The sequence below is a fragment of the Acinetobacter sp. WCHAc060025 genome, from assembly GCF_004209355.1.
Classification (GTDB): domain Bacteria; phylum Pseudomonadota; class Gammaproteobacteria; order Pseudomonadales; family Moraxellaceae; genus Acinetobacter; species Acinetobacter wuhouensis.
Genome location: NZ_SGSX01000024.1, coordinates 1 through 41,511, shown reverse-complemented (window position 1 = coordinate 41,511; position 41,511 = coordinate 1). Strand labels below are relative to the sequence as shown.

At 36.0% G+C, this 41,511-nt stretch carries 40 protein-coding genes and 1 pseudogene; 26 read left to right on the top strand and 15 right to left on the bottom strand.

Annotated features, from left to right (window positions below):
* The coding region (locus tag EXE09_RS18840; protein WP_165382081.1) for a hypothetical protein at window positions 1-363 on the top strand (363 nt) is incomplete at its 5' end.
* Window positions 364-377: 14 nt separating this feature from the next.
* On the opposite strand, the gene EXE09_RS16725 is transcribed toward EXE09_RS18840, so the two are convergent.
* Genes EXE09_RS16725 through tusD form a run of 4 tightly spaced genes read right to left on the bottom strand, consistent with a single transcriptional unit; the run spans window position 378 to window position 1,833 of the window.
* Window positions 378-689, bottom strand: coding sequence for a TusE/DsrC/DsvC family sulfur relay protein (locus EXE09_RS16725; RefSeq protein WP_130118009.1), 312 nt, complete (start codon window positions 687-689; stop codon window positions 378-380).
* A 54-nt stretch (window positions 690-743) separates the two neighbouring features.
* Window positions 744-1,028 carry a DsrH/TusB family sulfur metabolism protein gene (locus EXE09_RS16720; RefSeq protein ID WP_130118008.1) on the bottom strand — a complete coding sequence of 95 codons (285 nt, stop codon included), beginning with the start codon at window positions 1,026-1,028 and terminating at the stop codon, window positions 744-746.
* A gap of 42 nt (window positions 1,029-1,070) precedes the next feature.
* Entirely contained in the window at window positions 1,071-1,421 is a 351-nt protein-coding gene (locus tag EXE09_RS16715; RefSeq protein WP_068975994.1) for a hypothetical protein, read from the bottom strand.
* Between the two features lie 43 nt (window positions 1,422-1,464).
* Window positions 1,465-1,833: a sulfurtransferase complex subunit TusD gene (tusD, locus tag EXE09_RS16710; protein WP_130118007.1), complete on the bottom strand. Its 369-nt coding sequence runs from the start codon at window positions 1,831-1,833 to the stop codon at window positions 1,465-1,467.
* Window positions 1,834-1,955: 122 nt separating this feature from the next.
* On the opposite strand from tusD, the gene EXE09_RS16705 reads away from it, so the two are divergent.
* From EXE09_RS16705 to EXE09_RS18950, 8 genes are all read left to right on the top strand, one after another.
* On the top strand, window positions 1,956-2,960 hold the full coding sequence (locus EXE09_RS16705) for an SDR family NAD(P)-dependent oxidoreductase (protein ID WP_130118006.1): 1,005 nt from the start codon (window positions 1,956-1,958) through the stop codon (window positions 2,958-2,960).
* A gap of 212 nt (window positions 2,961-3,172) precedes the next feature.
* Window positions 3,173-4,567: a class II fumarate hydratase gene (gene fumC / locus EXE09_RS16700; protein ID WP_130118005.1), complete on the top strand. Its 1,395-nt coding sequence runs from the start codon at window positions 3,173-3,175 to the stop codon at window positions 4,565-4,567.
* 1,272 nt (window positions 4,568-5,839) lie between these two features.
* Window positions 5,840-6,331: a hypothetical protein gene (locus EXE09_RS16690; protein ID WP_130113882.1), complete on the top strand. Its 492-nt coding sequence runs from the start codon at window positions 5,840-5,842 to the stop codon at window positions 6,329-6,331.
* A gap of 225 nt (window positions 6,332-6,556) precedes the next feature.
* Complete coding sequence (locus EXE09_RS16685; protein ID WP_130113883.1) at window positions 6,557-7,159, top strand: nitroreductase family protein; 603 nt, start codon at window positions 6,557-6,559, stop codon at window positions 7,157-7,159.
* 570 nt (window positions 7,160-7,729) lie between these two features.
* Entirely contained in the window at window positions 7,730-8,215 is a 486-nt protein-coding gene (locus EXE09_RS16680; RefSeq protein ID WP_130118004.1) for a DUF2946 family protein, read from the top strand.
* 274 nt (window positions 8,216-8,489) lie between these two features.
* The gene (locus tag EXE09_RS16670) at window positions 8,490-9,947 is read left to right on the top strand and encodes a cytochrome ubiquinol oxidase subunit I (protein WP_130118002.1); all 1,458 of its coding nucleotides are present in this window, start codon (window positions 8,490-8,492) and stop codon (window positions 9,945-9,947) included.
* On the top strand, window positions 9,947-10,951 hold the full coding sequence (cydB, locus tag EXE09_RS16665) for a cytochrome d ubiquinol oxidase subunit II (RefSeq protein WP_130118001.1): 1,005 nt from the start codon (window positions 9,947-9,949) through the stop codon (window positions 10,949-10,951). The genes EXE09_RS16670 and cydB overlap by 1 nt, the downstream gene beginning before the upstream one ends.
* Before the next feature lie 95 nt (window positions 10,952-11,046).
* The gene (locus tag EXE09_RS18950) at window positions 11,047-11,154 is read left to right on the top strand and encodes a DUF2474 family protein (protein ID WP_111858522.1); all 108 of its coding nucleotides are present in this window, start codon (window positions 11,047-11,049) and stop codon (window positions 11,152-11,154) included.
* Between the two features lie 103 nt (window positions 11,155-11,257).
* Here EXE09_RS18950 and EXE09_RS16655 read toward each other — a convergent pair whose 3' ends face one another.
* Together EXE09_RS16655 and EXE09_RS16650 are read right to left on the bottom strand one after the other, a co-directional pair.
* Window positions 11,258-12,019, bottom strand: coding sequence for a DUF805 domain-containing protein (locus EXE09_RS16655; protein WP_130118000.1), 762 nt, complete (start codon window positions 12,017-12,019; stop codon window positions 11,258-11,260).
* A 127-nt stretch (window positions 12,020-12,146) separates the two neighbouring features.
* The gene (locus tag EXE09_RS16650; RefSeq protein ID WP_130117999.1) at window positions 12,147-13,064 is read right to left on the bottom strand and encodes a LysR family transcriptional regulator; all 918 of its coding nucleotides are present in this window, start codon (window positions 13,062-13,064) and stop codon (window positions 12,147-12,149) included.
* A 128-nt stretch (window positions 13,065-13,192) separates the two neighbouring features.
* Between EXE09_RS16650 and EXE09_RS16645 the strand changes: the two genes are divergently transcribed.
* The 8 genes from EXE09_RS16645 to EXE09_RS16610 all read left to right on the top strand — a co-directional run bounded on the left by EXE09_RS16645 (window position 13,193) and on the right by EXE09_RS16610 (window position 19,603).
* The gene (locus tag EXE09_RS16645; RefSeq protein WP_130117998.1) at window positions 13,193-14,431 is read left to right on the top strand and encodes an acyl-CoA dehydrogenase family protein; all 1,239 of its coding nucleotides are present in this window, start codon (window positions 13,193-13,195) and stop codon (window positions 14,429-14,431) included.
* Window positions 14,432-14,608: 177 nt separating this feature from the next.
* The gene (locus tag EXE09_RS16640) at window positions 14,609-15,730 is read left to right on the top strand and encodes a phosphotransferase family protein (RefSeq protein WP_130117997.1); all 1,122 of its coding nucleotides are present in this window, start codon (window positions 14,609-14,611) and stop codon (window positions 15,728-15,730) included.
* Window positions 15,727-16,425, top strand: coding sequence for a histidine phosphatase family protein (locus tag EXE09_RS16635; RefSeq protein WP_130117996.1), 699 nt, complete (start codon window positions 15,727-15,729; stop codon window positions 16,423-16,425). Before EXE09_RS16640 ends, EXE09_RS16635 begins: the two co-directional genes overlap by 4 nt.
* Before the next feature lie 50 nt (window positions 16,426-16,475).
* Entirely contained in the window at window positions 16,476-17,219 is a 744-nt protein-coding gene (locus EXE09_RS16630; protein ID WP_130117995.1) for an SDR family oxidoreductase, read from the top strand.
* A gap of 30 nt (window positions 17,220-17,249) precedes the next feature.
* The gene (locus EXE09_RS16625; RefSeq protein ID WP_228256378.1) at window positions 17,250-17,588 is read left to right on the top strand and encodes a hypothetical protein; all 339 of its coding nucleotides are present in this window, start codon (window positions 17,250-17,252) and stop codon (window positions 17,586-17,588) included.
* Window positions 17,589-17,667: 79 nt separating this feature from the next.
* A complete protein-coding gene (locus EXE09_RS16620) occupies window positions 17,668-18,378 on the top strand; it encodes an SGNH/GDSL hydrolase family protein (protein WP_130117994.1) in 711 nt (236 codons plus the stop codon).
* A gap of 32 nt (window positions 18,379-18,410) precedes the next feature.
* Window positions 18,411-18,761, top strand: a complete 351-nt coding sequence (locus EXE09_RS16615; RefSeq protein ID WP_130117993.1) for a hypothetical protein — start codon at window positions 18,411-18,413, stop codon at window positions 18,759-18,761.
* A gap of 251 nt (window positions 18,762-19,012) precedes the next feature.
* Window positions 19,013-19,603 carry a uracil-DNA glycosylase family protein gene (locus EXE09_RS16610; protein WP_130117992.1) on the top strand — a complete coding sequence of 197 codons (591 nt, stop codon included), beginning with the start codon at window positions 19,013-19,015 and terminating at the stop codon, window positions 19,601-19,603.
* Window positions 19,604-19,627: 24 nt separating this feature from the next.
* Here EXE09_RS16610 and EXE09_RS16605 read toward each other — a convergent pair whose 3' ends face one another.
* On the bottom strand, window positions 19,628-20,491 hold the full coding sequence (locus tag EXE09_RS16605) for a DMT family transporter (protein ID WP_130117991.1): 864 nt from the start codon (window positions 20,489-20,491) through the stop codon (window positions 19,628-19,630).
* A 146-nt stretch (window positions 20,492-20,637) separates the two neighbouring features.
* Between EXE09_RS16605 and EXE09_RS16600 the strand changes: the two genes are divergently transcribed.
* Complete coding sequence (locus tag EXE09_RS16600; protein WP_130117990.1) at window positions 20,638-22,026, top strand: PLP-dependent aminotransferase family protein; 1,389 nt, start codon at window positions 20,638-20,640, stop codon at window positions 22,024-22,026.
* Window positions 22,027-22,103: 77 nt separating this feature from the next.
* Here the strand turns inward: EXE09_RS16600 and EXE09_RS16595 are convergent, their stop codons facing one another.
* Window positions 22,104-22,541 carry a hypothetical protein gene (locus tag EXE09_RS16595; RefSeq protein ID WP_130117989.1) on the bottom strand — a complete coding sequence of 146 codons (438 nt, stop codon included), beginning with the start codon at window positions 22,539-22,541 and terminating at the stop codon, window positions 22,104-22,106.
* Between the two features lie 176 nt (window positions 22,542-22,717).
* Between EXE09_RS16595 and EXE09_RS16590 the strand changes: the two genes are divergently transcribed.
* Window positions 22,718-23,359 carry a class I SAM-dependent methyltransferase gene (locus EXE09_RS16590; RefSeq protein ID WP_130117988.1) on the top strand — a complete coding sequence of 214 codons (642 nt, stop codon included), beginning with the start codon at window positions 22,718-22,720 and terminating at the stop codon, window positions 23,357-23,359.
* A gap of 38 nt (window positions 23,360-23,397) precedes the next feature.
* On the opposite strand, the gene EXE09_RS16585 is transcribed toward EXE09_RS16590, so the two are convergent.
* Window positions 23,398-24,876, bottom strand: coding sequence for a phospholipase D family protein (locus tag EXE09_RS16585; RefSeq protein ID WP_130117987.1), 1,479 nt, complete (start codon window positions 24,874-24,876; stop codon window positions 23,398-23,400).
* A gap of 193 nt (window positions 24,877-25,069) precedes the next feature.
* On the opposite strand from EXE09_RS16585, the gene EXE09_RS16580 reads away from it, so the two are divergent.
* Together EXE09_RS16580 and EXE09_RS16575 are read left to right on the top strand one after the other, a co-directional pair.
* Window positions 25,070-26,179, top strand: a complete 1,110-nt coding sequence (locus EXE09_RS16580; protein ID WP_068975967.1) for an S-(hydroxymethyl)glutathione dehydrogenase/class III alcohol dehydrogenase — start codon at window positions 25,070-25,072, stop codon at window positions 26,177-26,179.
* Between the two features lie 247 nt (window positions 26,180-26,426).
* Window positions 26,427-26,621 (top strand): annotated as a pseudogene (locus tag EXE09_RS16575) (I78 family peptidase inhibitor); the annotation flags it as partial.
* 87 nt (window positions 26,622-26,708) lie between these two features.
* Here the strand turns inward: EXE09_RS16575 and EXE09_RS16570 are convergent.
* The 4 genes from EXE09_RS16570 to EXE09_RS16555 all read right to left on the bottom strand — a co-directional run bounded on the left by EXE09_RS16570 (window position 26,709) and on the right by EXE09_RS16555 (window position 33,471).
* On the bottom strand, window positions 26,709-28,295 hold the full coding sequence (locus EXE09_RS16570) for an ATP-binding cassette domain-containing protein (RefSeq protein ID WP_130117985.1): 1,587 nt from the start codon (window positions 28,293-28,295) through the stop codon (window positions 26,709-26,711).
* 504 nt (window positions 28,296-28,799) lie between these two features.
* Window positions 28,800-30,005 (bottom strand): aromatic amino acid transaminase, encoded by a 1,206-nt coding sequence (locus EXE09_RS16565; RefSeq protein ID WP_130117984.1) that lies wholly within the window; start codon window positions 30,003-30,005, stop codon window positions 28,800-28,802.
* A 223-nt stretch (window positions 30,006-30,228) separates the two neighbouring features.
* Window positions 30,229-31,458, bottom strand: coding sequence for an HmuY family protein (locus tag EXE09_RS16560; protein WP_130117983.1), 1,230 nt, complete (start codon window positions 31,456-31,458; stop codon window positions 30,229-30,231).
* An 84-nt stretch (window positions 31,459-31,542) separates the two neighbouring features.
* Window positions 31,543-33,471 (bottom strand): TonB-dependent receptor plug domain-containing protein, encoded by a 1,929-nt coding sequence (locus EXE09_RS16555; RefSeq protein WP_130117982.1) that lies wholly within the window; start codon window positions 33,469-33,471, stop codon window positions 31,543-31,545.
* 267 nt (window positions 33,472-33,738) lie between these two features.
* Between EXE09_RS16555 and EXE09_RS16550 the strand changes: the two genes are divergently transcribed.
* From EXE09_RS16550 to EXE09_RS16535, 4 genes are all read left to right on the top strand, one after another.
* On the top strand, window positions 33,739-34,737 hold the full coding sequence (locus EXE09_RS16550; RefSeq protein ID WP_130117981.1) for a DUF6607 family protein: 999 nt from the start codon (window positions 33,739-33,741) through the stop codon (window positions 34,735-34,737).
* Window positions 34,738-35,039: 302 nt separating this feature from the next.
* Window positions 35,040-35,819, top strand: a complete 780-nt coding sequence (locus EXE09_RS16545; protein WP_130117980.1) for an alpha/beta fold hydrolase — start codon at window positions 35,040-35,042, stop codon at window positions 35,817-35,819.
* A gap of 149 nt (window positions 35,820-35,968) precedes the next feature.
* Window positions 35,969-37,945, top strand: a complete 1,977-nt coding sequence (locus tag EXE09_RS16540) for an ATP-binding protein (protein WP_130117979.1) — start codon at window positions 35,969-35,971, stop codon at window positions 37,943-37,945.
* 101 nt (window positions 37,946-38,046) lie between these two features.
* Window positions 38,047-39,195, top strand: a complete 1,149-nt coding sequence (locus EXE09_RS16535; protein ID WP_130117978.1) for an MFS transporter — start codon at window positions 38,047-38,049, stop codon at window positions 39,193-39,195.
* A gap of 67 nt (window positions 39,196-39,262) precedes the next feature.
* Here EXE09_RS16535 and EXE09_RS16530 read toward each other — a convergent pair whose 3' ends face one another.
* Window positions 39,263-39,958: an LrgB family protein gene (locus EXE09_RS16530; RefSeq protein ID WP_130117977.1), complete on the bottom strand. Its 696-nt coding sequence runs from the start codon at window positions 39,956-39,958 to the stop codon at window positions 39,263-39,265.
* Entirely contained in the window at window positions 39,958-40,398 is a 441-nt protein-coding gene (locus EXE09_RS16525; RefSeq protein WP_130117976.1) for a CidA/LrgA family protein, read from the bottom strand. The genes EXE09_RS16530 and EXE09_RS16525 overlap by 1 nt, the downstream gene beginning before the upstream one ends.
* A gap of 97 nt (window positions 40,399-40,495) precedes the next feature.
* Between EXE09_RS16525 and EXE09_RS16520 the strand changes: the two genes are divergently transcribed.
* The gene (locus EXE09_RS16520; RefSeq protein WP_130117975.1) at window positions 40,496-41,395 is read left to right on the top strand and encodes a LysR substrate-binding domain-containing protein; all 900 of its coding nucleotides are present in this window, start codon (window positions 40,496-40,498) and stop codon (window positions 41,393-41,395) included.
* The last annotated feature ends 116 nt before the right edge of the window (window positions 41,396-41,511 follow it).

Sequence of the window (41,511 nt, the reverse complement as noted above, 5' to 3'; positions counted from 1 at the left end):
AATGACAATTTAACACAGCCATCTTTTTCGACTGATGAAAAAACAGGTTCTTTAGGTTTTGTAGGATCTATTTTACATGAATGCTTTCATTTACCGAGCGAAAAGGAGAATATTTTTGATAAAGGTATACTTCCATATTTAAATACAAATCTTGATGAAATTTATCATTTAAATGATTTAAGTGGTGTATATTTTGAACGCAATAATGAAAAAATATATTTAGTAGGTTATGCACATGAAAAATGTTTAGAAGTTGCAAAACTACTACCACATGTTGCCTTAATTATTGCAGACTCACATGCATTATTTTTTGCTGAATTAGTTGAATTGTATGGAGGACGACCTAAGATAGAATATCTATAGTTTTTGGAATAGAGTCACAAACAATTCGCAGGTTTCGGAACCCCCGCCAAACGACTCAAATGGCGAGCAACTAAACCTGTATTAAATTTTTCTTGTAATAAAGCATTATTAATCTCAGAACTTACAGTTTTCATCAAAAACTTAATCAACGGTCGAGTTGCGGGTGAATGTCCAAACTGCGCGTAAAATTGACGAACAGCTTGTAAAACTTCAAAATGCCAAGGTGTCAGTTGCAGGTCTAAACTGTTAGCCAGTTCTTGGGCAACATTTTCATCCCAAATCGTATAATCAACCAAGTGACCATCTTGGTCTAATTCAAAACTCATAAATAACCCGATACAACCGAAAAATAAAAAGATAAAAAAGTGCCAGTTAGTTAGCTATTTTAAACTCATACAACGCGTAAAGTCTAAAACCAAGTCTGCAAATTGATCATATGAAATCAATTTAATCTGACTTGGAAGCGATTCAGACAAAATTTCTGCGTCATTTTCCAAAACATAAAGATTCTGTTTGCTTTGTAGGCGGACATCATGGGCAAAAAGAACAGCATCACCAGTGAGTACAATATGATCATTGATACTATGAATCTGTTCTAACTGATCCAAAACCTGATCTGTATGAGCATAATCAGATTGAATTAAAAAAAGTGTCTGTGTTGTCATATTAGGCGACCTATTCAATACTAAAAAATCAGAAAATTAAACTTACCAATACAACACATGATCAAAAGATTGGATCAACTCAGCATTCAAATCCACAAATTCAATTTCCTGTTGTGATTGTGTAACGAAGCATGATTTTTTATTCACATTTTCTACTAAAATTGGAGTTAAATCATAGAATTCAAAACTATCAACCATATTTGAAGCCAACTTAAAAGCTTGCTGAAGACCATTAAAGTTCAGTTCAGATTTTAACAAGCTTAAACCAGCATCTTTAAGTAAAACTTTGATTTCACATCCAAAAGTGGCGAGTACCATCGTCGCAGATAGACTTTCATGAACATTTAAGCTATTCAAATTCGCTTGGGTTAAAACAACAAGTACAGTATTCACACAAATTACCTTTTAAATGCAACAGTCTAATGGAATTATCCACTTAGAATTGAATGAGACGCTCTGTAGACTGGACAGCATCCGCAAGTTCACCTAATCCTACAAGTTCAAAGCTTTCAGCTAGATTATGGGTTTGAATTTGATGACGTTTAGCATTCTCTTGATCTGTAATTCCCCGCGCAAGTGCAGCACTCACACAGACAGGAAGTCGGATTGCGAGTTTTTGCCATTCTACAGACAAATTACGTTGATCATCAGGAACCCACTGCAAGCTGTTCGCCACTTGCACTGCATCCTGATAGAAAAAAACACGAAAGGTTTGATTCTTTGCTTTTAAAGCTTGCGCCAAACCCAAAGCATGCCATGCATGAATTGACGTTGGTGCAGCCGTGATTAGTAATAGAGTACTCATTTAGTTTGATTCACGTAGAGGATCAGAGAATGGAGCGTTTCTAACATCCAGACTGGGTAATTTTCAAATTTGAGATTTTCAAACCCGATAACTTTCGAAATTGATCATCATAGGTAGTATAAATGATTTTAGTGACTGGTGGTTTAGGCTTTATAGGCTCGCATGTGGTTTTAAGTTTGCTGGCTCAGGGGCAAGAGGTTGTTATTGTAGATAATCTCGCCAATGCAAATCTACAGTCATTGGAACGACTTGAATTTATTTCACGAATGTACATTCCATTCGTAAAAATTGATATTCGCAATACACCTGCTTTAAATAAAGTATTTGAACAATATTCAATCGATGCGGTTGTTCATTGTGCAGGTTTTAAATCTGTTGAAGAGTCAAACTTAAAACCGCTTGAATATTATAACGATAATCTCAGTTGTATCATGAGTTTATTGCGAGCTATGCAACGAACAGGTGTACGCAAATTTATTCACATTTCCAGTTTAATGGTCTATGGTCAGTCCAGTTTGTATTTAAATGAACAAACGGAAATTAATTATTCATATCCAAATCCTTATATAAAATCACAACAAATGATTGAAGAAATCATTCGAGATACGTTTAAAACCGATCAAGAATGGAAAATGGCAATTCTGCGTGTTGCCAATGTGGGAGGTGCATTCGAACATGGCGTATTAGGCGAGTTTGTGGTGCCATTGCCTAAAAATGTGTTGCCTGTGTTATTACAAGTTGCTGCACAACAGCGTGACTTAATCGAGCTACAACGTTTTGCCAATACCAAAGATCAAACCGTGGAACGTAGTTTTGTACATGTATTAGATGTGTGTGAAGCTGTTAAATCGAGTCTGCATTGGTTAAATGAACAAGACAATATATTGGAAAGTTTTGATATTGCAGGAACTGTTGCATCAATCCAAGAATTGACGCAAAGTGTTGAAGCGGTCACCCAGTCTAAGATTCATCATATTGATGCGACTTACAAAATCAATGAATTAGAACAAATGGCATCAACCAGTGAGAAGGCATTTAAAGTTTTAAATTGGAAAGCGCAACGTTCAATTAACCAAATGATTGAGGATGAATGGCGTTTTTATCAAAATACGTTAAATAATCGATAAATATGCAACAGATGATATTTTATTGAAAATAATTATCATTTACATTTTCTACCGATTTGTTTAGCATGAATTGATCAAGGCAAAAGTACGAATGGCTGTTTGTACTCAAAATAATGTATCAAGCTAATCTGCACATTATTTTTTCAAGACAGTACAACGATTGTAACCAAGCTTTTCTTGAAACTAAAACATGGATAAATAAGAGGTTGAAAATGCAAACACGTATTGAACATGACACTATGGGCGATGTAGAAGTTCCGAGTGAGGCATTGTGGGGCGCGCAGACTCAACGTAGTGTACAGAATTTCAAGATCGGCACAGAACACATGCCACGTCCGATGATTCGTGCAATGGGTTTAGTGAAAAAAGCCGCTGCAATCACCAATGCTGAACTCAATCAGATTCCTCAAGATTTATCTCAATACATTGTAGATGCTGCCGATGAAGTGATTTCAGGAAAATGGGATTCGCAATTTCCTTTAGTGGTTTGGCAAACAGGTTCAGGTACGCAAAGTAATATGAACTGTAATGAGGTGATCGCCAATATTGCCAATCAAAAACTAGGTAATCCTTTAGGTTCACAAAATCCTGTTCATCCAAATGATCATGTCAATCGTGCGCAATCAACCAATGATTCATTTCCTACAGCAATTCATGTTGCTACAGCGATTCAGATCAATGAATTACTCATTCCGGCAGTAGAACGACTGCGTGACACTTTGCAGCGTAAGTCTGAAGAATTTAATGATATTGTCAAAATTGGGCGTACCCATTTACAAGATGCAACGCCATTAACGCTAGGGCAAGAATTTAGTGGTTATGTGGCACAACTTGACCATGGTTTAAAGCGCTTAAAGCAAGCACTGGTCTGGATCTATGAGTTGCCATTAGGTGGGACAGCTGTGGGAACTGGGTTAAATGCGCATCCTGATTATGCTGAAAAAGCGGCTGAACAATTGGCAAATTTGACAGGCTTACCATTCATTACCAATCCAAATAAATTTGAAGCGCTTGCTGGTCGTGACGCTGTGGTCTTTGCTTCAGGTGCCTTAAAAACTTTAGCCGCGAGTCTAAATAAAATCGCCAATGATGTGCGTTGGTTAGCGAGTGGCCCACGTTGCGGTTTGGGTGAATTGCTTATTCCAGAAAATGAACCTGGTTCAAGCATTATGCCAGGTAAAGTGAATCCAACCCAATGTGAAGCGATGACCATGGTGGTTGCACAAGTGATGGGCAATGATACGACCATTAATATTGCTGGGGCCTCTGGGAATTTTGAGCTAAATGTATTCATGCCTGTGATGGCTTATAACATTGTTCAATCGATTCAATTGCTTGGTGATGCATGTAATAGCTTTGATGAGCATTGTGCAGTAGGGATTGAACCAAATCGTGAGAAAATTGATTATTTCTTACATAACTCGTTGATGCTCGTAACGGCTTTAAATCCTGTGATTGGCTATGAAAATGCAGCGAAGGTCGCTAAAACAGCTTATAAACAAGGTAAAACTTTAAAAGAGGTGGCGGTCGAGTTGGGCTTTGTGACAGCTGAGCAATTTGATGAAGTGGTACAACCTGAAAAAATGGTTCATCCAAATGTGAAATAATCATTCAGTTGCATAATTGATTGTATTTTTACTCTTATGCATATCTGTCTTGTATCTAGTGGAAATCATATATGCGTAGATAGTGTTAGAGTAAAGTTGTATAAAAGAAGCTCACATGAGTGGGCTTTAATTTTATAGTAGGCAGAATGCGAAAATAATAATTATATTTTTTGATCGTGTTCTAAATTGTATGCTGATTTAAACTGCCAACAAAATGATTGACAATATTTTCAAATAAAACACTGTCTTTTTAAGGCGTCATGTGGATATATTTAAACGTGGCATATAACCATGCAGCAACATGAGCGGATTGCTTAGTTGATCACCTAAAATAGAGTTTAAGCAGATTTAAAGCAATGAAGTAGGGCGCTTGGACATCTTTTTTATTGGTCGTTAATAAATGTTACTTTATCATTACGTTTTCAAAGTAAACCTTCGTACAAAATTTTAAGCCAAATGATTCATTATATTAAAAGCAATCTCCCCATTATTATTCTATTTTTGATCGTTGTTGGTGGTTTCGCCTATCCATTTTATTCTGGAGAGTGGTTCGTTGCGAATCGGTTGTCTGATATTGACACGAAGTGTTATGGCGTGGATGTTCCAGAAAGGATTCCCTATAACAAGGCAATTTTGTTTTGTTCCTGTGTGCATGCTAATGGGCATGTCAGTAAAGAGGAAAATTATAAATATTGTGAAAGAAAATTTGTTGAATAGAACTTTGCTAAATAGCGCATTATTTAATGTGATTTTCTTAATGGTTTTTAAATTTGACTTACATTAGACCTCTTGCGTAAGTCAAAAAATGTACAAATTTTAGATTAAAAACATATCCAAAAGAATATTGGAAGTTCCTTCTCCCTTTGGGAGAAGGCTAGGATGAGGGGGCTTTTAAATAGAAAACCTCTCCCTAACCCTCTCTTGAAAGGAGAGGGAACATTCAATATTGATTTAGATCTCGCCGAAAATAACTTTCGCAAGAGGTCTATTGCCTCAAAGATAGATCTTAGCCCTAAGAATTATTTAAAAAGCACATACATCTGCGTTTTAAATGTAGAATGTATCGAAGACATTCCATTTGAAATGATCTCCAATCTTAAACGCATCAAATCTAACCATTAACAATCTTGGTGAGAACCTTTGCATTGAATTCACTGTCATAGTTGATAAAATGCATTTTTAATTTTGTTAATGTTTTAAACTCACTTTGTATTTGTTTTGCAAGGTGGTAATTAATCATTAAAATACAGCTAGTTATCAAAGGTTATATTAATGCTCTCTATATATTTAACGGATGTTCAGGAAAATGTTCAATTCAAAGATTATCCAGGTGAGCATCCTGTTAAATTTATTTTAAATTTCAAAAAAATATTTCCAAGTGTGATGGAGCTTCTATTGCCTGTACTTCCAGAAGATGAAGATTTGGATAAAATGACTTGGGAATCGACAACTGAAGATTTTGAAACCTTTAAGAAGTTTTTAACAGGTTGGGGTGTGATTGAACTACGCTTACAAGCCATTAGCCAATATAAAAATAAGAATTTTGCGGATCAATTGCTTAAACAAGCACAGGCAAAACGCAAGGAGTTTGCTAAAAAGCAACAGCAGTTATTGACAGTAGAGCTTGATTATTTATTGATGCATGAAACGCATGCTTTGATTGATGCCGAACTTGTTGAATTAGGTGAAAAATTTTATTTACCGACGTTGCGAGATCTTTGGAAAAATACAGTTTCAGCAAAAGTATTGAATGCAAATTTTTGATTATTACTTAGATTAAAATTAGGGGCTTTTGCCCCTTTTTATTTCTAAATGAAAATAGTCGTGGAGTATTTGTTGTTATATTTATAACTTATGAAAAGTAAAAAAATGTTGTCGATTGGAATCTAAAAATTACACAGTTTTAACGTAAATATCATAAAAGTCGTGACATTCCATGTTTAAATTATAAAAAGTTATATCAGTCACATATTTAAAAGTGGAGTTAAAATGTCAAAAGATTTTAATGATTTAATTAAAAATCGTCGTTCTATTTATGCCATTGGTAAAAATGTAAAGTTTAGCGCAGACGAAGTCGCTGAACTCATTCAAACCACAGTTGCCAATAGTCCTTCAGCTTTTAACTCACAAACTTCACGTGTGGTGATTTTGTTTAATCAAGAGCATCAAAAATATTGGGATATTGTTAAAGAAGTGCTTAAACCATTTGCACCGAATGAAGAAGCTGCTGCAGCGACTAATGCTAAAATTGATAGTTTTGCAGCAGGATTTGGAACAGCGTTGTTCTTTGAAGATCAAGATGTGGTGAAAACCTTGCAGGATCAATTCCCAGGTTATGCAGACAATTTTCCTATTTGGTCAGAGCAGTCTACAGGGATTGCACAATTTGCAGTGTGGACGGCATTAGCAGAGCAAGGCATTGGCGCGTCATTGCAACATTACAATCCGCTCGTTGATGAAAAAGTTGCTGCACAGTGGAATCTACCTGCAAACTGGAAACTTCGTGCACAATTGGTCTTTGGTTCAATCGAAGCATCAGCTGGTGAAAAAGAATATATGGATCGTGCGCAACGTTTCCGTGTGTTTAAATAATTTATTCAAAAGAATTAAATCATAATCTCAAAAAAGTTTATAAAAAAAGTAGATATTCGTATCTACTTTTTTTGTTTTAACACCTTAGGTTCTGATCATTTAATTTAAAAAGTATTGATTAGAATATCTATGTAATATTTTCTAATGTATCGGTTTTTCCCGAGGATATATCAAGGGTTTTTCAAAAAAATCGAATGATCTTTTAGATTTGATAAATAAATCTCATGCAATTTATGCGATTGGACGCTATGTACAACAAATGCTTGAGTATTTAACAGACTTCATTCAACAGATAATTGAGCAAAGTCCATCATCATTTAACTCGTAATCTTCTCGTGTGGTGATTTTATTTAGCTTAAGTAAGAAAATTCCTTAATGAATAAAAAAGAAAAGTATTGCTAAAAAAATGCTAAAGATGCTTTGAATTAAATTTTAAATAGACTATAGTAAAGATTGAAAAGTCGAGTAATACGCTTGGTTTTTATGCTATTGATTATTTAATCTTGTTAAATATTTCTATAGTAACCAAAGCAAAAACTTTTTATCTCTCTCCCAATATGAGCAATGCATGTGCTAAGACGTAGTGGTCTGTTGCTGGCTTTTGCAACAGTATTTTTACAGCTTGCGGTATTCTTACAACCGTTATTACCAGAGCAATATCAAATTGCTCCGGTCTGTGAAGACATTACTCAGTCTTTATTGCGTCCGTCTCATTCGTATAATTTACACTCAGAATCTCAAGACTTCTCTCATCATCATTTACAAGATTTTTCAAAACAGCCTGAAAGCAGTTTTATTCATCACTATTTACATGCGGATCAAGATGAACAACGCTCTACAACAGGGCACAATCATCATGATATGAACCATCAATGCCAATATTGTGTGGTCTATGGCAACTTAGTGATGCCACCTGAAGTTGGTGTACAAGAGATTCTGGTTCGTATTCAAGTCAAGTTAATGGCATTTGTTGAAGCCTTTCAACATGTCTATTTTCTATTACAGCGTTTATTCCTCATTCCTCAAGGGCGAGCCCCGCCTATGGTCTTTGCATAACACATTCCTTGGCCCAGCATATTTAAAGATTTAGTGCTTTAACGTGTTTGGTTAGATTACGAATTCGTTTGTAGAGACAGATTATGTTCAATCAAAATTTCCTTAAATTCGAAGGAAAAGACCTTTGCATGCTTTTTTTAGAATTGTTTAAAAAAACTGCAAAATTAAAGCAACAGACCTTATTAACCCTGCAGAGATATACTGAACAAATACAGAAAAATTTGTTCATGTCTGAAAACAAAATTCAACTTTTCTTGATGAAAAAGGTGATGCCATGAGTTTAGGTTTTACTGCTTTAGAGTTGGCACGCATTCAGTTTGCTTTCACTGTGTCTTTTCATATTATTTTCCCCGCAATTTCCATTGGTTTAGCGAGCTTTCTTGCAGTGTTGGAATGGCGTTGGCTAAAAACCAAAGACCCTGTATATCAAGACTTATTTAAGTTTTGGGTCAAAATTTTCGCCGTGGCTTTTGGTATGGGCGTGGTATCCGGCGTAGTGATGAGTTATCAGTTCGGTACCAATTGGAGTGAGTTTTCCCGTGTAGCCGGTTCTGTGACAGGTCCATTGCTGACTTATGAAGTACTCAGTGCCTTTTTCTTAGAGGCAGGCTTCCTCGGTATCATGCTGTTTGGTTGGGGGCGTGTAGGGCCTCGAGCGCATTTCTTTGCCACAGCGATGGTAGCAGTCGGAACCTGTATTTCGATGTTTTGGATTTTATCCTCCAACAGTTGGATGCAAACACCGCAAGGCTTTAGCATTGAAAATGGCATCATCGTGCCGCAAGATTGGTTTGCAATCGTATTCAACCCATCATTTCCATATCGTTTAGCCCACATGGCGGCAGCGGCATTCCTTGTTTCAGCACTTTTAGTTGCATCAACAGCAGGATGGCATTTGCTCAAGGGTCGCCGTGATGCTTTGGTGAAAAAGTCATTTTCCATGGCAATGTGGATGATTCTCATCCTTGCACCATTACAAGTGGTGATTGGTGATAATCACGGTTTGAATACTTTGAAACATCAACCTGCTAAATTGGCTGCCATTGAAGGGCATTGGGAAACCAATAAAGGCGAAGGTATGCCGTTATATTTATTCGGTATTCCTGATATGGAGGCAGAAGAAACGAAATATGCAATTGGTATTCCAAACTTGGGCAGTTTGATCATGACCCATAGTATGGATGGAGAGGTGAAAGGCTTAAAAGAATTTGCCAAAGAAGACCGTCCAAACTCATTGGTGGTGTTTTGGAGCTTCCGCATCATGGTCGGCTTAGGCGTATTGATGATTCTCTTGGCACTATTTGCATTGGTATTACGCAAAGGTGGCAAGCTGTATGAAAATAAATGGTTACATCGTTTTGCCTTTGTGATGGGACCATCAGGTTTCATTGCCTTACTTGCAGGATGGTTTACCACTGAAGTCGGTCGTCAGCCGTGGGTGGTTTATGGCGTAATGCGCACGAAAGATGCCTTGTCGCCTGTATCTGCTGAACAAGTTGGTTTGACTTTGATTATTTTCGTGGTGGTGTACTGCGTGGTATTCGGGATCGGGATTTATTACATGCTGAAACTGATGCATAAAGGTCCTGAGTTTATCCATGCAAGCCCTGAGGGCATAGTCCATAGCGAAGAAGCGGTGATTCTTGCTTCTAAACGCCCACTCAGTACAGTGGAAGAAAGCCTAGATATTGATGCGAATACTCAAAATAGCAATGAACAGGAGCGTAAATAATGATTGATTTATCTCTGATTTGGATTGTTATTATTGCCATTGGCGTATTTATCTACGTGGTGTTGGATGGTTTTGATTTGGGAATCGGGATTTTATTTCCATTCTTCAAAGATCAACATGAACGCGATGTAATGATGAATACTGTCGCACCTGTGTGGGATGGGAATGAAACGTGGATGGTACTTGGTGGCGCTGCTTTATATGCGGCATTCCCGATGGTCTATGCCACTGTATTATCCGCTTTATATTTACCGATTATTTTCATGGTCATCGCTTTAATCTTCCGTGGCGTGGCTTTTGAATTCCGCTTTAAAGCCAATCGTACTAAGCATTTGTGGGATAAAGCCTTTATTGGTGGTTCTATTCTTGCGAGTTTTTTCCAAGGCATGATCTTGGGTGCATATATCCAAGGCATTAAAGTTGAAAATCACATGTATGCGGGTGGGGGGCTAGATTGGCTGACTCCATTTACTGTATTTACAGGGGTTGGGGTGGTGGTACTTTATGCCGCTTTGGGATGCGGTTGGTTGATCTTTAAAACGGATCATGACTTGCAAGATCGTATGTACCAACTCATGCCGAAAATGATTATTGCTTTATTTGTGATCTTTGGCGCAGTGAGTATCTATACACCGATGGCGCATTCTGAAATTGCGGCACGTTGGTTCAGCCAACCGCAGTTGATGTATTTTAGCCCTGTACCAATTTTGGTGGTGATATTTACATGGCTCGTGCTACGTGCATGTAAGAATCGCGCTGAATTGAGCCCATTTATCTATACTTTGGCTTTGGTTTTCCTTGCTTATACAGGCTTTATGATCAGTCTATGGCCATATATCATTCCGCCATCAATTACGATTTGGGATGCAGCAGCACCACAAAGCAGTCAATTATTTGCTTTAATTGGTGCATTGATTTTGATTCCAATCATTTTGATTTATACAGGGCTGTCATATTGGGTATTCCGTGACAAAGTCCGTGTGGGTGACGAGGGTTATCATTAAGTTTTAAGCCAATCGGTTTGCTTAGGCGGTGTAAATAGCCTAAGCAATTTAGATACTTCATTGGCATATTGAACATAGAAATAGAGGTGACGACATTGAAATTATCTCAAACTCAATGGTTTATCATTTTATGGCTAGGTGGTTTTCTAACACTTGCTGTGATCGCAGGATTTTTTAGGATGCTAATTCAATTGGCATATTGATTAAACATTACAATGTTCAAAAAATGAGGAACTGGGTTCCTCATTTTTTGAATGACTCACGATGAAGTATAAACTTAATGAAAAGGGTAGATGAATATCTTTTTTATCTTTGATTGGCTTCTTGAACAATTTGACTTTCGGTAGCCTCTGCTGCAGCATTTGCCGCTTCACTACTTTCTTCAATTACTTCTGCTTGCTGTTCAATTTCATCAGAGGAATGTTCTATTTCTTGTTCCATATTTTCAAGCTGTTGTGCTAGATTAGAATCATCTTGCTCAGCCATTTCTATCGTATTCATCTGTTGATTTAGACTATTTTGCATAGATAGCATCCATACTGCGATTGATCCATAAGCAACGATGAAAATAGCGAGGAAAACAGCGTAGAGAGTGCCAAGCAGTTTTTCAGTTTGTTCTGTAGCACGTTGTGGTCCGTATTTATTGTCCCCATCTGTACCTTTGGCACACATGATATAGATTCCAAAAATAACATTGATCAAAGGAATTAAGAACAATAGCCATAACCAACCACTTTTGTCTAAATCATGGATACGACGGATTGAAATACAAATAGAAATAAAGGTGAAAGCAAGGATAACTGCGGAAAAGAGAAATATAACAAAATAGCCTAAGCTAGATTGAAATAATATTTCAAAGGTAAATGCACCAGACTTCAAAAAAGCAACACTAGCGATACCAGCGACGATGAAGAGGGTACATGTATAAAGCATTCCGACGATAAACATCCACGCAAGATAAGACAGTCGACTAAAACGCCCCTTGGGTGAAAATGGATTATCTTTATCTTGTGAATAAGATGATGGATTTGTTAAAGCTGCTGTAGTTTGTGTTTCTAGAGGGTTCATGATAGTTCCTGAACTTTGTTTTTATAAAGAATGTTAAAATTATCGTGCACATACTATGCAAAAAAGAGCCGATAAACAATCAAAAACAGCGTAGATTGTTGAACAATAAATAAAGTTTTAAAATAGCCTAAGCAAATATTTTTAAAATTTGGTTTCTCAAATAAGCATGTCTCGAATTTTCTTTTAAATCTCGATGCCAATAAATTCCCATATTTAGCATTGGCAATTCAATAGGATGTTCAAAAATATGAATATTCTCGGCAATGTTCAAATGAGACAATATTTGTCTAGGAATGGTGAGCATCACCTCAGGAGATTGCGCAAGGACTTGTAGTGCAGTTGAATAATGCTGACAGCGCATAAAAATCTCTCGAACATATTGTTTTTTATTCAAATACATATCCTCTAAGAGAACCCCAGTGCGCCGTGATGAAACACCAATATGTGGTGCTGAAAAATACAATTCGCTATTCATTTCACTTTGTTGGGTACAGATGACAAACTTGTCTTGCTCTAAGTTTTGATAGAGAATCTTCTCACCATAATTTTGTTCAAGATCAATAACAAAATCTATTTGTTGCGATGCTAAATCAGCAACAACATTTTTACGATCTAATTTACAACTTTGAAAATGAATCCCTAAATTAAGCTTTTGAAAATGTTGGATTAGCTTAGGAAATATAATCGGTTCAATTTCATCATGTACGGCAATTTTTAAAGTCTGTACCATGCTTGGGTCAAACATCTGTTTTTGCTTAGAAATACTTTGAAAAGCCAAGAGTGCATTTTGCACAGGTTGATAAATTTGCTCTGCAAACGGTGTAGGCAACATTTTACTGCCAGCACGTACAAACAAATCATCTTTTAAATGTTGTCTAAGTCGTTGCAAAGCATGACTGGCTGCTGATTGGGTAATGCACAAAATTTGAGCCGCTTTAGAAATGCTTTTTTGCTCATAAATCGTAATAAAAAGTGGATATAAATTAATGTCAATATGGTGAAAAATTGCCATATCGAGATGAGATTTATTATGAATACTATTCATAGTGATATATTGAATTAAATCATTTTGTTCATATTAGTTTTTCAGCTAATGTAAGTAAAGCATCAATATTTATGAAAACAGATTATTTTTTTAATTTATTTTTTCAATCATTTGACAGGAAGAGCAGGATGTTTGAACTTTCAGCACGCGCACAGGATTTTGTAGAACGCACAAAAGCTTTTATTAAAAATGAAATTGAGCCCGTAGAAACAGAATTTTGGAATGAAGTACATCATTTGAATCAAGGTGGTGATTGGACCAAATGGCAATGGCCTGCACAACTTGAAGTATTAAAAAATAAAGCGAAAGACGCTGGGCTTTGGAACATGTTCCTGCCAGATCCAGTATTGGGGGCTGGCTTATCTGTACAGGAATATGCCCATATCGCAGAACTTTCAGGACGCAGTTTGATTGCACCAACCGTATTTAACTGCAATGCACCTGACAGTGGCAATATGGAAGTTTTGTGGCGCTATGGTTCAGAAGCCCAAAAAGAACAATGGTTGAAACCCTTATTAGCAGGAAAAATTCGCTCAGTATTTTGTATGACTGAACCTGCGGTTGCCTCATCCGATGCCACCAATATGCAAGCCACCGCTGTGGTCGATGGTGATGAAATTGTTCTCAATGGTCGTAAATGGTGGTCTTCAGGTTTAGGCGATCCAAATGCAAAAATCATTATTTTTATGGCGCATACCCCAGATGAAACCAAAGACCGTCATCATCAGCATTCGATGGTTCTAGTTCCTGTAGATGCTGTTGGCGTGACGATTGAACGGATGCTGCCTGTGTTTGGTGATTATGATGCACCACATGGTCACGGTGAAATTAGCTTTGATAATGTACGTGTCCCTGTAGCGAATTTTATTGGCGGTGCAGGGCAAGGTTTTGAAATAGCACAAGGTCGTTTAGGGCCTGGGCGTATTCACCATTGTATGCGTTGCATTGGTGCTGCTGAAAAATCACTAGAGTTAATGATCGATCGTGGCATGAGCCGAACTGCGTTTGGTAAAGAAATTTTAAAACTCGGTGGAAACTTAGAACGTGTTGCTGAAGCACGCGTTGCAATCGATCAAGCACGTTTATTGACCTTATACGCGGCGTATAAAATGGATACGCAAGGAAATATGGCAGCACTGACAGAAATTTCAGCGATTAAAGTGGTTGCACCATCTGTACTTGAAAAAGTGGTTGATATGGCAATTCAACTGCATGGTGGTATGGGCGTTTCACGCGATACACCATTGACAGGTTTCTTTGCACAAGCACGTTCGCTACGTTTAGCCGATGGGCCTGATGAAGTTCATAAAGGCATGATTGCAAAACTTGAACTTAAAAAACGTGGTTATGGGTCACGTAAAAAATAAGCTTATTAAAGTTTGTGAATTTTAGTGAATAAAGTCCTTATTTGATTCAAGATGTTATATAAATAGAGTGATCTTTTTAAAAGTATATATTTTGCAACTAAGGGCTTTAAAAAGATGACATTTCAGACATATCTCATGCACGTTTGAAATGTCAGAGAATTAATTCAGGGAAAAAACATGTCGGTGATTGATGTTGGTGGAAATGTACGTGAAGGTGAGGAACTGGATATTCGTGCAGTAGGGAATTGGCTCATTGAAAATGGTTCAGAAATTTCGGGGAATGTCGAAGTCACTCAATATTCTGGTGGTGCTTCAAATTGGACTTATCGCTTAAAGTATGACAATGCAGATTTAATTTTACGTCGCCCACCGAAAGGCACCAAAGCCAAATCCGCACATGACATGGCGCGTGAATTTAATGTACAAAATTGGCTTGCACCATATTATCCTGTACTTCCTGAAATGGTTGCATTATGCCAAGACGAATCTGTTATTGGCTGCGATTTCTATGTGATGAAGCGCATTGAAGGCATTATTCCTCGTGCCAAGCTACCTGCTGAATTGAATTTTAATGAAGAACAAGTCCGTGAATTGTGTATCAATGTTTTAGATAAACTAATTGAATTACATCAAGTTCCGTATCAAGGGACTAAGTTAGAACAACTCGGAAAAGGGGATGGTTATTGCCGTCGCCAAGTTGAAGGCTGGGATAGTCGTTACGAGAAAGCCCATACTATCAATGTGCCAAGTTTTAAATATGTTCGTAAATGGTTGAGTGAAAATATTCCTGCTGATTCGACCAGTTGCGTAATTCATAATGACTGGCGTTTTGATAATGTGATTCTTGATCCAAACAATCCAACTCAAGTGATTGGCGTATTGGATTGGGAAATGGCAACGATCGGTGATCCATTGATGGATTTAGGTTCTGCTTTGGCGTATTGGGTTGAAGATACAGATAATCAAATTTTCAAGGCAACACGTCGTCAACCGACCAACTTAAAAGGGATGTTTACGCGTAAAGAAGTGGTTGATTATTATCTAGAAAAAATGGGCTTAAAACCTGAGAACTGGACATTCTACGAAGTATTTGGAATTTTCCGTTTGGCAGTGATCGCACAACAAATTTACTATCGTTATTATCATAAACAAACCGATAATCCTGCATTTAAGGATTTTTGGATTGTGATACATGCCTTACATATTCGTGCTTTGAAATTGATTGGTATGCAAAAAATTGAAGCCAATGAAGTTGCATATAAATATATTGAAAAATTTAAGGAAATATTAGGAAAATGACCACGATCTATCTGGTTCGTCATGGGCAGGCATCTTTTGGTGCAGAAAGTTATGACAAACTTTCTCCCAATGGCGAATTGCAAGCCAAAATACTCGGTCAATATTTCGATAAGATTTTGAAAGAAGAACCTTATGTCATTGCTGGTTCAATGCAACGACATCAGCAAACGGCCAATTTTGCTTTAGCGGAATGTTTTCCTGAAGCGAAAATCGTGACCGATAGTGCATGGAATGAGTTTAATCATCAGCAAGTTTTTGCACAGTATGATCCACGTTTTAATGAACCGCACTTGCTTAAACAGGAAGTGGCTAAAGAAAGCAGTCCACGTGCATATCTCGCTAAAATTTTTGAAGGGGCGATTGAACGCTGGACAGGTGGAGAATTTCATCATGAATATGATGAAGCTTGGCCAGATTTTAAAAATCGTGTTGAAACGGCGTTACAAAATCTCTGTGATGAATTGGCAAAAAATAAGCCACGTTATGCCGTTGTATTTACTTCTGGAGGTGTCATTTCTGTGGTTGCAGGTAAGCTTTTAGAACTGAGTCCAAATAAAACTTTTGCTTTAAATTGGGCGATCGCAAATACCAGTTTAACGACATTGCGTTTGGTGGGAAATGAACCGCAATTGCTCAGTTTAAATGAACATCATTTTATCAAAGCTGAAGATCCACAATTATTGACTTGGATTTAAGTTAAAGAGAGAAAAACAAGCGAGAAATTCAAAGGATTAAAGGTATTGTCATGGCAAAAACGATTTTAATTACAGGTGCAAGTTCAGGGATTGGTGCAGGAATGGCGCGTGAATTTGCACAAAAAGGCTATAACTTGGCGATTTGCGCACGTCGTTTAGAGCGTCTTGAAACATTAAAACAAGAACTTGAATCAAAATACGGCGTAATAGTTATTGCAAAAACTTTGGACGTGACCAATTACGAACAAGTATTTCAAGTCTTTCGTGAATTTAAACAAGATTTTGGCTCGATTGATCGAATTATTGTCAATGCAGGCGTAGGTGATGGACGTCGTATTGGGAATGGTAAATTTGAAATTAACCGTGCAACTGTAGAAACCAATTTTATTTCTGCTTTGGCACAATGCGAAGCGGCTGTCGAAATATTCCGTGAACAAAAGTTTGGTCATCTCGTGGTGATTTCATCCATGAGTGCCATTCGTGGTATGCCAAAACACTTAACGGCGTATGGTGCAAGTAAAGCAGGTGTTGCAGCATTGGCTGAAGGCATCCGTGCAGAATTGATTGATACTAAAATTAAAGTTTCAACAATTTATCCTGGTTATATTCGTACTGAAATCAATGAAGGTGCTAAAAAATTACCTTTCGAAGTTGATGTTGAAACAGGTTCACATTTATTGGTTAAAGCTATTGAAAAACAACCTGTTAAAGCTTATGTTCCACAATGGCCTTGGTTGCCATTAGGTCTTGCAATGAAAGTATTGCCATTGAAAATTGTCAATAAATTGGGCTAAGTAACGAGCTAATTGATCTAAAGAAATGTGATGGGTGATAAAACAAAATGTGTTTTATCACTCGATAAAAAGAATAATCAAAATAAAAGGCTTGATGATATGTACGCAATTTTAGGTTTTATTGTCAGTAGTGTTTTGGTCATCATTGCGCGAGTGAGTTATTTATTTTTCTTTGATAAATCCTGTGAAATTCAACTGTGCCTTTTACAACTTTCCGAAACCCAAAAAGTGATGTATATCGGTGTTATTTTAATCGGATCTTATAATGCACATTTGATCTCAAAGGGTAAGAAAAATTCAATATTAATTTTTGAATTTATTGGGACATTTATATTTGCTTTCGCCTTGAATTTTTTAAATTTGGGATAAACATCCTTTTTAATAGATTTTAGTCAGTAACATTTTTCGATATGCTTATACTGGTAAATATTCTTTTGAATGGTATTCAATGTTTTTAAAAATTTCTACTGTTGCTTTAATCCCTGCATTATTGATTCAAGGCTATCATGTAAAAAAGAATACGCTTCGTTTACCAGAAGCAATAGGTATTCGTTATGGAAAAGTTGGTCAAGGAAAACCATTATCTATTTTGATTTTAGGTGATTCCGCTGCGGCGGGTGTCGGTGTAGAAACACAATCAGATGCATTATTGGGTGCTGTTTTAGATGAATTAAAACAAGATTTTGAAATCAGTTATCAACTGGAAGCAAAAACAGGCGATACCACGTTACAAGTTTTAGAAAGAACTCAGTTACTTGAAAGTCATAATTTTGATGTAGTGATTACTTCTGTTGGTGTTAATGATGTGACCAAATTAAGCTCACCGAAAAAATGGATTCAACAACAACAAAACTTCTATAAAGAAATTGAGAATAAATTTACACCCAAATTAGTATTGGTCACGGGTGTACCACCAATGAATCTATTTCCAGCATTACCCAATCCGCTTGGATGGCTGTTTGGACAATATTCGAGTGAAATGAATCAAAAATTAGCGCAGTTTGTAAAAAGTAAATCTAATTATCAGTTGATTCAATTTGATTTAGCCCATTTTAAAGCATTGAATTTAGAAATGGCGGAGGATGGTTTTCATCCAAGTAAAGAGATTTATCAGCTTTGGGCGAGTGAATTGGTGAAAAAAATTAAGCTTCTATTTTGATGTGTGATTTCAAGGTTAGGCAGAAGGCATAAATGAATCATCTTAGCATCATTACACAACTGATTATTGATATTTGGAATAGTCAACAAAATGTTGTGCTATCAGAATATTATGTGCAGGATGCTCAACACTATACGAATGAAATACTAATCATACGCTCAACCAATATGAGGACAAATCAAAGAAAAATTATCGTAAGTTATGATGAATATCGAGATGTTTATGAGGATGCGACCGATTTATATATACACGCAATCCGTAAAGAGTTTGATCAACTTGAAGATGCGTTGTCATTTATTTTTCAAATGAAAAAATTGGATGATTTATATCTACTTTTTAAACTGAATTATAGTAGACGGTTTAGAAAAATTATTAAAAAATAAAAGCTTAATCTTTAGTAAAATTAAAAACATCACTTTATTTTAAGTGATCTAAGATGTCACGACAACTTATTGTAATTAAAAGTCTAAATGTACAAAATATGTGCATAAATATATTTTAATAGAAGATTAGAGCCGAAAAAAAATGCTAAATATCTATCATAATAAAATAATAGAATTATATTTAAAATAATTGTGCAGTTTTGACGGATAGGCTTTAAACTAATTATTTAAAAGTCTATGACAAGTCAATAATGTCAGATCAAGTTATCGAAACCCACCCATTACAACCATTCCTACCTCAGAATGCCAAACTGTTGATGCTTGGAAGTTTTCCGCCACCTAAAACACGTTGGAAAATGGATTTTTATTATCCAAATTACCAGAATGACATGTGGCGAATTTTTGGTTTAATCTTTTTTAATGATAAAGATTATTTTTTAGATCTGCCTAATAAAAATTTTAAAGAACAATTGATTCGAGATTTTTTAAATCAAAAGGGCATTGCAATTTTTGACACGGCGTATCAAGTGATCCGTTTAAAAGGAAATGCATCCGATAAATTTCTACAGATTGAAACACCGACAAATCTAAAATTACTTTTAGATCAAATGCCTGAATGCCATAGCATCATGACTACGGGGGATAAAGCGACAGATACTTTAATACTTTCAATGCCAGATGGAACTGAAAAACCACAAATCGGGCATTCAGTACAAACAGTATTTGATGATCGTGCGGTGACTTTATTTCGTATGCCATCATCATCACGTGCTTATCCACTGGCTTTAGATAAAAAAGCCGAAGCTTATAATAGCTTATTTAAAGAAATAGGCTTACTTTAAGTAAGTTAAAATTGGTAATTTAGATTAAGCATATTTTTTTGCAATAGTGACACATACAACCACTGCAAAACATACAACAATCATCGCTAGACTAATTTTTTCACCCAATAAAAGTGCGGATAACATTAAACCAATAAAGGGCTGAACCAATTGGATTTGACCGACTTGCGCAATACCACCAAGTGCTAAACCTTTGTACCAAAAAACAAAACCAATGAGCATGCTAAAAAGTGATACGTAAATAAGCCCAGCAATTTCAGCGAGATGAATATGGTCAAAATTTTCAGGAAAATAATAAACACTCATAATGAGCATCAAGGGTAAAGCGATAACCAAAGCCCAACAAATCACTTGCCAACCGCCGAGTTCTCTTGAGAGTTTTCCACCTTCCGCATAACCCAAACCACAAGTGATAATTGCAACAAACATATATAAATCACCTGAACTCAATTTTAGATGCTGATTTTCATAAAACATGTAAGCGACAACAATCGTGCTACCAATCAAAGCAAACAACCAAAAGGGTAAAGATGGTTTTTCACCGCCACGCAACACTGCAAATATTGCTGTAGATAGTGGTAATAAACCCACAAATACAATTGCATGTGCTGAAGTCACCGTTTGTAGAGCCAGTGCTGTAAATAGCGGAAAGCCGATGACTACACCAAAAGCAACAATAATCAATGATTTGAATTGAAGCCAATTCGGCTTGGTTTGTTTAAAAGCATATAAACAGATTAATGCAATCACACCTGCGATTGCTGCACGCGCAGTGGTTAGAAATTCTGGGCTAAAACCCATCACGGCGATACGTGTCGCAGGCAGTGAACCTGCAAAAATGGTTACGCCAATAAAACCATTGATCCAGCCAATATTTGTCTTATTCATTTTTTACTACTCAGTAGAGTTAAAATGATTTAACTGCACTGGCAAATAAATGAATAGATACACTACAATACAGTTTTAAATAACTGTTATGTATTGTAAAGCAGTACAATTTAGGTTTTAGACAAATTTTATTGGATAGGCATGTCATGGCAAAAACAAAAATAGATCAGACCATGCAAATAATTCATGATCAAATTGCCAATAAAAGTTTAATCGTGGGTTCACGCTTACCCTCAGTACGCCAATTTGCGATACGTTTAAACTGCTCAGTTTCGACCGTGGTTGAAGCTTATGCACGCTTAGTTGCGGAAGGTGTTTTAGAATCTCGTTTAGGCTCTGGCTACTATGTATTGGGTAAAACAGAGACCTTTACCATTGTCGAAACAGAAGTGCAGTATCAACGTGAAGTAGATCCTTTATGGATTTCAAGACAATCTTTAGATGCAAAGTCAGATGTACTTAAACCTGGATGTGGTTGGTTACCCAGTAATTGGATGCCTGAGCAATCTATTCGTAAAGCATTAAAACAAGTTGCGAAGTCTGAAAATATACTCTTAACAGACTATGCAACACCGCATGGGCATTTAGAATTACGTCAATTGATCGCTAGGAAAAAAGAGGCACTTGATTTAAAAACTCAATTGAACCAAATTTTTATTACGGATTCTGCGACACAATCGATAGACCTTATTTTTAGGCACTTACTACAAGCAGGTGATGTAATTCTGATTGATGATCCTTGTTATTTTAACTTTAGAGCGTTAATCCAAGCGCATCATTTAAAAGCTGTGCCAATTCCATTTACTGCTAATGGTCCAGATGTTGAAAAGTTTGAACAAGCTTTAACACTTAAACCTAAAATTTATTTAACGAATTCAGGGATTCATAATCCAACAGGCACTTCGATTTCATTACAAACGGTTTATCAAATTTCAAAATTGGTTGAACAAGCCAATATACTAATTGTCGAAGATGAAATTTTTTCAGATTTTGAATACACACCAGCGCCACGTTATGCGGCTTTAGCGGGTTTCAAGCATGTCATTCAAATTGGTAGTTTTACCAAAACACTTTCAGCAGCCGTCCGCTGTGGTTATATCATTGCCGCGTCAAAACTGATTGACCAACTCATTGATTTGAGAATTGCAACGAATTTTAGCAATAGTCATTTGAATGCAGAGATTGTTTATCAAGCCTTGATTGATGGAAGTTATCCAAAGCATTTAGACTGGCTCAAAAAACAACTTAATAAAGCAATGAATGATACGATTCAAAAACTCGCTCTTTTAGATATTCATCCATTAAATGTTCCGACTGCTGGAATTTTTTTATGGTGTAAATTGCCGATAGGAATTCAAGCAGCCGAGTTATCCAAATTATGTCTTAAAAGCGATGTAATTTTGGCACCAGGAAATTCATTTAGCCAAGCTGAAAACGCAGGAGAATTTATGCGTTTTAATGTCGCACAATGTATTGATAAAAAAGTTTTTGATGTACTCGAACAGGCAATACATCAATTGAAACTGAGCGTTTAAAACTTAGTCATTCAACATCACAAATTCAGTCTGTGGTTTCAAAGTAATTAAATGATATGACTTTAATATTGAATCATTTATCCATCATATTCGACATAATCCCACAGGTTTAATCGTGATTTAATTTCTTTACGTATATTTGGAATCAGCGGTAATAATGTGCCATCAATCCATAAACTGAGTGCTTGAGTACTGATTTTATTGTTATCTGCATCAACCAGCTGAACACCTTTTATTATCAATAAAGTTTCTTCAGAAGCTGTCGTTTCAATCCCTTTAAACAACACTTGTAATTCATGACCTGTATCTAAAATGAGCCATTCCAATTCGATTTGAATGTTTTCATCAGATTTGAGTACAGCTTGACCCTGCAAAATATCTTGATCTGTTAAGCAATCATATTCCACACGAACTTTACTGAGATGCCAGTGTTGACCTTTTAAATCATCTAATGTTTTACGAGGCGTTAAAATATCTTCAAGATTGAACTGTTTACTTAAATCAAAAAATTGCATGTAGGGAGAAACTTAAACAAATAAAAGAGGAGCAAAAGAATAGGACGGCATAATAAAACATTTACAAAGTTGAGTAAAACGATTCACCTTATTGATTCAAAATATGTATAAATAGGAAGCGAATAATGATTGTTAGATTCAACTTATCTTGAAGAAAATAAATGTAGGATCAAGTTATGGATGTAAAAGAAGTGCCAAGTCCGATTGATTTAAAGAATCCGCAAGATGCTTTAGTGTGGGCAAATGAAGTCAATGAAAAACGACCATGGCGTTATCAATTCTTTGATTATTATGTCGATTTTTCTAAAAAAATCAGTCAAAAAATGAATAATGAAAACAGGGCAATCCATCTGCTTGAAATTGGTTCAGGACCTGGATTTTTAGCCAAACATTTATTGGCTCAGTGTGGTGACATTCAATACACAGCAGCTGACTTTTCAGAAGCTATGCATGCGCTTTCTAAAAGCAAGTTATCAGCCAATGAGTTACAGAGAACTGAATATATTCTTTGTGATTTTAAAACAGCTGAATGGAGAGCGCAGTTAGCTCAATATGATGTGGTGATTATTCATCAAGCTTTACACGAACTGAGACATAAGCATTATGCAACGCAATTTCATCAAGAAGTTAAATCACTTTTGAAACCGCAAGCTGTTTATTTTGTTTGTGACCATATCTTTGCACCAGACGCGATGAAAAATAACGAACTTTATATGTCTCAACATGAACATTTTCAGGCATTAAAGAATGCGGGATTCAATGATGTAGCTTTAGTTAAAGAAATTAAAGGCTTATGTTTATTTGAATGTTATGTATAGTCATTTTTATGAGTAAGTTTAATGTGATGACATTCATATTACATCATCCATTCAATGGGTAAATATGACACACTATACATCATGAATCTCTGGAACCTTGTTGTTTCAGGATCAACTTTATATTCAACGACTTTTCCATCTGAACGATGATCTCGCCAAATGATCTGTCCTTGGGGATCAAGTTTAAGTTCGTAAGCAACAGTCAACAACGTACGATCTAATAAATGTGAAATTTGCTCTTGTAATGGGTCGGATTCAACAACCAAACCCACCTCTGTATTGATATTGAAAGATCTTGGGTCGAGATTAAATGAACCAATAAAAACTTTATTATCTATTTCTATAAATTTCGCATGTAAGCTCGATTTATTTTTCCCTTTCTTGGGAATCACATTACCCGTAACAACTTCATACCAAGTACGGCGCTTACGCTCTATATAAGGCTTAAACTCATAAAGCTTTGCACCACCTTTGAGTAGATCCACACGATATTTTTGATAAAAAGCATGTACCAAAGCAACATCATTTGCCACAAAAGAATTGGTTAATATCCTGACATTTACATTCTGTTTAGGAAATTGATTGATAAAATTCACCCCGTTTTTTGTCGGAACAAAATAAGCAGCAATCAAGTCCATTTCTTCTTTAGGATCGCCAAGATGTTCTCGAATTTGATGAGAAATCAATTCACTTCCTTGGGCATGCCCTAAACTTTTCTTGGGTGAATCTGCAAGAAACTCTGCTTTTGCCCAACTGACTTTATTTTGATTCAGTTCATTCGCAAGTTCTTTCTGCTCAAGATCAACTTTTGCATCGGTCGCTTTGTCTTTCTGTTCTAATTGTTCAAAATGACCACGTAATCGCAGAAGGTCTTGCGTTGTACCTTTCGGAATAAATTGTTCTACTGGATAACTTAGTTCAAAGTTCCAAAAATCTGTAAAAACCTCATTGGCACGATGCACGGCATGACCAAAAAATAAAATATCCATATCGGTAAATTGAAAAGATTCACTGGCATCAAAATATTCGCTACTGATATTACGCCCACCTGTCACAGCAATCGCACCATCGGCAATAATCAATTTATTATGCATACGATGATTAACTTGATTCATACGGAGCAAATAATCCATCACACGGAATTTTCGATATTTATAAGGATTATAGAGTTTGATGGAAATATTGGGGTGGCTGAGCAATGCACCCAGTTGATCATCAATTTTTGTGCCATTTTGATCATCAATCAGCAATCTTACTTTAACACCGCGATCAGCGGCTTTTAATAATTCATGTAGCATTAAATTGCCAATAAAATCATCAGCCCAAATATAGTATTGCAAATCGAGGTTATGTTTAGCTTTACGAATTAAGTGAATACGAGATGCAATACTCTGATAGGCATCATTCATAGCAAGATATGCAGTTAGCCCTTGAGTAAGCATATTTTTTACTTGTGGTTCATTGATCCATTGTTCTGGATGTTCTGCAATTTGTTGTACTTCTGTTGATTGATTCATAGGTAGGCTACATCCAGAAATGATAAATGTGCATAGCATTATTACGAGTGTAGGCTTCAAATAATTCATTTTTTTGAAATGAGTACTTTAAAATATACTAAATCATATCATCTCGTTAATGGTTGAATCTGTAAAGCAAAAAAGGTTAATGTAGTCCAACTGTTAAAAAGCAAACTCATTAGGATATTGAGCTATGAAATCACGTGCTGCTGTTGCATTTGGTCCAGGGAAACCTTTAGAAATTGTAGAACTTGATGTCGCTCCACCTCAAAAAGGTGAAGTCCTTGTAAAAATCACCCACACAGGTGTATGTCATACGGATGCTTTTACTTTATCTGGTGATGATCCAGAGGGTGTATTTCCCGCAGTACTTGGACACGAAGGTGCAGGAATTGTGGTTGAAGTGGGTGAGGGTGTCACTTCAGTTCAACCTGGCGATCACGTGATTCCTTTATATACTGCTGAATGTGGTGAATGTTTATTCTGTAAATCTGGTAAAACTAACTTATGTACATCTGTACGTGCAACACAAGGCAAAGGTGTAATGCCAGATGGCACAACACGTTTTTCATACAATGGTGAACCGATTTACCACTACATGGGCTGTTCAACATTTAGTGAATATACCGTCGTTGCAGAAGTGTCTTTGGCAAAAATTAATCCTGAAGCAAACCCTGAACACGTTTGTTTATTGGGTTGTGGTGTAACTACAGGTATTGGTGCTGTTCACAATACTGCTAAAGTTCAGGAAGGTGATTCTGTCGCAGTATTTGGTTTAGGCGGAATTGGTTTGGCTGTTGTTCAAGGCGCTCGCCAAGCAAAGGCAGGACGCATCATTGTCATCGACACGAACCCAGATAAATTCGAACTTGCCAAAGAATTTGGTGCGACTGATTTCTTAAATCCAAAAGATTATGATCAACCGATCCAACAAGTCATTGTAGAAATGACAGGTTGGGGCGTAGACCATTCATTTGAATGTATTGGAAATACCAATGTCATGCGTTCAGCACTTGAATGTGCGCACCGTGGTTGGGGACAATCTGTGATTATTGGTGTTGCTGGTGCAGGACAAGAAATTTCAACTCGCCCATTCCAATTGGTTACTGGTCGTAAATGGATGGGGACAGCATTTGGTGGCGTGAAAGGACGTACACAACTTCCAGGTATGGTTGAAGACGCCATGAAAGGTGATATTCAACTTGCGCCATTTGTCACTCATACCATGAGCCTCGATAAAATCAATGAAGCATTTGATTTAATGCATGAAGGAAAATCTATTCGTACTGTGATTCACTTCTAATTTTTAAAACGATATAAAGCCAGTGTTTAGTTTTTCTGCACTGGTTTTAATCGCAAGAATATGAATTTTATATATAAATTTTACGATTCAGAATATTTTTGTTATGGTGTAGTTGATACAATTTTTGGGGATACAAATTATGATTAAAAATATTGCACTTTTAGGTTGTATGGCTTTTGCTGTTTCTGCTTGTTCATCTGTACCATCAAGTGAGCCAACAAACTCAACACCAAGTAAACTGACAGAATGTGTTGCAGCAGAGGCTGCGAAACTTGTTGGCCAAAATGATTTATCAGAAGCTAAAATTAAACAATTGACCAAAGCGACTATTGTTCGTAAGTTAGCGCCAAATCAACCAATGACGATGGACTATCGTATTGAACGTGTTACGGTTACTGTAGATCCTGCAACGAAAAAAATTACCAATGCTTCATGTGGTTAATTTAAAAGTAGTGAATTTAGAACGTCACGTATAGCACGAGAATGAAAGATGATTGAATCAAGTATTCAATCATCTTTTTATATGCTTTTACAGCATTTTATATTCACTGCTGATTCCACATTGCTTAACAAAATAATCATCATGTGAAACTAGAATTATTGCACCTTGAAATTGTTGAATGGCTTGAGCCAACAGTTGTTTGGACTCCAAATCTAAATGATTTTCAGGTTCATCCAACAGCAATAAATCAATATTTTCCTGACTATGACTGATTGCTAATAACGCAACTTTCAGTTTTTCACCGCCACTCAGTTGTGCCAATTTGAGCAATGATTTTTCACGACGAATTCGTAATTGTCCAAGTAAATTTCGCCATTCAACTTCTAGTAAAGTCGAATTAAAATGCGCTAAATTTTCCAGAACAGAAAGCTCATCATTCAATAAGCTAAAATTCTGATCCAAATACAGCACATTTCCGGAGATGTAAATTTCTGGTGAAACTTCAAAATTATTTACATGCTGAACAATGTGTTTGAGCAAAGTCGATTTACCAATCCCATTCGCACCTTTAAGATGAATTTTTTCACCCGCTTGAAGCGAAAGTTTTATCTTTTGTTGCGAAGCGTAGGGCAATTTCAAATCATTAATTCTTAAAATTTCACCATGTTTAGTCGTTTTAAATTGAAAATCAAACTTTTGTGGCTTGATTTTTTCTAAGCGACTTTGCTTTTCCGAAAGTTGAGCTTGGCTATCTTCATGCTGTCTCATCTGTTGATTTTTTAATTTCCCAAGACTTTGACTGGCTTGTTCTTTATTAAAATCGAGTAAGATTTTTGCTTGAGAATTTGAGTCACGTAATTGACGACCGTTACGCTGTCGTTTTTGAGCTTTCATCAAACTTTCATGTTGTTGCTGTTTCAGGTGTTGAATATCACGTTTCTCTTGCTCAACAGATTTACTTAAAGCATTCAATTGTTGCTGATGTTGCACAGCATATACTTCATAGTTTCCAGTGATCTGCTGCAACCCCAACTCACTCAAAGCATAAATATACTCAACTTCGTTCAATAATCTCAGATCATGACTAATCACACAGACACCTGCTTTATGTGCATGAATAGATTGAATAAGCCATTGCCTTGATTCCGTATCTAGATGGTTACTTGGTTCATCTAAAAGCAGATAATGATCTTGTTTTAAAAATAAACGACATAGTGCCAGTTTGGTTTTTTGTCCCTCACTCAGCTGCTGAATCGGAAATTTTAAATCGGTCGGTAAATTGGCATTGGACAATATCTGTTGCCATTGTTGTGGTGCATCCCAATGATTTTCAACCAAATCAAAATCTGAAAAGTTTGCAGTATTATTTTCTATACGTTGAAACGCATCATATAAAGCATCTACCTCTAAGGCTTGAGCTATATTTTCTGCATTTAGTCTTTGAATTTGTGCTAAATATTCATGTGGCATATTCCACGACACTTGTCCTGAATAGGGAATTTCAGCTTGTGATGGAGAATTTAAAATTTTAAAAAGTAATGATTTACCTAAACCATTACGACCGATCAAAGCTGAAGTTTTCCCCGCATGCAGCACAAAATTCAATTGTTCAAACATACTTTGAGTAGGGAAAGCTAAACTTAGATTTGAAACGATACACGCTTGTTGAGTCATATACACGCATCCTTATAAAAAACAGGATGTGCAAAATAGTCAAATGAATGCCGTAAATAACAAAAGTTTAAAGATATTTTTGTAGAGCATGAGTAAGCAAAGCATAAAGTGTGGTCTATTTTACACATCAAAAAAGAACAAATAATTTGATGGGAAAATGACTTACTTCATTGGCGTTACTCTTTTATATGAGGAGGGAATATTTAGTATTGTATAAAATCAACTCAATTTGTCAATAAAATTGCGCAAGATGACTTTTGGTTTTATGAATAAAAAAAACCAAGCGGACTTTTAATGTTATTTTAAATCCTCCCCCTGCGGAACATGTTCCTCACCTTTTTTTTAAAGGAGGGAGCTTTTCATTACTAAAAAATATTTAGTTACAAGAAGTTCCCCTCTTTTTCAAAGAGGGGTTAGGGGAGATTTTAGGAATTTCCCCCAAAATTTTGCTTAACTATCAATATCAAAGTGAACTTGGGTCTTTTGAAATTTATTGATCAATGATTAAGATGTCGCTTTAATCACTTCTGCAACAGAATCAGCCACATAATCAATATTTTTAAGATTTAAGCCAGCAGCACACATACGACCACTACGCACTAAGTAAATTGCATATTTATCTTTCAAAATATCCACTTGTTCAGCAGTTAAACCAGTATAACTGAACATGCCTTGTTGTGCTGTTAAATAGTCAAAATTACGCTCAGGTAAAGCAGCTGATAATTTAGCTTTAAACAACTCACGCATCTGAATAATACGCTCACGCATTTCTTTTAATTCAGCATGCCACTGTTCAGTCAAATCTGCATCATTCAAGACATTATCAACAACTAAAGCACCTGTGGTAGGTGGGCTAGAGTAGATACGGCGCACAGTTGCTTTTAATTGACCTAAAACTTTTTGCGCAGTTTCTTTATCATCACAAATGAATGACAAACCACCGACACGCTCACCATAAAGCGAGAAGATTTTAGAGAATGAATTGCTGACAATAAAGTTCATGCCTGATTGGTCTAAAGCACGAATTGCATACGCATCTTCTTCTAAACCTTGACCAAAACCTTGATAAGCAATATCCAAGAAAGGAATCAAATCACGTGCTTTTAATACCTCAATCACACGATCCCATTCAGCAGGCGTTAAATCTGCACCTGTTGGGTTGTGACAACAGGGGTGTAGCAACACAATACCTTTTGCTGGAATTGTATTTAAATCCGCAAGCATGCCTTCAATATCAACACCATTGGTCGCTGCATCGAAATAACGGTAAAAATGCGAGTTCACACCTGCACCATTAAAAATTGCAATGTGGTTTTCCCAAGTCGGTTGGCTTACCCAAACATCTGATTCAGGGAAATATTTTTTAAGAAAATCAGCACCAACTTTCAGCGCACCAGAACCACCTAAAGTTTGAATCGTGACTGCACGACCATCTTTACGCGCTTGGCTATTTTCACCTAAAACTAACTTTTGGGTCGCTTCGTTATAAGACTTTGAACCATCCATAGGTAAATAAAGTTTTACTTTATCATTTGTAGGTTCGATATTTTTTAAAGCAGCACGGACTGAGTTTAACTGAGGAACGATCGTATCCTCATTATAATAAAGACCAATACTTAAATTTACTTTATTGGTTCGTTCATCCTTACCATAAGCTTCCATCAGGGACAGGATTGGATCACCTGCATAAGGATCTACATGTTGAAACATGGTTCAAAGTCCTAAATCAAACGAAGTTATTGAGCCTTGATCATATATGTATTTTAAAGGTTCACTCAACAGCAGATTGAAGAATAATTTGAATAATTCATTCAACTTTAGCTTATATAAAGCCTTTGAGTCGTGAACTTAGCGCTTAAAACTATAAGGGAGAAACGATAAAACGGAGCGGGAACTCCGTTTTAACAGGTAAATTTAACTTATTTCAATGCACTTATTTTGTAGGTTGAATATCAAATTCAAAGGTCCATGTGGTTGCACTAGCATTATTGGTTGGATCTGCATAGGCAATGGATTTTAAATGCATGCGTGCATAGCTATTGCCTTTATTACTACGAATCATACTTGCTCCATTTGGATTCGCACCTAATACATGTTGAGCTTGTAATCCATCTGCTTGAGCTGATGCCAGTGTTGGATAATAGTAATACCATCCATAACTCAATTTACTTGGATAAGTACCTTGGAAACTCGGATTTAATACCGAAGTTACAGTATTTGAACCCCATTTAAACCCTTTTGCTGAAACTGCATTTTGTAAATCAGTTAATGTTGCTGTTACTGTATTGGTATCTTTAAATTTTTCTAAGATCACTTTGCCATTTACATCATAAAAACCAGCAGGTTGCGATGCGACAGCAGCACCAATATCGCTATTCAATTGTACATTGTAGCGATTAAAAGCAATTTGCCATGTACCAGTGCTATTGTTGCTGACTTGTCCAGTGATTAAATTGACATAAGTCCAACCTTGAGTTGCATCAACAGCTAAGGTTTTAACATTATTATCCAGTGTATTTAAATAGCGTAAAGTGATATTCCCAGAAGCTGTCCCTTTATAATAATCAACAATTTGCATGGCAAAAACGGGTTTGTCCGCTGTGCCAATCGTATCGGTTTTACTCTTATCCGTAGTGAGTAAATAAGTCTTAAAGTTTGGTGACATACGATGATCACCAAATAAATCATATTCAAAGAAACTATTGAAACCACCATTTGTGGTATCCATGAAAGCATTACTATAGCTATCTACCAACCAAGCCGCACTTGGTAAACTTCCTTTTTGTGTTGCGTCTAATTCTTTTGAAAGGGTATCCCATTGTCCATCAAACGGTGAATATAAAGCACCGCCTAGTCCTGAACCACTCACACCACTGTTGGTAAATAGCATCGGTGTACGTGTACCCATTGCAAATTTAAGATCCCAATCTGTACCTTCACAAGTAATTTGAGCTTGGGTATCAATATCATAGCAATATGAACTATTTGAAGCAGGCTGAATAACCCATTCCTTGTTTTTGATGGTGAATAAATCTGTATTGGTTACAGGTGGAGTCGTCGTTGAACCGCCAGTGCTACTATCGCCACCGCCTCCACCGCAAGCAGTCAGCAAAAGTCCCAACGTTGAAACGGCAAAAAGTCGAGTTAAATTCGTATTTAACATGAGTGTGAATAATCCTTTTGTTGATTAAGTCGATGACTGAATTGATGATTTAGATTGATCGCTAAATTGATCGTAAATAAAGGGTTATGAAGCTTTTTTATTCCAATTAAAACGTAAGCCCATATAGCTATATCGTCCTGAAATCGGGCGATAATCGAATAAAGCAGAGAAATCACGTTGTTCATTAAAAATATTGTCCATACCGACAAAGGCACTGACATAAGGGGAAATTTTGTAGTCCAGTTGACTATCTAAGGTGAACCAATTTGGTGATGAATGTTGGTTGGCGCTGTCACCATATTCTTGGCTTTGATAACGCGCACGCAGGGTCACATCCAATTGATCATTGACGGAATAATTACTGCCTAAACGTGCAATGTGCTTAGGACGGCGTGTCAAATCTAAACCTGTAGTTTTATCGCTTGCTTCTGTATAGGTATAAGAACCATTCACAGAAAAGTAGGGCGTGATATTCCATTGCGCAGATGTTTCAAAACCTTTAGTTTCAGCTTTTGCGACATTGCTATATGAATATTGCGTGATGCCATTCGACACCACGGCATTGTCATAATCAGTCTGGATTAGATCTTTGACATCATTCCAAAATAGATTGAAATCAGCGTTCCAAAGCTCATTTTTAACTAGACTTAAACCCAATTGATAACTATCTGAAGATTCAGGTTTTAAATTTGGATTACCAATGACGATATAACCTAAATGACTATGATCAAATGAATAAAAGCGTTCTTTTAAGTTTGGTACACGATAGCCCTGACCATAACTCAATCTTAAATCTGCAAATAGATCATTCTCTTGATAAAAACGATATTTGGTACTGAATTTAAAAGCATTATGATCACCAAAGTCTTGGTCATCTTGGAAACGCCAACCGAAGACTGCATCTATTTTGTCCGTCAATGCAGCATCATTTTGGAGATAAAATTCATGGCGATCGCGTGAAACTTTGCCACCTTGCATTTCAAATTTGCCATTATTGCTTTGTTCTAATTGTTCTTCGTGCCAGTCATAGCCCAATTGCCAGTTTTGTTTAAGCCATGTCGGTAATGAAACTTGTGAACTAAAATGGTTATTTTCTTGATTTGAGTTTCGTAAAGCGGATAAATAGCCATCGGTGGTTTGCGTCGATGTGGTGTCATAGGTTTCATGTACTGCTTTGACATCGAAAGCAATTTGATTGGCAGTTTTATATTGACCACCAGCACTGAAACGTTGACGTTCAATATCTTCAACTTTGGCTTGTTCACGATTGGATGGGGAAATAAACACTAAACTCCGTTGATGATCTTTTTCTTGATAATCATTGAAATCTGCCCATATCGAGAACTGATCTGAAGGTTGCCACGCACCATATAAAGCATATTGTTGGCGTTTTTGAATATCGCCCTGTAAGGGATAATTGTCAGGATTTACTGCAAAACCGTCACTTTTAAGTTGGTCTGCAATCAAGCGTCCTTGAAAACTGCCTTGTTTTGCTTCGAGTTGGACTTTTTCATGATGATTATTAATGGATACGGATTTTCCATTGGCGTTTTGCTTGCCATAAGAACCAATATCCACTTGCCCAGAAGCTGAAAAACCATCACTGACTTTTTTGGTGATGATGTTGATTACACCACCCATTGCAGAAGAACCGTATTGTGCTGAAGCTGCGCCTTTGACCACTTCAATGTGATCTATACCTGACACTAAATATTGATCTAAATCAACAGTAGAACTGGTACTTGCTGCCAAAGGAAGCCCATCAATCAGTACCAAAACTTGATCACTGGTTAAGCCTTGCAGAGAAATTTCATAACCTGATTTTCCATGAATTTCACGTAATAAAATTCCTGGAATATTTTCTAAAGCATCCTTTAGGGTAATGGCATTGGTACGAATCAGTTCTTGTTCATCCACAATCTCTGTGCGAATTGGGCTATCGACCAATTTCTTTTCTGAACGTGTGGCTGTGACGACGATGGTATTTAATTTTACTGATTCTTCTGTTGCCATCTCAGCAAAAGCTGATTGATGGATGATGCATCCATTTGCAAAGAGGCTAAGAAGCAAAAGATTACGTTTGAAATGTAGCGGGTAGAGGGAGCAGATATTCACGTTAAAATTTCATCAATGAAAATAATTATCATTTATAAATAGTAATCATTATCTTTATTATTTACAATACCCTCGATTTTTATTTCAAAAAAGCAACTTGTTCTCCACAAAAGAACAGTGCAACTGAAATAAATACGTGTTTTATTACAATATGGATTTGTTTTTATGAATTTACGTTTTATACCTGCTTTACTGACGTTAATCGTACTCGGGGGGACGAGTGTGCATGCTCAAGAAAAAACAGTAATTACGACTCAGCTTGCTACACAACAGCAAGATTTCATTCAGAATTTAAGTCAAGCTCAAGCGCACCAAGCGATTTTTAAAATGGTGGGTGAGTACCAAGTAACATTCCATTTTGAGGAAATTTATTCGGTAAAAAATGGCTATGACATTTTGCCACCAGACATTTCTAAAGGTTTTGAAACTGTTTTTGTGATTGAAGACACGCCGAATAAAGTATCTCTACAACATTTGCTTTTAGCGGGTGAGCATGTCGTTAAACATTGGCGTCAAGACTGGGAATATGAACCTACGAGCATGTGGAGCTATGTGGGGAATTATCAGTGGAAAAAAGTTCAACTGACTAAAGAGCAAAGTAAAGGTAAATGGCTACAAACCGTATGGCAAGTGGATGATTCTCCACGTTATGCTGCTTTAGGCAATTGGACAAGTGATCATGGTATCGAGGCTTGGACTTCTGCTGAAACTTATCGTCCTTTACCGCGTCGTGAACTGACTACACGTGATGATTATGACATTATTTCAGGCATCAACCGCCAAGCGATTACAGCTGATGGTTGGGTACATGAGCAAAATAACATTAAGTTTGATACGAAGACTCAAAAGCCTTTAGCACGTGAACTCGGCTTAAACCAATACGAGCGTGTCACTAAAACTGACTTTAAACCTGCCTATGACTATTGGGAAAAGAATAAAGCATACTGGGCAGAAGTTCGCGCAGCTTGGGATAAAGCGTTCCAACAAAATGAAGTTTTAGGTCTAAAATTCACGCGTCAAAAAGATGATGATAAAAAAGCGCATTACATTCAGTTTATGAATCAAGCCAAAGAGTTTGCAGATAAAAAAGCAACTAAACAGCAAATGGATGAAAAGATTAAAAAACTTCTCAATCAAGAGTTGACTGTGGGTCAGTTGAAATAATTTAAATCCTCCCCCTTGCGGAAAATGTTCCTCACCTTTTCCAAAGGAGGGGATTTTTCATTACTAAAATATTTTTAGTTTGGATTAGTTCCCCTCTTTATTAAAGATGAGAAGCATAGCTTCGCAAGAGGGGAGATTTTAGGTACTTCTTCGCCAATTTTGTTTAATTGATCAACTTTAGGTTATAGTTTCATCTTATACAAAAAATAATTCATCATTTTATACACATAAAAGCATTGTTCATCTAGCAACTTCTTGTCATCATTGAATAAAGTTTAAATTTCCCAATGGATGATTTGTTCATGCTCCTCAATTATCAATTTGATCGTATTGAATCTTCAGTTGAAACCCAGACTTTGGTTTTGATTCATGGCTTGTTTGGTAGTTTGAGTAATTTGGGCATTATTGCACGTGCTTTTCAAGGTAAATTCGATATTTTACAGATAGATGTGCGTAATCATGGGCATTCAGGTCATTCTGATGAGATGAATTATAATTTAATGGCGAATGATGTTTTAGAAACCATTGATCATTTAAATATTCAAAATTTCATTGTGATTGGTCACTCGATGGGTGGAAAAATCGCCATGAAATTGGCTGATTTAATGCAACACACAGCTTCAAATCGCTTAGAAAAATTAATCGTTTTAGATATGACGCCTTTTGCTTATCAAGAAAATCACCATGATCAAATCTTTAAGGCTTTATTTGCTGTTGAAGAAGCACAAGTTGAATCTCGTAAAGAAGCGACTGAAATCATGCGTCAGTTTTTAAATGAAGAAATGGTGATTCAGTTCTTGTTGAAATCGTGGAATCAAGGGCAGTGGTTGTTTAATGTGAAGGCACTTTATCACCATTATGCTGATATTTTGAGTTGGAATGTTCAAACTGTAAATGCTGTACCGACTTTATTTATTAAAGGTGGAAATTCGCCTTATCTTTCCAAGCCTGAGCATTTTGAAGCGGTTAATACACAGTTTAGCAATGCTAAAATTGAAACCGTTGAGGGTGTAGGGCATTGGTTACATGCGGAGAAGCCAGCGGAAGTGAATGGGTTGATTGAGGGTTTTATAGAAAATTAAGCTAGTTTCATAAACGGCTGTTTTAAAGTTTCATTATGGTCTTTATATATTTGTTATTATTAACTTTAATAATTGACGTCTGAATTAATAATAGTGCAATATGAGCCATCGTTTTGTTTGTGTTAGTGCTGATATTTAGGTAATGGGTTATGAATAATAAAATTAAAAATTTTAAGCCTTTAAAAATAGTTGCTACAGCTGGACATATTAAGACTTTAACAGAAGCATCCGCAACGAAAGCTTTAAGTGAACTGATTTGGAATGGTTTTGATGCTTCATCTAAAACAGTGTCAGTTACTCTTAATTCTAAAATTTTAGGTGGATTGGAAACGATTGTCGTTGAAGATTATGGGGATGGAATACCATTTAAAGATGCTAAAGCATACTTTGGAGAAATTGGTGATTCGTGGAAAAAAATTAAAAAGGAAACTTATCATCACCCATTACATGGACAAAACGGAAAAGGGAGATTTAAAGCTTTTTGTTTAGGTGCTGATGTTGAGTGGCATACTACATTTGTAGATCAGAATTCTTATAGTACTTATTCGATTATAGGTAACCATAACAAAATTGAAGAATTTAAAACGAGTGAATTAGAAACTAATAGCGCAGCTCAAAAAGGCACTAAAGTTATTATTTCTAACCTGTACAAGAAAGCTGATGAACTATTAAAAGAAAAAACAAGAAGCGACCTAACAAAGAGTTTTGCAGTTTTTCTCACAGAGTTTCCATATCTAAAGCTAAATTTTAACGGTATTAAAATTGATCCCAAAAGTGTTCAATCTTTTACAAAAGATTATGATTTAACTGAAGATTGCAATAGTATTACAGATCACCCAGTTAAATTAACAATTATTGAATGGAATATAGAAACAGAGCGCGTCATCAACTTATGTTCTGCAAAGGGAATTTCATTAGAAGAATATGAACCAAAACATAGAATAAAGGCGAAAGGTTTTAACTTTACTGCATATTTGAAAAGTGAATATTTTCAGGAATTAGAAAATGCTGGAGCTCTCGCATTAAGAGAACTTGAACCTACAGTAGGTAAAATTATTGATTTAGCCGTATCTACAATTCAAGAGCATTTCAGAAGGAGGATGGCAGAAAAATATACTGGTATTGTTCAAGAGTGGAAAGACGAGAATATTTATCCCTATCAAGACAAAACTACTTTTACCTCTGTAGAAAAAGCAGAACAAGAAGTGTTTGATATTCTTGCTGCTAATGTACAAACATTCTTACCTAATTTTGAAAAAACTGAAAAAACTTCTAAGAAATTTATGTTTAAACTAATCGCTCAAGCTATTTCTGAAAACCCAGAATCTGTTCAAAAAATTATTACTGAAGTATTAGATTTAAAGAAAGATGATCAAGATAAACTGGCTGAACTATTGGAAAATACTGAACTTTCTTCGATTATTTCATCTGCATCTATAGTAGCTAATAGATTAAATTTTTTAGATGGATTAGATGATCTACTTTTCGGAGAAAGAAAAAAGATTTTTACTGAGCGTGATCAATTACATAAAATCTTAGAAAAAGAGGCTTGGATTTTTGATGAGCAATTTGCTCTATCTCTCTCAGAAGAAAGACTTGAAAAGGTATTAGAGAAGCACATTTCTAAATTAGGGAATCGGGCAGATGAAGTTAATGTTACAGATCCTGTAATGTTACCAGATGGTCGAACTGGGCGTATTGATCTTATGTTAAATAAAGTTGATCAACCCCGTGACGGCGAATTTGATTATTTGGTTGTTGAATTAAAGCGACCGTCAAAAAAAATTGATTCTGATGTTTTAAGCCAAATTGAAAAATATGCAATAGCCGTAGCTGAAGATGAAAGATTTCTTAATGTAAAAGCTAAATGGACATTCTTGGCAATTTCAAATGAATTAGATGCTTATGCTACTCGAAAAGCAAATCAAAGAAATATGCCAAAGAGTGTGGTATTTCAAGATGGTGAATTAAATATCACTGTTTTAGTTAAAAGTTGGGCAGAAGTTATTGCTAATGCAAGAGCAAAGCTTCAATTTATAAATAGACATCTTCAATATGAAGTAACGCAAGAAAATTCTCAAAAGTATTTAAAAGAAGCACATGAGAAATTTATTCCTAAAATTTAGAATAGTTTTACGAAAAAATGGTTGTATGTAGAAAATTCAGTACAAATACATACAACCTTTGAATATGTTAACATGTTGAAAATACAAGCTAATGCAACTCTATGCGACCTATTACAATCCAAACTAAACTTGGTGGATTCTACTTCTGGTACTATTCAATCGTTGGGACGTTTTTGCCGTATTGGAGCTTATACCTACAAGATCAAGGCTTTAACTACAAAGAAATTGGATTACTTTCATCTATAGCCATCCTGACACGGATTTTTGCACCATTTATCTGGGGCTTTATCGCAGATAAAACAGGCAAACGAATGCTACAGGTTCGGATCGCCACATGGATGGAAGCGACAATTTGGTTCCTGATCTTTATTATTCCCAACAATATGCAATCCATTGCATTACTCATGCTGATTTTTAGTTTCTTCCAAAATGCCATCCTTGCACAATTTGAAGGCGTCACATTATTTTGGTTGGGCGACAAACATACTGAATCTTATGGAAAAATACGAAAATGGGGTTCGATCGGATTCATTGTCGGGGTATTTAGTATTGGCGCATTATTGGATGTCGTCGATATTCACTATTTACCGATCATGTTGCTATGTATCGCATTTACTGCATTTATTTGGTCATTTACCATCAAAGAACCTAGCACAGCACCAAGTTCGCAAAAAATATTAGAGCCTTTATTGCCCATATTAAAAAAACCAGTGGTTGCAGCATTCTTTGCAATTGAATTTATTATGCTTTTTGCACAAGCACCATTTTATAGCTTTTATAGTAACTATTTAAAATTAGGTGGTTTTAGCACAACTGAAATTGGCTTTTTATGGTCAGTTGGTGTGATTGCAGAAATTATCATGTTTAACTATGCCAATTTCTTTTTAAGTCGTTTTTCTTGGCGTAATTTAGTGGCACTTTGTCTGGTAATGACCTGTATTCGCTTTCTATTGGCGGGCTATTTTCATGAAAGCTTTGCCATACAATTCATTTCCCAAACATTTCATGCATTTAGTTTTGGCTTATTTCATATTATTGCCATGCGCATCATCCTACAAAACTTCAATGCAAAACAACAGGGCAGAGGGCAAGCACTGTATAGCACCATGTGGGGACTTGGTGTAGCTTCAGGTAGTATTTTAGCAGGACAACATTGGGAACATATTTTCATCATTGCAGGTTTATCTGCACTAATCGGTTTATTGTTGGTGAATTTCCTACCCAAAACCATTCAAACAGCTGCTAGATAAAAGTATTCAAAATATAAAAAACCTTCTCATGCGCTGAGAAAGTTTTTATTTAACAGAAAATGAATGATTAACCTAAAATTTTCACAATCAAATGGACAATCAATGGTCCAACTAAAACCATAAAAATACCTGCCAAAACCATTGTTAAACTTGCAATTACACCTTCTTCTTTATCACGCATATATGCTTTACTGGTTCCAAAACCATGCGCTGCATTGCCCAAAGAAGCACCTTGCGCAAAACGTGACTTAAGTTTTAAACCACCTAAAACCAAATCTCCGATTAGCATCCCAGTCACACCTGTAATCATAGTGAATAAAATCACCAATTCGACAGAACCGCCAATATGTGTACTGAGTTCCATTGCAAATGGTGTGGAAATGGAACGAGCCATTAAACTATAAGTCGTAGTTTGGTCGAAATGAAATAATTTCGCCAAATAAAAAGCACTGATCATACCTGCAAGCATACCAATCACAACCCCCATGCTGATTGAAATTAGATGTTCTTTAATAATGGCACGATATTCATAAATCGGAATCGCAAAAGCCACAGTTGCAGGACCTAACATCCAGATAATCCATTGACTATCAAGCATATAAGTATCATAAGATACATGTGTGCACAGTAAAATAATAATTAAAATTGTCGGTACAAAAATAGCTGGAGATAAAACAAGATAAGGATATTTACGGTACAGTTGTTTAACTAAAACATACGCAATCAATGTACCCATAAAACAAAGGATTGAAATAATAGACATTATTTATCTCCATGCATGACATGCATCGTTTTATTTGACTGATGCTGTTGTAATTTATGCTCAATTTTAAAACCCAAATGCACGCTATATGCTGTAAACACCATCACACAAACTGTGCCAAGTACAACAACGACAATTAGTTGCCAACCTTCAGTCATAAATAAAGTTTTATATTTCATCAAACCAATAAAACAAGGAATGAAGAATAAAACCAATTCACCAAGAATAAAGTCAGATCCAGATTTAATCCAACCAAGTTTTAATAGACCTGTCATTAGCCCAATCAATACCATAAATAATCCAATCACAGCTGCTGAAACAGGTAAATTAAAACGGGTTTGAATGATTGAACCGATCCACCAAATTAGGATTAAAAATATAACTTGTAGACAGTTGATAAAAATAGATTTCAATTGGAATCTGTGTACGGATGTAGACATGAATGACTGATTTTTTCAGGAGATGGGATATTTTAATGATAATTCTCATGCTAAATTATGAATAATAAATCTTAAATTATGCTTTTTTGGAATGTTTATGGATATTAAAGCACTAAAAGTCTTTGTGGAAATTGTGAATTGTAGAAGCTTCACTTTGGCTGCGGAACACTTGTTCATGACACAACCCACGATCAGTAAAACAATCAAAAACTTAGAAGAAGATTTAAGCACGGCGTTATTTAAAAAAGGTGAAGCCGGACGAAAAAGGGAAGTCGCACTGACTTATGAGGGAGAACTCATTTATCAACATGCTTTAAAAATGCTAACCGAACAAAAACAACTTTTAGAGAGCTTAGATCAAGTTAAAAATTTAAAAAAAGGTCAATTAATTATTGGCTTACCGCCATTAGGCTCTGTATTACTCAGTCCTTTGATTGCGTTATTTCATCAAAACTATCCCGATATTCAACTAAAATTTTTAGAAGTTGGTGCAAATGGAATTGAGGAAGCGATCGCAGATCAAAGTATTGATGTCGGGATTTTATTGGGAAATTTACGTCCAAATTTTTCAGCCATTCCAATCATAGATTCACCCATGTGTCTATTGTCTAAAATTCGATCACACTGGAGTGCAACAACCATCGTCAGATTGGAGGAATTAAAAGAGGAAAGTTTCTTATTGTATTCGGATACATTTGCTCTAAATCGAATGATTACGCAAGCTGCCAATGCAATTGGATTTGAACCTAAAGTTGTGTGCAAGAGTGGTCAATGGGATTTTATTGTTAAAATGGTTGAGTTAAATATGGGGGTAGCGATATTGCCACAGATTTATTGTGAACAACTTGATCAATCCAAATTTGCCTCAACAGTATTGGTAAAGCCAGATTTACATTGGACGTTAAGCATGGCTTGGAATAATTCAGTTGCAATGAGTCCAGCCACCAAAGCTTGGTTAAATATCGTTGAAAATAATTTAGATAAGATTCATTTTTGAATTTTCAATAAATCATTATTGATAGATTTTATATCTTAATATTACTAATCATAATGATTGATTAATTAAAATATATTGTTTTAATGAACATATAATACAATTACTTAATTGTATTT

What these genes read in the sequence shown, in the direction of transcription:
- EXE09_RS16725 (WP_130118009.1), bottom strand. Translation starts at nt 689, where the DNA reads ATGAGTTTTGAATTAGACCAAGATGGTCACTTGGTTGATTATACGATT.
- EXE09_RS16720 (WP_130118008.1), bottom strand. Translation starts at nt 1,028, where the DNA reads ATGACAACACAGACACTTTTTTTAATTCAATCTGATTATGCTCATACA.
- tusD (WP_130118007.1), bottom strand. Translation starts at nt 1,833, where the DNA reads ATGAGTACTCTATTACTAATCACGGCTGCACCAACGTCAATTCATGCA.
- EXE09_RS16705 (WP_130118006.1), top strand. Translation starts at nt 1,956, where the DNA reads ATGATTTTAGTGACTGGTGGTTTAGGCTTTATAGGCTCGCATGTGGTT.
- fumC (WP_130118005.1), top strand. Translation starts at nt 3,173, where the DNA reads ATGCAAACACGTATTGAACATGACACTATGGGCGATGTAGAAGTTCCG.
- EXE09_RS16690 (WP_130113882.1), top strand. Translation starts at nt 5,840, where the DNA reads ATGCTCTCTATATATTTAACGGATGTTCAGGAAAATGTTCAATTCAAA.
- EXE09_RS16685 (WP_130113883.1), top strand. Translation starts at nt 6,557, where the DNA reads ATGTCAAAAGATTTTAATGATTTAATTAAAAATCGTCGTTCTATTTAT.
- EXE09_RS16670 (WP_130118002.1), top strand. Translation starts at nt 8,490, where the DNA reads ATGAGTTTAGGTTTTACTGCTTTAGAGTTGGCACGCATTCAGTTTGCT.
- cydB (WP_130118001.1), top strand. Translation starts at nt 9,947, where the DNA reads ATGATTGATTTATCTCTGATTTGGATTGTTATTATTGCCATTGGCGTA.
- EXE09_RS16655 (WP_130118000.1), bottom strand. Translation starts at nt 12,019, where the DNA reads ATGAACCCTCTAGAAACACAAACTACAGCAGCTTTAACAAATCCATCA.
- EXE09_RS16650 (WP_130117999.1), bottom strand. Translation starts at nt 13,064, where the DNA reads ATGAATAGTATTCATAATAAATCTCATCTCGATATGGCAATTTTTCAC.
- EXE09_RS16645 (WP_130117998.1), top strand. Translation starts at nt 13,193, where the DNA reads ATGTTTGAACTTTCAGCACGCGCACAGGATTTTGTAGAACGCACAAAA.
- EXE09_RS16640 (WP_130117997.1), top strand. Translation starts at nt 14,609, where the DNA reads ATGTCGGTGATTGATGTTGGTGGAAATGTACGTGAAGGTGAGGAACTG.
- EXE09_RS16635 (WP_130117996.1), top strand. Translation starts at nt 15,727, where the DNA reads ATGACCACGATCTATCTGGTTCGTCATGGGCAGGCATCTTTTGGTGCA.
- EXE09_RS16630 (WP_130117995.1), top strand. Translation starts at nt 16,476, where the DNA reads ATGGCAAAAACGATTTTAATTACAGGTGCAAGTTCAGGGATTGGTGCA.
- EXE09_RS16625 (WP_228256378.1), top strand. Translation starts at nt 17,250, where the DNA reads ATGGGTGATAAAACAAAATGTGTTTTATCACTCGATAAAAAGAATAAT.
- EXE09_RS16620 (WP_130117994.1), top strand. Translation starts at nt 17,668, where the DNA reads ATGTTTTTAAAAATTTCTACTGTTGCTTTAATCCCTGCATTATTGATT.
- EXE09_RS16615 (WP_130117993.1), top strand. Translation starts at nt 18,411, where the DNA reads ATGAATCATCTTAGCATCATTACACAACTGATTATTGATATTTGGAAT.
- EXE09_RS16610 (WP_130117992.1), top strand. Translation starts at nt 19,013, where the DNA reads ATGTCAGATCAAGTTATCGAAACCCACCCATTACAACCATTCCTACCT.
- EXE09_RS16605 (WP_130117991.1), bottom strand. Translation starts at nt 20,491, where the DNA reads ATGAATAAGACAAATATTGGCTGGATCAATGGTTTTATTGGCGTAACC.
- EXE09_RS16600 (WP_130117990.1), top strand. Translation starts at nt 20,638, where the DNA reads ATGGCAAAAACAAAAATAGATCAGACCATGCAAATAATTCATGATCAA.
- EXE09_RS16595 (WP_130117989.1), bottom strand. Translation starts at nt 22,541, where the DNA reads ATGCAATTTTTTGATTTAAGTAAACAGTTCAATCTTGAAGATATTTTA.
- EXE09_RS16590 (WP_130117988.1), top strand. Translation starts at nt 22,718, where the DNA reads ATGGATGTAAAAGAAGTGCCAAGTCCGATTGATTTAAAGAATCCGCAA.
- EXE09_RS16585 (WP_130117987.1), bottom strand. Translation starts at nt 24,876, where the DNA reads ATGAATCAATCAACAGAAGTACAACAAATTGCAGAACATCCAGAACAA.
- EXE09_RS16580 (WP_068975967.1), top strand. Translation starts at nt 25,070, where the DNA reads ATGAAATCACGTGCTGCTGTTGCATTTGGTCCAGGGAAACCTTTAGAA.
- EXE09_RS16570 (WP_130117985.1), bottom strand. Translation starts at nt 28,295, where the DNA reads ATGACTCAACAAGCGTGTATCGTTTCAAATCTAAGTTTAGCTTTCCCT.
- EXE09_RS16565 (WP_130117984.1), bottom strand. Translation starts at nt 30,005, where the DNA reads ATGTTTCAACATGTAGATCCTTATGCAGGTGATCCAATCCTGTCCCTG.
- EXE09_RS16560 (WP_130117983.1), bottom strand. Translation starts at nt 31,458, where the DNA reads ATGTTAAATACGAATTTAACTCGACTTTTTGCCGTTTCAACGTTGGGA.
- EXE09_RS16555 (WP_130117982.1), bottom strand. Translation starts at nt 33,471, where the DNA reads ATGGCAACAGAAGAATCAGTAAAATTAAATACCATCGTCGTCACAGCC.
- EXE09_RS16550 (WP_130117981.1), top strand. Translation starts at nt 33,739, where the DNA reads ATGAATTTACGTTTTATACCTGCTTTACTGACGTTAATCGTACTCGGG.
- EXE09_RS16545 (WP_130117980.1), top strand. Translation starts at nt 35,040, where the DNA reads ATGCTCCTCAATTATCAATTTGATCGTATTGAATCTTCAGTTGAAACC.
- EXE09_RS16540 (WP_130117979.1), top strand. Translation starts at nt 35,969, where the DNA reads ATGAATAATAAAATTAAAAATTTTAAGCCTTTAAAAATAGTTGCTACA.
- EXE09_RS16535 (WP_130117978.1), top strand. Translation starts at nt 38,047, where the DNA reads ATGCGACCTATTACAATCCAAACTAAACTTGGTGGATTCTACTTCTGG.
- EXE09_RS16530 (WP_130117977.1), bottom strand. Translation starts at nt 39,958, where the DNA reads ATGTCTATTATTTCAATCCTTTGTTTTATGGGTACATTGATTGCGTAT.
- EXE09_RS16525 (WP_130117976.1), bottom strand. Translation starts at nt 40,398, where the DNA reads ATGTCTACATCCGTACACAGATTCCAATTGAAATCTATTTTTATCAAC.
- EXE09_RS16520 (WP_130117975.1), top strand. Translation starts at nt 40,496, where the DNA reads ATGGATATTAAAGCACTAAAAGTCTTTGTGGAAATTGTGAATTGTAGA.